Origin of the sequence: Rhizobium sp. 3T7 (assembly GCF_020166565.1) — a bacterium.
Classification (GTDB): domain Bacteria; phylum Pseudomonadota; class Alphaproteobacteria; order Rhizobiales; family Rhizobiaceae; genus Rhizobium.
Map to the genome: position 1 here is coordinate 57,672 of NZ_JAIQXS010000010.1, position 57,671 is coordinate 115,342.

49 protein-coding genes and 3 pseudogenes (2 of these 52 cut by a window edge) are annotated in these 57,671 nt (G+C 59.7%); 20 read left to right on the forward strand and 32 right to left on the reverse strand.

The genetic code is table 11. The features are described 5' to 3' along the window. From K9B32_RS15965 to K9B32_RS15990, 6 genes are all read left to right on the forward strand, one after another. A protein-coding gene (locus K9B32_RS15965) for a glycosyltransferase family 2 protein (RefSeq protein ID WP_224563733.1) crosses the window boundary here: on the forward strand, positions 1-1,018 show its 3' end. It extends 1,238 nt beyond the left edge of the window; only the last 1,018 of its 2,256 coding nucleotides appear in the window; the start codon falls outside the window, past its left edge; its stop codon occupies positions 1,016-1,018. Then, positions 1,015-1,854 (forward strand): class I SAM-dependent methyltransferase, encoded by an 840-nt coding sequence (locus K9B32_RS15970; RefSeq protein ID WP_411969712.1) that lies wholly within the window; start codon positions 1,015-1,017, stop codon positions 1,852-1,854. The genes K9B32_RS15965 and K9B32_RS15970 overlap by 4 nt, the downstream gene beginning before the upstream one ends. After that, positions 1,851-3,101 (forward strand): glycosyltransferase family 4 protein, encoded by a 1,251-nt coding sequence (locus K9B32_RS15975; protein ID WP_224563736.1) that lies wholly within the window; start codon positions 1,851-1,853, stop codon positions 3,099-3,101. The genes K9B32_RS15970 and K9B32_RS15975 overlap by 4 nt, the downstream gene beginning before the upstream one ends. A gap of 8 nt (positions 3,102-3,109) precedes the next feature. Next, entirely contained in the window at positions 3,110-3,838 is a 729-nt protein-coding gene (locus tag K9B32_RS15980; protein ID WP_224563739.1) for a hypothetical protein, read from the forward strand. A gap of 86 nt (positions 3,839-3,924) precedes the next feature. After that, a complete protein-coding gene (locus K9B32_RS15985) occupies positions 3,925-6,108 on the forward strand; it encodes a glycosyltransferase family 2 protein (RefSeq protein ID WP_224563742.1) in 2,184 nt (727 codons plus the stop codon). Then, positions 6,105-7,424, forward strand: a complete 1,320-nt coding sequence (locus tag K9B32_RS15990) for a glycosyltransferase family 4 protein (protein WP_224563745.1) — start codon at positions 6,105-6,107, stop codon at positions 7,422-7,424. The genes K9B32_RS15985 and K9B32_RS15990 overlap by 4 nt, the downstream gene beginning before the upstream one ends. A gap of 451 nt (positions 7,425-7,875) precedes the next feature. Here the strand turns inward: K9B32_RS15990 and K9B32_RS15995 are convergent, their stop codons facing one another. Further along, positions 7,876-8,832, reverse strand: a complete 957-nt coding sequence (locus tag K9B32_RS15995; RefSeq protein WP_224563746.1) for a hypothetical protein — start codon at positions 8,830-8,832, stop codon at positions 7,876-7,878. 540 nt (positions 8,833-9,372) lie between these two features. Between K9B32_RS15995 and K9B32_RS16000 the strand changes: the two are divergent. Next, a pseudogene (locus K9B32_RS16000) lies at positions 9,373-9,953 on the forward strand (LLM class flavin-dependent oxidoreductase); the annotation flags it as partial. Between the two features lie 344 nt (positions 9,954-10,297). On the opposite strand, the gene K9B32_RS16005 reads toward K9B32_RS16000, so the two are convergent. Genes K9B32_RS16005 through K9B32_RS16020 form a run of 4 tightly spaced genes read right to left on the reverse strand, consistent with a single transcriptional unit; the run spans position 10,298 to position 15,543 of the window. Continuing rightward, positions 10,298-12,943 (reverse strand): ATP-binding protein, encoded by a 2,646-nt coding sequence (locus K9B32_RS16005; protein ID WP_224563749.1) that lies wholly within the window; start codon positions 12,941-12,943, stop codon positions 10,298-10,300. Next, positions 12,928-14,115 (reverse strand): TfuA-like protein, encoded by a 1,188-nt coding sequence (locus K9B32_RS16010; RefSeq protein ID WP_318013345.1) that lies wholly within the window; start codon positions 14,113-14,115, stop codon positions 12,928-12,930. Before K9B32_RS16010 ends, K9B32_RS16005 begins: the two co-directional genes overlap by 16 nt. Then, positions 14,115-15,350: a YcaO-like family protein gene (locus tag K9B32_RS16015; RefSeq protein WP_224563752.1), complete on the reverse strand. Its 1,236-nt coding sequence runs from the start codon at positions 15,348-15,350 to the stop codon at positions 14,115-14,117. Before K9B32_RS16015 ends, K9B32_RS16010 begins: the two co-directional genes overlap by 1 nt. Next, on the reverse strand, positions 15,340-15,543 hold the full coding sequence (locus K9B32_RS16020) for a hypothetical protein (RefSeq protein ID WP_037436730.1): 204 nt from the start codon (positions 15,541-15,543) through the stop codon (positions 15,340-15,342). The genes K9B32_RS16015 and K9B32_RS16020 overlap by 11 nt, the downstream gene beginning before the upstream one ends. 352 nt (positions 15,544-15,895) lie before the next feature. On the opposite strand from K9B32_RS16020, the gene K9B32_RS16025 reads away from it, so the two are divergent. Next, positions 15,896-16,483: an iron-containing redox enzyme family protein gene (locus K9B32_RS16025; protein WP_224563755.1), complete on the forward strand. Its 588-nt coding sequence runs from the start codon at positions 15,896-15,898 to the stop codon at positions 16,481-16,483. A gap of 81 nt (positions 16,484-16,564) precedes the next feature. Then, positions 16,565-16,663 (forward strand): annotated as a pseudogene (locus tag K9B32_RS16030) (adenosine-specific kinase); the annotation flags it as partial. 361 nt (positions 16,664-17,024) lie between these two features. Here K9B32_RS16030 and K9B32_RS16035 read toward each other — a convergent pair. Then, positions 17,025-17,681: pseudogene (locus K9B32_RS16035) on the reverse strand (alginate export family protein); the annotation flags it as partial. 151 nt (positions 17,682-17,832) lie between these two features. Between K9B32_RS16035 and K9B32_RS16040 the strand changes: the two are divergent. Further along, complete coding sequence (locus K9B32_RS16040; protein ID WP_224563758.1) at positions 17,833-18,429, forward strand: Dyp-type peroxidase; 597 nt, start codon at positions 17,833-17,835, stop codon at positions 18,427-18,429. A gap of 422 nt (positions 18,430-18,851) precedes the next feature. Here K9B32_RS16040 and K9B32_RS16045 read toward each other — a convergent pair whose 3' ends face one another. Further along, the gene (locus K9B32_RS16045; RefSeq protein WP_224563761.1) at positions 18,852-19,781 is read right to left on the reverse strand and encodes a LysR family transcriptional regulator; all 930 of its coding nucleotides are present in this window, start codon (positions 19,779-19,781) and stop codon (positions 18,852-18,854) included. A 110-nt stretch (positions 19,782-19,891) separates the two neighbouring features. Between K9B32_RS16045 and K9B32_RS16050 the strand changes: the two genes are divergently transcribed. The 4 genes from K9B32_RS16050 (at position 19,892) to K9B32_RS16065 (ending at position 23,165) form a co-directional block, all read left to right on the forward strand. Beyond that, positions 19,892-20,422: an ester cyclase gene (locus K9B32_RS16050; protein WP_224563763.1), complete on the forward strand. Its 531-nt coding sequence runs from the start codon at positions 19,892-19,894 to the stop codon at positions 20,420-20,422. 69 nt (positions 20,423-20,491) lie between these two features. Beyond that, positions 20,492-21,241, forward strand: coding sequence for a 3-oxoacyl-ACP reductase family protein (locus K9B32_RS16055; protein ID WP_224563766.1), 750 nt, complete (start codon positions 20,492-20,494; stop codon positions 21,239-21,241). Between the two features lie 59 nt (positions 21,242-21,300). Next, complete coding sequence (locus tag K9B32_RS16060; protein ID WP_224563769.1) at positions 21,301-21,900, forward strand: NADPH-dependent F420 reductase; 600 nt, start codon at positions 21,301-21,303, stop codon at positions 21,898-21,900. 71 nt (positions 21,901-21,971) lie between these two features. Further along, positions 21,972-23,165, forward strand: a complete 1,194-nt coding sequence (locus K9B32_RS16065; protein WP_224563772.1) for an MFS transporter — start codon at positions 21,972-21,974, stop codon at positions 23,163-23,165. Between the two features lie 781 nt (positions 23,166-23,946). On the opposite strand, the gene K9B32_RS16070 is transcribed toward K9B32_RS16065, so the two are convergent. Further along, positions 23,947-25,491, reverse strand: a complete 1,545-nt coding sequence (locus K9B32_RS16070) for a class I SAM-dependent methyltransferase (protein ID WP_224563775.1) — start codon at positions 25,489-25,491, stop codon at positions 23,947-23,949. Positions 25,492-25,772: 281 nt separating this feature from the next. Between K9B32_RS16070 and K9B32_RS16075 the strand changes: the two genes are divergently transcribed. Further along, on the forward strand, positions 25,773-26,546 hold the full coding sequence (locus K9B32_RS16075) for a siderophore-interacting protein (RefSeq protein WP_224563778.1): 774 nt from the start codon (positions 25,773-25,775) through the stop codon (positions 26,544-26,546). A gap of 333 nt (positions 26,547-26,879) precedes the next feature. Here K9B32_RS16075 and K9B32_RS16080 read toward each other — a convergent pair whose 3' ends face one another. From K9B32_RS16080 to trbB, 11 genes are read right to left on the reverse strand one after another with little or no spacing between them, the layout of a single operon-like run. After that, positions 26,880-27,101, reverse strand: coding sequence for a DUF2274 domain-containing protein (locus K9B32_RS16080; protein ID WP_224563780.1), 222 nt, complete (start codon positions 27,099-27,101; stop codon positions 26,880-26,882). 3 nt (positions 27,102-27,104) lie between these two features. Beyond that, positions 27,105-28,247, reverse strand: coding sequence for a TrbI/VirB10 family protein (locus tag K9B32_RS16085; protein WP_224563781.1), 1,143 nt, complete (start codon positions 28,245-28,247; stop codon positions 27,105-27,107). Continuing rightward, positions 28,244-29,152, reverse strand: coding sequence for a P-type conjugative transfer protein TrbG (gene trbG / locus K9B32_RS16090; RefSeq protein ID WP_224564051.1), 909 nt, complete (start codon positions 29,150-29,152; stop codon positions 28,244-28,246). The genes K9B32_RS16085 and trbG overlap by 4 nt, the downstream gene beginning before the upstream one ends. Before the next feature lie 50 nt (positions 29,153-29,202). Continuing rightward, the gene (gene trbF / locus K9B32_RS16095) at positions 29,203-29,892 is read right to left on the reverse strand and encodes a conjugal transfer protein TrbF (RefSeq protein ID WP_224563782.1); all 690 of its coding nucleotides are present in this window, start codon (positions 29,890-29,892) and stop codon (positions 29,203-29,205) included. Next, positions 29,889-31,226 (reverse strand): P-type conjugative transfer protein TrbL, encoded by a 1,338-nt coding sequence (trbL, locus tag K9B32_RS16100; protein WP_224563783.1) that lies wholly within the window; start codon positions 31,224-31,226, stop codon positions 29,889-29,891. The genes trbF and trbL overlap by 4 nt, the downstream gene beginning before the upstream one ends. Positions 31,227-31,229: 3 nt before the next feature. Beyond that, complete coding sequence (gene trbK-alt / locus K9B32_RS16105; RefSeq protein ID WP_224563784.1) at positions 31,230-31,517, reverse strand: putative entry exclusion protein TrbK-alt; 288 nt, start codon at positions 31,515-31,517, stop codon at positions 31,230-31,232. 20 nt (positions 31,518-31,537) lie between these two features. Beyond that, on the reverse strand, positions 31,538-32,299 hold the full coding sequence (trbJ, locus tag K9B32_RS16110) for a P-type conjugative transfer protein TrbJ (protein WP_224563785.1): 762 nt from the start codon (positions 32,297-32,299) through the stop codon (positions 31,538-31,540). After that, positions 32,296-34,752, reverse strand: a complete 2,457-nt coding sequence (gene trbE, locus K9B32_RS16115) for a conjugal transfer protein TrbE (RefSeq protein WP_224563786.1) — start codon at positions 34,750-34,752, stop codon at positions 32,296-32,298. Before trbE ends, trbJ begins: the two co-directional genes overlap by 4 nt. A 14-nt stretch (positions 34,753-34,766) precedes the next feature. Beyond that, positions 34,767-35,048: a VirB3 family type IV secretion system protein gene (locus K9B32_RS16120; protein WP_224563788.1), complete on the reverse strand. Its 282-nt coding sequence runs from the start codon at positions 35,046-35,048 to the stop codon at positions 34,767-34,769. After that, positions 35,048-35,458, reverse strand: a complete 411-nt coding sequence (locus K9B32_RS16125) for a TrbC/VirB2 family protein (protein WP_224563791.1) — start codon at positions 35,456-35,458, stop codon at positions 35,048-35,050. Before K9B32_RS16125 ends, K9B32_RS16120 begins: the two co-directional genes overlap by 1 nt. Continuing rightward, a complete protein-coding gene (gene trbB / locus K9B32_RS16130; RefSeq protein WP_224563794.1) occupies positions 35,455-36,438 on the reverse strand; it encodes a P-type conjugative transfer ATPase TrbB in 984 nt (327 codons plus the stop codon). Before trbB ends, K9B32_RS16125 begins: the two co-directional genes overlap by 4 nt. 284 nt (positions 36,439-36,722) lie before the next feature. Between trbB and K9B32_RS16135 the strand changes: the two genes are divergently transcribed. Next, a complete protein-coding gene (locus K9B32_RS16135) occupies positions 36,723-38,090 on the forward strand; it encodes an FRG domain-containing protein (protein ID WP_224563797.1) in 1,368 nt (455 codons plus the stop codon). 41 nt (positions 38,091-38,131) lie between these two features. On the opposite strand, the gene K9B32_RS16140 is transcribed toward K9B32_RS16135, so the two are convergent. From K9B32_RS16140 to K9B32_RS16155, 4 genes are all read right to left on the reverse strand, one after another. Beyond that, positions 38,132-38,584, reverse strand: a complete 453-nt coding sequence (locus K9B32_RS16140) for a CopG family transcriptional regulator (RefSeq protein ID WP_224563801.1) — start codon at positions 38,582-38,584, stop codon at positions 38,132-38,134. Positions 38,585-38,594: 10 nt separating this feature from the next. Continuing rightward, positions 38,595-40,580, reverse strand: a complete 1,986-nt coding sequence (locus tag K9B32_RS16145) for a conjugal transfer protein TraG (RefSeq protein ID WP_224563804.1) — start codon at positions 40,578-40,580, stop codon at positions 38,595-38,597. A gap of 93 nt (positions 40,581-40,673) precedes the next feature. After that, positions 40,674-41,630, reverse strand: a complete 957-nt coding sequence (locus K9B32_RS16150) for a LysR family transcriptional regulator (RefSeq protein ID WP_224563806.1) — start codon at positions 41,628-41,630, stop codon at positions 40,674-40,676. A gap of 71 nt (positions 41,631-41,701) precedes the next feature. After that, complete coding sequence (locus tag K9B32_RS16155) at positions 41,702-42,706, reverse strand: MBL fold metallo-hydrolase (RefSeq protein ID WP_224563808.1); 1,005 nt, start codon at positions 42,704-42,706, stop codon at positions 41,702-41,704. A gap of 144 nt (positions 42,707-42,850) precedes the next feature. On the opposite strand from K9B32_RS16155, the gene K9B32_RS16160 reads away from it, so the two are divergent. Continuing rightward, positions 42,851-43,483 carry a TetR/AcrR family transcriptional regulator gene (locus K9B32_RS16160; protein WP_224563809.1) on the forward strand — a complete coding sequence of 211 codons (633 nt, stop codon included), beginning with the start codon at positions 42,851-42,853 and terminating at the stop codon, positions 43,481-43,483. A 12-nt stretch (positions 43,484-43,495) separates the two neighbouring features. Here K9B32_RS16160 and K9B32_RS16165 read toward each other — a convergent pair whose 3' ends face one another. From K9B32_RS16165 to K9B32_RS16195, 7 genes are all read right to left on the reverse strand, one after another. Continuing rightward, a complete protein-coding gene (locus K9B32_RS16165) occupies positions 43,496-44,740 on the reverse strand; it encodes a VTT domain-containing protein (protein WP_224563811.1) in 1,245 nt (414 codons plus the stop codon). A 280-nt stretch (positions 44,741-45,020) separates the two neighbouring features. Next, positions 45,021-45,644: an SDR family oxidoreductase gene (locus tag K9B32_RS16170; RefSeq protein WP_224563813.1), complete on the reverse strand. Its 624-nt coding sequence runs from the start codon at positions 45,642-45,644 to the stop codon at positions 45,021-45,023. Between the two features lie 78 nt (positions 45,645-45,722). After that, a complete protein-coding gene (locus K9B32_RS16175; protein WP_224563815.1) occupies positions 45,723-46,649 on the reverse strand; it encodes an SDR family NAD(P)-dependent oxidoreductase in 927 nt (308 codons plus the stop codon). A gap of 76 nt (positions 46,650-46,725) precedes the next feature. Then, entirely contained in the window at positions 46,726-47,175 is a 450-nt protein-coding gene (locus K9B32_RS16180; RefSeq protein WP_224563818.1) for a hypothetical protein, read from the reverse strand. Further along, positions 47,156-48,001, reverse strand: coding sequence for a DUF3313 domain-containing protein (locus K9B32_RS16185; RefSeq protein WP_224563820.1), 846 nt, complete (start codon positions 47,999-48,001; stop codon positions 47,156-47,158). Before K9B32_RS16185 ends, K9B32_RS16180 begins: the two co-directional genes overlap by 20 nt. A 188-nt stretch (positions 48,002-48,189) precedes the next feature. Then, entirely contained in the window at positions 48,190-49,455 is a 1,266-nt protein-coding gene (locus tag K9B32_RS16190) for a sensor histidine kinase (RefSeq protein WP_224563824.1), read from the reverse strand. A gap of 2 nt (positions 49,456-49,457) precedes the next feature. After that, the gene (locus tag K9B32_RS16195; protein ID WP_224563827.1) at positions 49,458-50,144 is read right to left on the reverse strand and encodes a response regulator transcription factor; all 687 of its coding nucleotides are present in this window, start codon (positions 50,142-50,144) and stop codon (positions 49,458-49,460) included. Between the two features lie 198 nt (positions 50,145-50,342). On the opposite strand from K9B32_RS16195, the gene K9B32_RS16200 reads away from it, so the two are divergent. The 3 genes from K9B32_RS16200 (at position 50,343) to K9B32_RS16210 (ending at position 55,929) form a co-directional block, all read left to right on the forward strand. Further along, entirely contained in the window at positions 50,343-51,416 is a 1,074-nt protein-coding gene (locus K9B32_RS16200) for an efflux RND transporter periplasmic adaptor subunit (RefSeq protein ID WP_224563831.1), read from the forward strand. Continuing rightward, positions 51,416-54,556, forward strand: a complete 3,141-nt coding sequence (locus K9B32_RS16205; protein ID WP_224563834.1) for an efflux RND transporter permease subunit — start codon at positions 51,416-51,418, stop codon at positions 54,554-54,556. The genes K9B32_RS16200 and K9B32_RS16205 overlap by 1 nt, the downstream gene beginning before the upstream one ends. Positions 54,557-54,747: 191 nt before the next feature. Further along, a complete protein-coding gene (locus K9B32_RS16210) occupies positions 54,748-55,929 on the forward strand; it encodes a patatin-like phospholipase family protein (protein ID WP_411969714.1) in 1,182 nt (393 codons plus the stop codon). A 382-nt stretch (positions 55,930-56,311) separates the two neighbouring features. Here K9B32_RS16210 and K9B32_RS16215 read toward each other — a convergent pair whose 3' ends face one another. Together K9B32_RS16215 and K9B32_RS16220 are read right to left on the reverse strand one after the other, a co-directional pair. Beyond that, a complete protein-coding gene (locus tag K9B32_RS16215) occupies positions 56,312-57,193 on the reverse strand; it encodes an aldo/keto reductase family oxidoreductase (RefSeq protein WP_224563837.1) in 882 nt (293 codons plus the stop codon). A gap of 38 nt (positions 57,194-57,231) precedes the next feature. Next, a protein-coding gene (locus tag K9B32_RS16220; protein ID WP_224563840.1) for an NAD(P)-dependent alcohol dehydrogenase crosses the window boundary here: on the reverse strand, positions 57,232-57,671 show its 3' portion. It continues 493 nt past the right edge of the window; 440 of the gene's 933 nt are visible here — the last part of the coding sequence; the start codon falls outside the window, past its right edge — the gene reads right to left on this strand; the stop codon is at positions 57,232-57,234.

The following is a 57,671-nucleotide window of genomic DNA, read 5'->3' on the forward strand; positions in this document are numbered from 1 at the left end:
GCAACGAAACCACCTCCTTCGCGCCGTGCCCCCGCAGCATGCGGTCGACCGCGCCTTCCGTACAATCCTCGCCCCCTCCTTGCAGAATGTCGAGCGGCGATTGGGCAAGACCATAGAGGTCAGCCGCACCAAGGACTACGGCATTCCCAAAGATGCGCCCCTCGTTTCCATCGTCGTCCCACTATACCGGGTTCTCGACTTCCTGCGTTTCCAGCTATCCGGGATGGCGACGGATCCGTGGCTCGCCGACAACGCTGAGATCATTTATGTCCTCGATTCCCCGGAAATTCAGGACGAGACGGAGCACCTGCTGGGCGGCCTGCACCTGCTGCACGGACTAGCGATGAAGTTCGTCGTCATGAATCGCAACGGAGGCTACGCGCGCGCTTGCAATGCCGGCGCACGTTTTGCACGCGGCGCCATTCTGGTGATGCTCAATTCGGATGTCGTGCCGTCAGCGCCAGGCTGGCTCCAAGTGTTGACGCGTCCGTTGCTGGAAAGGCCAAACCTGGGCGCGATCGGCCCGAAGCTGATTTTCGAAGACGGATCGCTGCAGCATGCCGGGCTCTACTTCGGCCGCGACCAGCGCGGGATCTGGCTGAACCACCATTTCCACAAGGGCATGCCGCGCGACTACGCGCCGGCGCAACATGCCCGCGAGGTTCCCGGCGTCACCGGCGCTTGCCTCGTGACCCGCAGGGACACTTACGAGAGCGTTGGTGGTTACACCGAAGACTACGTGATCGGCGACTACGAAGACAGCGACCTGTGCCTCAAGATCCGTCGCCTCGGGCTCCAGATAGTCTACGAACCGGCAGCGTGCCTGTATCATTTCGAGCGTCGCTCGATCCGCCGCAGCGAGGACTACATGCGCGGCGTGGCAAGCCAATACAATTCATGGCTACACACCCAGCGTTGGGAGGACGACATCACCGAACTGATGGCGATTCAATTCGCCAAAGACCCGGATCGACACGCCGCCATTGGTGGGGGAATCCCGGAAAGGAACGCGGCGTGACGCAAGCGGCACTCATGCATCCGCCCGCGCCGGCCCGGCTGATCGATGAAGACCGTGTTCGCTGGCTCATCGACTCCGTTCGGTGCAATCGTTTTCTGCCGCAACCGGATTCAACCGATGTCGTCGTCGGAGACGGTGATTTTCGCGCGATAGGGGCGGAGTTTCTCGGTTACTTTATTCGCATCGGCGGCCTGCGCGAGGACAGCCGCGTGCTGGACATTGGTTGCGGTATCGGCAGGATGGCGGTGCCGCTCACCCAGTATCTCGATCCGCAAAACAGCCGCTACGATGGCCTCGACCCGGTCGAGGGCGGCATTGGCTGGTGCCAGCGTACGATCACGCCTGCCTACCCCAATTTCGCCTTTCAGCGACTGGATATCGCCCACGAGCTCTACAACCCCAACGGCAAGATCAGCGGAAAGGCGCTGGCGCTGCCCTTTCCCGATCATCATTTCGACTTCGTCATCATGACGTCCGTGGTCACTCATCTGCCGCCCGCCGAGGTGCTTGTCTACCTCTCCGAGGTTCGCCGAGTGCTGTCACCCGGGGGCCGCTTGTTCATGACCGCGTTCGTGGTCGACGGCATCGCCGCGGCAAACGAAAACGGACGGCGCGATCCGCGTCTCGCTTTTCGTCGCTATCGTGAAAGCCCATGTTGGTTCGTACCCAACCAGCCACCGCTTGCCGCGATCGGCTTCGATGAAGGCTTTCTGGACAAGGCGCTCGAACGGGCCGGTCTCTCCGTCGCGCTGAAATCGCTTGGCCGTTGGCGCGGCACAAACGCTGGCCACCATCAGGACTTCATCGTGGCGAAGCGCCGGGGAAATGGTCGATGAGCAAGCGCATTCTGGTGGCCGCCCACAACCATCCGTCCCTCCATCCGGGTGGAACGGAGATATTCGCCCACGACTTGTTTCGCGCCTACCAGCGCGCCGGGCACGAGGCTCTGTTTCTCGGTGCCACGAACCAGATCCATCGCGAGGCGAGGCCGGGCACGAGCTTTCAGGGCGTCGGCCCGGCGGGAGACGAGGTCCTGCTGTGGTCGGGACACTTCGACCACTTTTTCATGAGCCAGATCGACCTCTATGGCGTGGTGCCGGATATAACGGAGTTGCTGCGCGAGTTCCGGCCGGATGTGGTCCACATCCACCACCTGTTGCTGCTTGGCGCTGAGTTCCCTCACATTATCCGCCGCACCCTGCCCCACTGCCAGATCGTCATGACGCTCCATGACTACTACCCGATTTGCCATCATGACGGCCTGATGGTGCGCACCGGCACCAAGGAGCTTTGCCATCAAGCCAGCCCGGACCGCTGCCATGGCTGCTTCAAGGACATTCCCCTCGATCGCTTTGTCCTGCGCGAACGGCACCTGAAGGCCCTGCTGAGCACGGTTGACCACTTCGTATCACCAAGCGCTTTTCTAAAGGATCGCTTCGTGCAGTGGGGATTGGACGAAGATGCGGTCAGCGTCATTCCCAATGGCATCCCGGTCAGAAAGGCCGGCGCGCAACGAGAGCTGCTCGAAGGCGGCCGGCCTATCTTCGGCTATTTCGGAAATCTCAATCCCTGGAAAGGGGTGACCGTATTGCTCGACGCCGCGCGCCAGCTTCTGGCCGATGGCCACGAATTCGAGCTGCGCGTCCATGGCGGCGCGCCATTCCAGAGCAAGACCTTCGTCGACGAGGTCGATCGCCGCTTCGCCGAGACGGCGGAATGCGTTCAGCCCCGGGGTCCTTATCGACGAGAAGATATCGGCGATCTGGTGGCCGCGGTCGATTGCACCATTGTTCCTTCCATCTGGTGGGAGAACGCGCCGTTGGTCATTCAGGAAGCCCAGGCTCAGGGGCGTCCGGTCATCGCCAGCAACATCGGGGGCATGGCTGAAATGATCGAGCACGGCGTCAACGGCCTGACTGTGCCACCCAACGATGCGCGAGCACTCGCCGCGGCTATGCGTAGCATATTGGAACAGCCGAACCTGGTGCGCCAGTTCGCCGAAAACGCCCGCAAACCCGACGACATCGATACGACCGCCCGCCGCTACCTCAAGCGGATCGAGCCGGCACTGCTTCCGGCATAGGAGAACTCATGGCAAGTCCCGCTGAACGACCGGATGCTGCATCCGAACAGGACAACGCCAAGCCGATGAACGGCCGGGTGGATGCCATCGACATGGGCCGGATCTTCGGCTGGGCGTTCGACCCGGTTTCGCCGGACCAACGACTGACCATCCGAGTCCTGCTCGATGGAAAGGTGATTGCCGAAACGGTTGCCGATCGCAATCGTCCCGACCTGCGGCGCAACGGTATCGGCGACGGTAATCACGCATTTGAAATAGCATTGCCCGATCCCGTCCAGTCGCGCGCGAACGATCTCGTGGTCGTGGCGCGAAATGGAAGCGGTTCCGAGCAGCCCCTGCGCGTTCCACAGCCGGACGAGCAGGCGGCCGAAGCTCTGATCGCCGCGCCGCTGGCGAAAGTGCTCGACAAGCTCGACGTACTGATGGCGTCGCAGCGGCAGCTGCAGGTCTCACAGCGCTCGCTGCAGCGCACACCGGAAATCGAAGCCGACAAGACCGGGACTGGCCTGATCGACGTCAGAAACGCCGTCGAAAGTCTCTGGGTGGATATCGGCCAGCGGCTGAACGATCTCGATGTTCATTTGATGCGGCTGGACGGGGTGGTGGCGGGAATGGAGAAGAACCTGACTGCGTTGCAGAAGCGCAAGAACGGCGAGTTGAAACCCTTGCTGCTGCTGCTGTTCGCTCTTGTGGGATTTGCCGCTGGCGCTGGCCTCGCGCTCATTGCCAGGATCTGACACGGAAAGGTTTAGGCGTGCTTGTTCCAGAACAGTCCCCCGCGGTCAGGGACCTCACGGCGGTTAAGCATGGGGCCAACAGGGCGATGCGCCCTGGAAGGGTTATCGGCTGCCGCGTAAACGAGACCACCTTGCTGATTATCGGTCTCGGTCGTGTCCTGGCAGGCGACGTGGTGGCCGGTGAAGTGACAGTCGGCGTCGACGGAGATCAAACGGGCACGCGAAGCGCGTTTGTCTCGGAATGGCGACTGGCCGCTCCTTCCCCAAGGGCCAAGCACGGCTTCGCGGCGCTCCTGCCGACCGAGGGCACGGACCGCGCCATGACTGCGATACGGTTTGGCGAGGAGGAAACGAGCGTACGCTATATCTTTGCGCCCCGACTTGCCTGCGCGGAGGAAGCAGCCGCGATCGTGGCCGAAACCGCGGGACCTCAGTCAGCCGCCGTCATTGACCGGCTTGTGGACGTTGTGATGGCCGGCAACCCTAACCGCCGTGGACTGCTGACCATCACCGCGCTTCTGCAGGCAGCCCACGCAAACGATGGTTTCATCGAGTTGATTGGTGAAAGCCATGAAGGCGCGACGTTCCTGCAGGGCTGGAGCCGCGGCATGGCGCCCGGTCCTTGCCGGGTGTCGGTGGTTGGCAACGCGACACCGGTAGCCTCGGAGTGCGGCATCGCCGTCTTTTCCCGCCCGGATGCGCCCGATGGCGCCCCGGGTTTTGTTGGTCTTCTCACGGCAACCAAGGATGTCCGCGCGCGCGACATCGAAGGTCTGGTCTTTCGGGGGCGCGCCGGCTGGAGGTATGCCCCAGTCCACCCCCGAAAGCGCATCCTCGGCCCGCTGGAAACGCCCGAACACGTCAGGTCAATCCTGCCGCGCGCACATGGTGCGCCAGACATGCTCCTGTCCCTGCGAGCGGCCGCTAACAGCTTTGATGGCAAAGAAACCGTCTCGAGCCTGCCGTTTCCCGTCCGGATGGGAATAGACAATATGTTTGAGGCCGATGGAGGAAAACTCCTCGCCTCCGGTTGGCTTTATGATCCCGACGCCCACGTCACGGCGGTAAGACTTCGCAGAGGCGACGGCGCGGCTTGCCTCGACGAACGCTGGACGCGCCTCGACCGCCCCGATGTCACCGACAGTTTCAATGACCAGCAGCACTTCGCGCCGAGCATTCGAGGTGAACAGTATGCCCATGGGTTCATCGCCCACGCCCATTTGCCGAGTGAAGATCATGGTGCGCCTCTCTACTTCGAACTGACGCTACGCGATTTGCGTCGTGCGTTCTTGCCAGTCAAACCAACGCGGGTTTCGGCGCGCGTTGCGGCATTGCGCCAGGTCGGTTCCATCGATCCAACGAACTGTGCGTTGCCGGCGATCGTCGACACACAAATTGTACCGTTCCTCAGCGAATCCAGACGGTCGACGCCGGTCACCGACGCAGTCCTGGACGCTGGCGCCTTCGATCAGGAGAGCAGCGCGCCGATCGTCATCGGCGCTGGGGAGGGAGAGGACAACATCGCCCCGCTGCTGGCCTTGCTAGCGCTAGATCCGGAGACCCGACGCGCGCCGATCGTGATCGCCATGCCTGCCGATCGCTTTCGCAGACAAGCCGCGCGCCTCAAAGAACTCGTACGGTTCTATCGCCTTTCGGCCAGGTTCGTATCGGTCAAGGGCGCAGGCGACTTCTACGACATGCTTGAAGCAGGCACGCAGGCACTCTCCTGTGAAACGGTCGTGTCGCTCTCCGCCTCACTGGTCCCGCGCGCGACAGGCTGGTACGGCAAGCTCTTGGCCACGGCTGGAACCGTGAAAGGAAGCATCATCTCGCCCGTACTGGCTTACGAGGACCATTCCGTTCGCTGGGCGGGAAACTGGATCGATGTTGACAACGGCGATCAGCCAGTTGTGGGTCGCTATGCCGGATATCCGCTCAAAGCAGTTACCGAAATGAAACTGACCCGCATCGCGGCGGCCTCGCTCGAATGCTGCGTCATGCCCCGCAACGCCCTGTCGCGCTTGGGCGGCTTTTCCGGCGGCTATCTGGGCGCGCAGGAAAAAGGCCTGGACCTCGGTCTCCGTCTGAGCCGGTCCGGTATCAACTCCTATTTGCTGCCGTCGGTGCAGATATGGGGCTGCGACGACGCATGCGACTGGAACAGTCCGGCAATGGCGGCTCTGGTGGAAGAGATCGATCGAAAGATCTTCAAGAGCCAATGGTCGCCTGTCCTCGTCGGGGAAAAACACCCAGAAAAGAGGCCCGCATGAACGAGCAGCTTCGTGTCCTTGTCGTCTCGCATGCTCACCCGACAGTATCGCTCGGCGGGGCAGAAATCGCTTCGCACAACCTGCATCGTGGCCTGAACGCATTGCCGGACGTTAGGTCGGTTTACCTGGCCCGGGTCGGCCACCCGGTACCCCGGCATGCCGCGTCCGCGCTGATGAGCTATCGCCTTGCCGAAGATGAGTTGCTATTTCACACGGACGACTACGACCATTTCTTGTTGTCCAATGGCGATACGCAGGCGATCAGTCGGGACCTGTTGCGCTTCGCGCGGGATCTCAGGCCCCATGTCGTGCATTTCCATCATGTTCTCGGTATCGGTCTCGAAGCGCTCTATGCCCTTAGAGAGGCATTTCCTCACGCGGCCATACTGGTGACGTTCCACGAATACCTTTCGATCTGCCACAATCACGGGCAAATGGTGAAACGACCTTCCGGCCAGCTCTGCGAAACGGCCTCCCCCATCGCCTGCCACGGCTGTTTTCCCGACATCCCTGTCTCGCATTTCTTGAAGCGGGAGTTGTTTGCACGCGGGATGCTTGGCCTTGCCGACGCCTTCGTTTCGCCCAGCCGGTTTCTGGCAGAGCGCTACATCAAATGGGGCATTGATAAGGACAAGCTCTGCGTGATCGAAAACGGGATCGCTTTGGAAGCGGGTGCCCCCGCGCGCGAGTTGCAAGGTCTCAAGCCGCGTCGCAACCGCTTTGCCTATTTCGGCCAGATGACTCCATTCAAGGGTGTCGACGTCCTGATTGACGCTATTTTGCGCATCCCGAAGGACATATGGGGTGAGGACTCCTGCCTGATGATCTTCGGCGGCAACCTCGAGCGACAGCCGGTCGAATTCCAGGAACGGATGAAGAAGCTTATTGCAGACGCCGGCCAGCGCGTCCGATTCTATGGCGCTTACCAGAACGCGGACGTGCCGCGCCTGATGCGTTCGGTCGACTGGGTGGTTCTTCCGTCCGTCTGGTGGGAAAATTCGCCCGTTGTGATCCAGGAGGCCCTGCTACATCGCAGGCCGATGATCTGCTCCGACATCGGCGGGATGGCCGAGAAGGTGCGGAATGGACAGGACGGCCTGCACTTCCGCGCAGGAAGCAGCCAGGATCTCGCGGACCGCATCGTTGAAGTATTGGGCGATAACCAAACCTGGGATCGGCTACGCGCGTCCATGCGACAACCCACCGACTACCTCGGTTGTGCGCGCGACCATTTCAAGCTCTACCGTACGCTGTTGCGGCAGAAACGCGATGCCGCCATGGCGGAAAATCCTGCGCTTCTCTCGCACGCGCTTTGACCACGTTCATCCTGAGAGACGATCGACGCAACCAACTCCGGCGGCGAGATTTAGCTTGCAACGCCATCATCGCTCTTGTGGGCGAGCACATGATCAGGCCGTGAGAGTTCCGCGGCGGCACTTTCGATTGGAAGTCGCCGCAGGCTTTGTGTCTGCCAACTCCCACTTGGCGCCTACGCGCGACGACGGCGGTTCCTCCGTCAGCATGGGGATCGAACCCCTCGCCACTAGGTGACCCTCGGTCACCTGAACAGCGCATCCGAAGCACGTCGCGGATGCGGACCACGGGATCTGATTGCGGCCTTTGCACTTGTTTTGCACGTAGTTCGAAGAACCAGTGTCCTCTTTCGGGAGACCCGCATTGGCCAGAAGGCCAGCCCGCGGGTGGATCGGAGATGGGCTTCGCCCACCGCGAAGGCCATCTTGTCTTGTAGGCTTGGCAACATTTCGATCACGAAAGCGCGGTGCCATCCGCCCTGCGGCTGCGTGCAATACGGCCGTCCAGTTCCGCTAGCCGGCCGGCGAAGCCGGCATTTTCCGGCTGACACATCATGGCGTCCACAAGCATGGTCCGCGCCGTCGCGAGCTCACCGTCGCGAATATGGCGGTTGGCCCGATGATAGAGGAAGTTTGCTCGCTCGACCGGAGAAAACGACGAACCGAAGCGCGCATGAAATCGGTCGGCCCATGCAGGATGGCGGGCTATCGCCGTCACAGCAATCTGATAGGGTCGCATCGGCGCCACCACGCGGGCAGCTCGGGCCAGAGCGCGTAGCCCCCGAAGATCGTCGCCGCGGCAGGCCTCGATCAACGACAGGGCGCGCTCGGTCCCGGTGAAAGCCCGAACGGTGCCATGGCCGGTCATGTGGACCGGCACGAGGTGCGTCCTCTCCTGCAGCGTCGCGATCCGCGCGGCGTGCCGGTGGTCAACGGCGTGGAACGGATCGAAGAAGAGATAGGCGCGCCCAGCCGCGTGATCCGGCGCGATCCCCATATTGGCGTGCAGGTCGGGCGAGAAATGCCGTGCGAACCGCCCGTCGAAGGGAGCGACCTTCGGATCTATCGAAACTTGCGGGCAAAAGGCGATGGCAACGGAGGCGTTGAAGCGCCCGCGGTAGCGCAATGCCGCGTAACCGCCCTGCGAGTGCCCGTAAAGTATCCGCTCCGGTGCCGCACGAAGAATGGGCGCGGCCGCTTCGACTGCCTTGACGACGCTCGCCGCCGGAAACCAGTTCGGCCGTCGACTGATGAAGCCCAGTGCCGAAATGTCGACTTTCTCGCAGAGCCGCTGCCCCCAGAACCGGCTCCCGTTCGCCTTCATTTCCATCTCATTAAAGGTGACCAGAAGATATGGTGATGATCCTGGACGATGTATCACCTCAAGGTTCTCGTCCGAAAATATGCGCATACCACCCACCCAAACAACTTATCCAACAAATATACTTCAATATTTGAACTATACTTACCCTTCTTATAACTAGACAGAAAATCTATTGCGAAATCAATCCGTAATGCACGCGCCAGTGCCGACATCAAGGTCGAACTCATCCTGGACAACGGCCTGACGGATATAGTCACAGAGCGATACGATGCCGGCGTCCGTAGGGCGAGCATCTTGCCAACGAGGCGCAAAGCTGCCGTGAAGTCGGCCGCTGCTGGCTCATTTCAGTCCTACGGACGCCGAAACAAGAACGGTTTCTTGCGGTCTATGGTATGACGCATTCAGTCCCTCGCTGATCCGAAGCCGGAGGCGTGCAATGCCCTTTAACGATGGGTCAAAGCATATTATCGAGGGGGTGGCTCGCTCACATAATCGCGCCTGTATTATGCGCTCGGATATGAGGAAGCCGATTTCGACAAGCCAATGATTGGCCTTGCAAACGGACACTCAACGATCTCCCCTGTAATGCAGGGCTGCAGCCGCTGGCGGATACGGCTATCGCGTCGATCAACCGTTGTGCCGCGCATCGAGGCGCGCGGAGATCGTCGCCACCCGAAGCTCTTTTTCGGCGGCGCCTCGGGGGCCGTCACGGCCACCGAGGCGGATGTCCAGCTCTTCTGGGGAGAACCGCTCGATGGTGTCCGCGAGCGCATCGCGCGCCTGAAGGCACTGAGCCGAGAGCTCGACCGGGATCTTCCACCGCTCGAGTTCCCGCTCAGGATCACCGCGCTGGTGCGCGACACCGCCGAACAGGCCTGGGTCGACGCCGCGGCGAAGGTGGCGGAGATGGCAAAGGGCAACGGCGCCGGCTGGAGCGATCACCGCTGGGCGGTCGCGGTCGGCCAGCAACGATTGTTCGACCTGCATCGATCGGGTGACGTCCTCGACGACAACCTCTACACCGCCCCCGGCAAATACGGCGGCGGCGGCGCCGGAACGAACTGGCTGGTCGGCTCGGCCGAAGACGTCGCCGGTCCCTGCGCAAGTATCAGGATCTTGGCGTCACGCACTTCGTACTCTCCGATACGCCCTACCTGGCAGAGATCAAACGTCAGGGCAACGACTTGCTGCCACTCTTGCCCGGTTAAGCCGTGAGTGACGATCTTACTGGCGTGAACAGCGTTGACAAGAAAGCCCGCATAAAGCGGGTTTGGGATTTTGCCAGTTTGGTTGTGGACGACCCCTATCAGGTCGAGACGTGCGACAAATGCTCTTGAAGAGATATGAACAAGATCCCCATCTCACTTTTCTCAGGCTGCTGAGAATCCTCGACGCTTGGAGGAGCCATAGGTGGCTTGCATGGCTTTTGGTTTTTCTTGGGAAGGGATTTGGTTGCGGGGGCCTGATTGCACCGACACTTGTACTTCCGCGCCGCATCTAGAACGGTTGACCGGACGTGGTCGCCATTCGAGAAACGATCCTAGAACAGCCCCTAACTCGCAACGGCGGCGCGGCATGACGACAGTATCTGCTCCCATGGGCGCTTGGCCCCTTTTTCGCTTACACGGGCGAATCGCTTGTTTCCTGACGCCTTGCGAACCGCAGACACGATTCTTTGAAAATCGGCATCGTCTGTCGGCTCAAACCGGACTCCTAGGCGAGCGAGACGACCATTCACTGCTCCGATGATTTCTGCAGCACCGTCCCAATTTTCTTTCGCTGCGAGCACTCCGCTTATCGCTGCGACAGCAAGGTTCACCACCATCGGGTAGTCGTATCTCTCGCCGATAGCCAGGGCCTGGCCGGCGAGTGCCGCGGCGTTCCGCCAGTCATTGCTGTGCAGCCTGAAATGGGCAAGGTTTTGCAGCAGATGGCCGTGCCAGTAGGTGTCACCCAGCTTGTCGAGCAGCTTGAGGGCATCGAGATAGAATTCTTCGGCAGCAGCCTCGTCCCCCTCTGCGCGCGTTCCTTCCCCGATTGCGATCAGGGCAACCACGGTTCCATGATCGTCGCCGATGAGCTTCGCCAGTTCGAATGACTCCACGATCAAGGCGCCGCCCGCCTCGGGTTCACCTGTCGTGGCTTTGGCAATGCCGGCAATAATCCCGGCACTCGCAATTCCGGCCTTGTTCCCCAGCTCGCTATAGATACGGTGACTTTCAACGCCATTTTCACGCGCTGATTCAGGATCACCGGACATGTACCGGATGAAGGCGGCCGAGTTCAAGATTCGCGCCAACGGCTCTGCTTCGCCTGTGGTCCGGGCGTGTTGCAGAGCCTTGTCCGACCAAGTTCTCGCCTCCGAAAACTGGCCTCTCGATATCCAGAGCCACGTCAGCGCCTCGACCAGCGTGGCCGAATGATGCGCACTGGGTTGCCCCATCCGCCACTCGAGTGCCACCCGAATGTTGCCGGCTTCGTGCATCAGGTGCTCGACGGAATTGCGCTGGTTGAACGTCATCACGTTGGGCGCGGCTGACAGGACAAGCTCGGTGAAATGGTCCGCATGCCGTTCACGGATGGTTTCGTATGCCTCCGTCCGTCGCAACTTGTCGAGCGCATAATCGCGAACCGTGTCCAGCATGTTGAGGCGCGGATGGCCGAGAGCCATTGTTCTGAACAACAGGCTCTTGTCCAGAAGGGCCCCCACATGGTCAACGACATCGACCTCGCCCTCAAACAGGGAGGCGACGGCACGAAGGCCGAACCCGCCGTTAAAGACAGCCGACGCATAGAAAACGCGGCGTTGGCCTTCCGTCAGGAGATTGTCGCTCCAACCGATCATCAGTCGAAGGGTGCGGTGGCGGGGATCAATATCCCGCGCCTTGCTTCGAAGGTCCTGAATGCTGCTTTGAAGCCGGTCCTCCAGCTCCGCGACGCTGAGGAGCCCGACATGCGAGGCCGCCAGTTCAAGCGCCAGCGGTAGGCCGTCAAGCCTCCGGCAGATCCTGGCGACCGCCCCCAGCGTTTCACCACCCACGGCGAAGTCCGGCTGTTCGCGGCGTGCAAGCCTCTCAAAGAGCTGCACGGACGGGTTCGCCAAAATCCGAGCGTCGCTCTCTCCTTCATCAGGCACGCTGAGCGGAGGAACGGCGAATTCCAGCTCGGAACGCAATTTAAGCGGTTCTCGGCTGGTGCTCAGCACGGTGATCCCCGGACAGGCCTTGAGGATGGCATTTATGACCGGACCCGCCTCGACCAGATGCTCGAAGGTATCGAAGATCAAAAGCACCTCGGCGCTCCCCAGCGAATTGCACACCGTCTCTATGGCGGAGACACCCGGAGCTTCGTGCAGGCCAATGGCCTTGCAGATTTCCGAACCGATGAGATCCGGATCGTCGATTTCTCTCAGCTGAACGAAGAACACCCCGCGTGGGTACAAGGGTAGCGCTGATCTTCCGGCGCAGATCGCCAGGCTTGTCTTGCCCACGCCGCCAACGCCCGTCAGCGTAACAATACGGTTCTGTTTGTCCGTCAGGATCTGATTTAGCCGGGCCAGTTCCAGGCGCCGGCCGTAGAGAACCGGCACATCGGACGGGAGGTTGGTGCGGTTGGCGCCGATCGATGAGATCGGTGCAAATTCGCTTTGCAGTCCCGGGACCACCAGGTCGAACAGTGCTTCAGGATAGCGAAGATCCTTGAGGCGATGGAATCCGAGATCGCGGACTTCCACGGTCGCTCCGATGTGGCCTTCCGCCAGCTCATCGCGAACCACGTTCGAAATGACGATCTGGCCCCCATGCGCCACCGATGCGATACGAGCCGCACGATGCACCTCTATCCCGGTGACGGTGGCGTCGTATCTTCTAACGGCTCCGCAATGCAGGCCCATCCGGACCAGTGGCTTGCATCCTTGCGCCCATTCTTCCTTCGTTAGGGCAAATTGGGCGTCAATCGCTGCCTGAACCCCTTGGACGGATCCAGGAAAGAGTGCGAATACGGAGTCGCCAACAACGTTTACTTCCTCGCCACCATAGCTCTGGATGGCGTTGCGCAGCAACTCATTGTGCCGAAGGAGCATCTCATCGTAGAGATCGGGATAGGAATCCACCAGGTTTGTCGAACCCTCAATGTCAGTAAAGAGCATGCAAACGCTGTTGCCCGGCGATTGAGTCTGGCTTTCTATTGAGGGTGCCATAACAAAACCTCTCTCGGCTTCGTTGACGGAGCCCCAGCGAACAAGGATGTTCGTCGAAGGCATTTGGTTAGAGCAAGTTCAGAGCAATGTGCGCTCAGGCGTTCGGAGAAGGACGAACCACTTCCTTTGCGTATGAGGAGCTCATTCCATGAGCCGACACGATGGGAGTCGGCCAGCTGACGTTCCGCTTGCCGGACGTCCTCGTTTTCGGGCCGAAGTCCGCATCGCCGAGCCTCGGCGACAGCCCTGCAAAAGACGTTGAACCGCATCAACTCGGCCTCTAGCTCGCCCGAGCCGTCAAGGATATTCCAAACCGAGGCAGTCGGCACCGTCAATTCTCCGCTGAGCCAGTCAATTTCATTGTCGAGTCGTGGGTAGCCCCTCCCCGAACAGCAAAGCCACTCGATGAACGCGGCTTCAATCTGTTGCCGGTCCGCGCCACTCAGCGCATCGGGGGCCCGTCCCCTGCCTTCTCCTAGCAGACCAAACAGCTGTGGCGATCTGGAAGCGCGGGGCGGACCTCGATCAACCTCCAGTAATTTCAAGACCTTGTTTGCGGCCTGAACGGCGTCGGTGCGCTTTGTGTCTATTGCCTTGAAAAAGTCGAGCAGTTCGCCCGAGAGGTGGCGCCCGGCTTTCCGATAGGCGGTGGGCCAGGTCCTCAGGGAAAAATGAAGCAATTGCGCTGCCGAGATAACGTCCTCGGCTTCGGCCTTTCCAACGAGACCGATCCTGGTCGCCCGCCGCAGCGCGATCCGCATGTTGATCAATGGTTCTGTAAGCGCCGGAAAAGCCCTGTCCTCGCGGAAGAGGACTGCCACCTCGTCCTCCGTGGATATGATCCGGTCCTTGAATAGTCGAAATATCATCCCCGCGCCATGCACGCCTGCCGGCGCGCAATCCGCCGCCCGGAGCGCGCCCATGCTGGAGGCACCGACCACGACCGCCCCGTCCTGGACAACGTCAACGACTTCCCGTGGCGAAATGGAAAGGACATTGGCAAATGCGCCGTCCAGGACCAGAAAGACCTCGTGCTTCAAGATGCGACAGGCATAAAGGTCCCCCCGCCTCGCCGGAGGTCTGATGATCGCATCTGGCAAAATGGACAGGATGTCCGAAGCGGGCGCGCTTGGCCCCAGGAAGACGACCGGCGGCATCCGCATCGCGCCCATCACAAGAGGTGCCTTGCACTTCGCCAGCCGACCCGGCGGGGGTCGACCGTAAAGAGCGACAGACCGGGTACACGCACCCTCACAACGGGCAGGCCCAGCGACTTTCGGCTCAGGTCAATGACGATGACCTGCGTAAGGCCGGCGGACGTCAGCCGTTCCAGCACAAATTCGATCTCCGACTCGAGGTCTGGCAAGTCCGCATTGGGAATGGTGGAGAAGTCATGCTCGGTTGCGGGAACCCCGGGCGCGGATAGGCTGGCCCGCCGCGAAAAGGGTACCTGGTTGTAGGAGTCACGGGCACCGTGAATGACCCCGAGCCTCGATTGGAATGCCTCAAGGATAGCATGTGTAACGGCAGCACCGGCCAGAAGGTCAGCGCCCCAACCCGCCACGACCAGCGGCATCGGCCCCGCGGCACTACAAAAGGACGGGTCTATCAGCGTGCTCGCGATAACCGGTATCTCAAGGTCGCTCGTCAGATCGTCCAGGATGAGTTCGAGATTTGCTTCCCTGGCGCGCTCGGCAAGCGCCCTTTGTGCTGGAGGGAGTGAATCCAGATCAATCCTGCGTCCGACAGGCGCGGCGTCCCCCGCCTGTCCATACTGTTCAAAGAAGTGATGCTGACTGACGGCATCCCGTTCGACAACCTCCAGGATCGCGCTGCGGACCGCCCGCCCACGCGTGAACCCGGCAGCCAGGCCATTGGTATCGACCTGATCCAGTATGCCTTCCTTTGCAGGAGACCGCGCCAGGTCGGCCGGAACCCAGATCGGACGAGCGCTGATGAGTTCCCAACCCTCTACCCACTCAATCGCCGAATCCGGGCGATAACGGGTCAGCGGGGGAAGATCGAAGGAGAGAGGATCGGCAGCGTAGGCACCGGAAGCTTTGAGCTCGAGATAAGTGGCATGCCGGGACTGGCACTCGAACTCCTCTGCGCAAACCCTCTCGATCGACTCCATGATGGCACTGACGCGGGCCGTTTCCTTGTCCACCCCTTTGCCCAGATGGGTGGTCAAGTCTCGTGCAAGGGGAGTGACCGTTGCAAACACGGGAATGCCCAGAACGTCGAGTGGCGTGATGTCGGCTATGCGCGTGACCGGGACCTGCTTGATCGTCGATTTGAGGAGCAGCTTGCGTCTGGCCTCTTCTAGGGCGCCATACCCCTCATTGCGGCGGTCGTATAGCGGCCACCGGTCCAGCAAACCGGCCGACACCACAACTTCAGAGTCCACAGATGACCTGGTGATTATTGTTGAGGTATATGTGGGTCCCGGTGGATTTACTTAAGTTTTCGAGAACCGCCATTTCGTCATCGCCAAGGCCTGCGATCGCATCTCGAACCGCTGGCGGGAGCAAATTCTCGTCCACATCGGGAATGACATTCGAATTCTTCAGTCTGTCGAAATTTGTCTGGAAGTCCGCCATTTGTGATCTCCTCAGGCTCTGAGCAGTTTTTCAATGCTTGCTAGATTGCTGTCAGTGATCTTGGAATCGTGAGAGGATGTCCGGCAGTAACAATAGGACGACACTCCCTTATCTGTCCAGTACTACTCTTCAATACTAAAGAGCTACCTATGTTTTGACTGTGCAGAGCTTGAAAAGCATCTGGAATGAGTTACGATTTCCCGGGTTTGTTTGTTGCTCTCGGGCTGGTATCGCTATGGGTATTTTTGAAAGACAAGCGAATAGTGGCGTTGTAAGGGGTAGAATCGAACTCTGCATGCCCGCTCTCAGGGCGGCTTTTGGCGACCTTTGGCGAACCGGGCCTCCACCGGAAATGACGATCGCTTTCCTGGTCTTGCTGCATCAAATCATGCGGGCGTCGGTTCCCCTCATGCAATCCGCAGCGGTCAAATGCGATCAACTGGAAGGAACCGATAAGCTTGCTGCTTTGCTCGGAGAATACTATCGGCATCATGTTTCCGAAGAACTGCATCACGATACCTGGGCACTCGAGGACCTTGAGGCTGCAGGGTGCGATCCCAAGCGGGTTCTATCCATCACCCCTTCCGTCGAAGTCGCGCGGTTGGTCGGCACCCAGTATTATTGGCTTCATCACCATCATCCACTCATGCTTCTCGGATACATCACGGTTCTCGAGGCGTTTCCTCCTGCTGACAGCATGATCGATGAGATTCGAGATCGTTCAGGCCTGCCGGACTCGACGTTCAGGACTTTGAGAATTCATGGGGACCTCGATCCAACCCATAGCGCTGAGATCGACCAGACGTTTGATGCGCTGCCGCTGGATCAGGAACACTTGGAAATGGTTGGTTTGAGCGTTCTCCATAGCTGCGATGCACTCGCGGCAAGCGTGCGAGTTCTGCGCCCACTCTCCCTTTTTAGCGGGTCGAAATCCGACTGACTCCGCCATTTGCCGTCGGTTTGATACTCCCTTCAGAGACATCCCTGTCGCTAAAGTCAGCACCAACCCACTACCGCATGTTTCCGTGTGGTGGATGGCGCCTTACCGCTGGGTGTCGAAACTGACGCCGACATTGCCTGGCGGAAGGACCTGCTGCGAAAGATCGACTACAAGCTATAGTCGCTGGATGATGCCGATCAACGGCCCCATTGCGACTTTAATACCGCCGAGTTCATGACGGCCGGCAGGGCGCGTAGCGCAGATCCCCATAAGAAGATGTAGCTAGCGGCCCTCAAAAGCGCTCGCTCCCAAACGCAAACATCCCCGTTGGTTAGACGGAGATGGCGATGGGCGCGTGTATTGTAGAAACACGAAAGCCCCCTTGCATTTCTGCTTGGGGGCTTGTTGCTGAGGTTTTGGTTGCGGGGGCAGGATTTCATCTTAACTTGCGATGTTCAACGCCAGCGGATCCATTGCTTATGCTTCTGGATGCCGAGAACCGGATGGGCCTATTTCGTAGTGCTGCGTAGAGTCGGCATCGTTACCAGACCAGCTTCAGCTCTGCCCTGAAATAATTGCTATCGCGGCCGCCCACAGCTTCAAGCGCCGAGCCGACCTGGTAATGAACAGCCTCTAGCGACCCCGTGAGATTGGGATTGAAGCGGTAGTCCGCCTTGACCTGCAGATAAGCTCCAGTCCATGCAGACCCCTCACCCGCTGTGCCAGCGACGGGAACGCTTGGCAGGGTGTAGATGGCGTCCTGTGTCGTCTGGCGCCAGAGCAGTCCGACCCCAGCCATCAGGGTCAGGTCTTCTGCCGGCTGAATGGTGATCGATGGTTTTATGTGAACGAGGTTGGCGTATCCGGTATGACCGCCGAGCGAGAAATAGAAGCCATTCGGAAACAGCGGATTGAATGTACCGAGCGTGCCGTCTCCCGCATCACGGTCGCCCGATGCGACATCGAACTGCAGACCGATCCGCGGTGACCAAGTGAGGTCCTCGAAGGTGTAGCCGGTCCTCGCACCCACGGCCCAGGCCAGAATGTCGGCCGAGCCGACCTTGCCAACCTGTCCCATCGCTTCCGCGTCCCAGTCGAAACCGGCATAATTGCCGGCCGACCGGATATCGAAAACGTGCCTCTCCTCTTCACCCGACGCGGAGAGAAAGTTGGCGTCCTGGCGCCGATAAAGCGCGTATGAAAATGAACTCGGCGGCATCGCCCGACTCGAAGGCCCGGTAGCGCTCTGGCGCAACGGCACATTCATCGCCATCCGCAAGATCCGCCAGGACGTCGCCGCCTTCCGGAAATTCCTGCGCGACAATGCCGAAGCCGCAGGCGGCGAGGAAATGCTTGCCGCGAAGATGATGGGCCGCTGGCGAAGCGGTGCTCCGCTGGCGCTCACTCCCAATAACGACGATGCCGGATTGGCGAAAGATCCCGGGCGTAACAATGATTTCGCCTACAATGACGACGACCCGGACGGCCGGAAAACGCCGCTCGGCAGTCACATTCGGCGCGTCAACCCGCGTGACGGACTGGAGGAAACGCTGACCGACATCCGCCTCCATCGCGTGCTGCGCCGGGGTTTTTCCTATGGACCGGAATTGCCCGAGGACACTTTCAATGACGACGGCGTCGACCGCGGCATCATGCTCGCTATCATCAACGCCGACCCGGGCCGTCAGTTCGAATTCGTGCAAGCCCAGTGGATCAATGATGGCGATTTTGTCTCCCAAGGCGAGCGGACCGACCCGATCGCCGGCCGCCGCAACCACGCGGATGACTTTCAATTCCCTGCCAAACCCGTTCGGAGGCGCATTGCCGGACTACCGGACTTCACCACCGTCAAGGGCGGAGAACATGTATTTCTACCCGGCATTGCCGGTCTCAAGTGGTTAACCAGAGACCGGCGTGGGTTGACTTTGAACTCACATCAAAGTTGAACAGCGCCTGTAGTGGAGTTGGTCCGCATTCAACGCTTTAAGGCCACCTTGTGAACCACAAGCGGCTCTTCCGACTCTATCGGGAACCCAAAACCGCTGGAGCGAACTCAAAACTGGATAAAACTTGGGGGCACGGTCACAGGTTCCATGTCAGTGAGAGTTTGGATTGAGCGAGAAGCACTTTGAGCGGCTTCGGTTATTGCTGCCAATGAGGTGCGTGGTGTCGGGGGTGTCAACCGCCGGGTGATCAGCCGCAGAAGTCTGGCGGCAGATGGATCGACGTTTCGCCGAGCCACGACTAACGAAATGCTTCGCGCACGAGTCTTACCCAGGTTGGACACCTCGAAATCGACCCCAGGGTCAGAGCGAGATTGTGTTTTCTCCACAAAAGATAGCGCTGTCCAAAAACGCACCCCTCCCCTTTAACCCAAGCTTCCGGCAAAGCGTTCCGGCCACTTTTCGCGCTGGAAGGTTTCCACGACGAAATCGACGAACACACGGGTCTTGAGCGGCAGAAGCGTCCGGTTGGCGTAGTAGATCGAGATCGGCCCGGCATCGGCATACCAGTGGGGCAGAACCCGGATCAGTTCCCCGCTCTCAAGATAGGGCAGCGCGTCGGGCTTGGCGATCATCGTCACCCCCATGCCAACCAGCGCCGCCATGCGCATGGCGGCGGGGTCATTGACCACCACCGTTTCTTTTAGCCGCGCAGGCTCTTCGGTTCCTGATGCATCGCGCATCTGCCATTGGCGGATGCGGCCCGTGCGCAACGAGCGCATGACGATGCCGTCAAGCTCCAGCAGCGCCGAAGGGTTGTGCGGCGGCACCTTGCCTGCCATGTAGGAGGGCGAGGCGACAGCAATGATATGCGCCGGCGCGAGCGCGCGTGAAATCACACCCGCTGTCAATTCGAAACCTCCCCCGATTGCCACATCATAACTCTCGGCGATCAGGTCGATCTGCCGGTTCTCGAACATCCATTCGGGGCGCACCCTGGGATAGCGTCGCGAGAACTCGGGCAGGAGCGGCAAAATGTAACCGATGCCGAAGGTCGGGCTCATGCTGACCTTCAGAGTTCCTGCCGGTTCCTCCTGATCCGCAGACGCTTCGGCAATCGCGGCTTGCAGGCTCTCCAGACTGTCACGGATCGATATCAGGAACCGCTCGCCGGGCTCTGTAAGCGTGAGGCTGCGCGTAGAGCGCTGAAACAGACGAGCGCCGAGATTTCCCTCCAGCGCCGCAACGTTGCGGCTGACCGCTGCCGGCGTCAGCCCGAGCCGCCGGGCGGCGGCGGAGAAGCCGCCAAGCTCGGCGCTGCGAACGAATGATTCGAGGTTGGCCAGTGTTTCCATAACGATCTTCAAGCATTCGTTGAAACCAAGAATAAACGATTACGGCTAATCCAAAGGGAAATTGCAAGCGATATTCACTCCATCGAAACAACAAACCGGAGTGAAAGGCTATGACGCATTCGACGGAAGGAGCAGATGTCACAGACACTGTGGACATTAGCCGCCGCACCCTGATCACCGGCCTGATCGGCATAACGCTCCCGGTTCCGGCGGCGGCTGCCGCTCCGGACGACCTTGCCGCCAACAAGACGGTGATCCGCCAGTTGCTGGAAGGCGTGCAGCGCGACGGCGACTTCGATCTGTTCGAACGCCTGTTCGCACCGGACTATGTTGACCACACGCCGTTTGGCGATGCCCGGCCCGATCGCAACGGCACGCGAGAAATCTACCGGACGTTCCGCGCCGCCTTTCCCGACTGGAATGCCGAGGTGCATCTTCAGATTGCCGAAGGCGATCTCGTCAGCACCTACAAAACCTATCACGGCACGCATCTGGGTCCCTTCATAGGTATCGCCGCGACCGGACGCGCCACCCGCTTCAACGTCATGGACGTGATGCGAGTTCGCAACGGCCAGATCACTGACCACTGGACCGTCGCCGATGGCGCCGGGCTGATGGCTCAAATCAACCAACAGGACTGAACTTTCCCAACCGACCGCACGGATTTCCAGCGGTCATCCAACCCCTGCGACATTTGAAAGGATAAACCCATGTCGAACACTCTTTCCCTGACCGGTAAAACTGCCCTTGTCACCGGCGGTTCGCGCTCAATCGGCGCAGCAATCGCAAAGCGTCTGGCCGCCGATGGCGCGGCAGTCGCCATTACCTACAGCGCCTCGCCGGACAAGGCTGCCGCTGTGGTGACCGAAATCGAAACAGCCGGTGGTCGCGCCATCGCCATTCAGGCCGATGCAGGCGATCCGGCCGCCGTCCGCGCCGCAGTCACAAAAACCGAAGAAACCTTCGGCTCGCTCGACATCCTCGTCAACAATGCCGGTATCGCCCTTGGCGGCCCGATTGATGAGATCAAGTTCGAGGACTACGAGCGGATGATCGCCGTCAATGTTACCGGCGTCTTCGTTGCCACGCAGGAAGCCGCCCGCCGCATGAAGCCGGGTGGACGCATCGTCCATATCGGTTCGTCCATGACCCGTTATGCGGCCTTCCCGACAGCCTCGCTCTATACGCTGACCAAGGGCGCTGTTGCCGGCTTCAACCGCAGCCTGGTGCGCGACCTCGGGCCGAAGGGCATCACCGTCAACACCGTCCATCCCGGCCCGACTGACACCGACATGAATCCCGATGGCGGCCCTGTCTCGAAGATCGTCGGCCCCGGCATGGCGATCGGCCGCTACGGCAAGGATTACGAGATCGCCAGCGTCGTCGCCTATCTTGCCAGCCCGGAAGCCGCCTTCGTGACCGGCGCCGATATCCTCGCCGATGGTGGCTTCACCGCCTGATCGGGCTACGGCGCTCCAATGCCGGAGCGCCAATTCCCCTACTTCAAAGGAGAACCAGCATGTCTATCGGTATCATCGGCGCCGGCAATATCGGCTCGGCCTTCGCCCGCGCCCTTGCTCGCAACAGCATTTCCGCCATCATCGCCAACAGCCGCGGCCCGGCCTCGCTTGCCGTACTCGAAACGGAACTGAAGCCTTTCATCAAGGCGGGCACACTTGAAGAAGCGGCCAGCGCCGACATAGTCTTTGTCGCCGTCAACTGGTCGAAGCTGCCGAAGGCGCTCGCCAGTCTGCAGGACTTCGGCGGCCGCATCGTCATCGACGCCAACAATCCCATCGAAGCGCCGCTGTTCAAACCGGCCGAGCTGAATGGCCGTCTTTCCACCGAGGTCTTCGCCGATCTCGTTCCCGGCGCCCGTGTCGTCAAGGCATTCAACCATCTGCAACCGCACCTGATCTCCGGTGATCCCAAAGCCGAGGGTGGCTCACGCGTCCTGTTCTATTCCGGTGACGACGCACGGGCGAAGGCGGAAGTTGGTGCGCTGATCTCCAGACTCGGCTTCACCGGCATCGATCTCGGCCCGGTCTCGGTCGGCGGCAAACTGGTGCAGTTCCCCGGCGGTCCGCTACCCGCCCTCAACCTCGTCAAGTTCGGTTGAAACATCGCAGGCGAGCCGGAGAGCGACCCTTCCTCTCCGGTCTGCCCTGCTTTTTACCAAGGAATCCTCCTATGGACATGCCAGTCTCCCGCAGTATTTCCGCAATCCACGTTGACAGCAAACCGCTCGCCTCCTGGGCCGCTGTCGCCAGTGTCGGCGTCGGCGCTTTCGCTCTCGTCACCACCGAGTTCCTGCCCGTCGGCCTTCTGCCGCTGATTGCGGCCGACCTTGGCATCAGCGAGGGGACGGCCGGACTGATGGTGACCATCCCCGGCTTTCTCGCCGCGCTTGCCGCGCCGATGACCCTCGGATTTGCCGCCCGCTTCGATCGCAAGCGTGTGCTCGTCGCGCTGCTGATGCTGCTCGTCGTCTCCAACGTCATCGTGGCAACCGCTCATGGCTTTGCGGCGTTGATGTTCGGCCGGGTGCTGCTCGGTATCGCTGTCGGCGGCTTCTGGACAATCGGTGGTTCACTCGGCCCACGCCTGCGCCCCGGCGCGGAAGGACCGCGTGCAACGGCACTGATCTTCTCCGGTGTTTCGCTGGGTACTGTCGCCGGGGTTCCCGCAGGCGCCCTGATTGGTGACCTGTTCGGCTGGCGCACCGCCTTCCTGCTTGTGTCGGGTATCGCACTGCTTGTCGTGGCGGCGCTCCAGTTTTTGTTGCCGGCCATCCGGGCACAGAAGGGTTCGGGATTGAAACAGGTTCCAGACGTGTTGCGATTGCAACGAGTCCAGATCGGCCTAACGGCAGCCGTGCTCATCTTCGTCGGGCAGTTCGCGGCCTATACCTACATTACTCCCTTCCTCATCGGCGCAACCGGGATTGATACGGGCACACTCAGCATGGTGCTGCTCGGCTATGGCGCGGCGGGGTTCGCCGGAAACCTGTTCGGGGGCTGGGCTGCTGGCCGGAACTTCGTTCTTGCGCTTGCCGGCGCCGCTTTTCTGATCGCCTTGTCGGTTGCGGGATTGTTGCTGGCCGGCAGCAACACGCTTGCCGCAGTCGCTTGGGTTGTCACCTGGGGTTTCGGTTTCGGCATGCTGCCGATCGCCATGCAAACCTTCCTGTTCAGCTCCGCGCCCGACCGGCTGGAAAGCATCGCCGCGCTCTTCGTATCGATCGCGCAACTGGCGATCGGGCTCGGAGCACTGGTCGGCGGCCTCGCAGTCGACAATTTCGGCGTGCCGAGCGCGCTCTGGCTCGGTCCGGCAAGTGCACTGCTCACCACAGGTCTCATTGCATTGACCAGTAAAATTCATTGAAGCGTGGGCCTGCGGCGATGCCGTTGCAGGCTTCACCACCGCTCCCAGAGTGAAAGCACTTCGACATGGCCAAGAGCATTTTGCTTATTCACGGTGCCTGGCTAACCCCGACAATCTGGGAGCCGTGGGGCGTCCGATTTTCCGCGCGGGTTACACGGAGGCCAAGGCACTATGTCCCTGATCATAGTGCCTTGGCGCAACGGATCGTAGTTTTGGCTACGGCAGGATACTGTGGCGTGGTTGCGGGGGCACGCAACCCCCGATACTTGTATTCGCTAGCAGTCCCTGTTTAAAAGCGAGCGTCAGGCTAATGGTTCGAGTGAGGTGATCGAAGGCTGCACCCGGTTGGAAAAATGAAAATGCCGCGGTGAGGTACGCCAAGCAGATCAAAGGTGAGAGCTTCGAACATAGGTTTGCCGTTCATTTTCATCTGCTCTCGCGGGCATTTGCGTAATTGTACTGGCAGGACAGCAGGCGGCGCTAACCGCCTGCTTTGGGGTGGTCCCGCGATCACGTCCCGGGAGCCGGAAACGCTATCGAAGAGGAACAGCCGCACGCTTGCACCTGTGCACCGAAATCAAACAAAGTGAGCCTGCAACGAAGATCCGACGACTTTCTTTCCTGCGATCGTCGGCGAGACGGCTTGATGAAGTTAAAACTAGCCTGGCTGGTGTTAAGCGCGGTCAAGCTTCGGTAAAGTTATGTAAAACTTTGGCACTAGCGACGTTGTGTACAAAGAGCGGTTCGCATGATGCACAGGCTGCGGGCTTGCGCCCCTGAACTACAATTCGATATTGAGGGACTGCAGAATCGGCAGCCTGTATTGCATGAACTCCTCCGCCCTCGCGGTCAGTTCAGCCACGTTATCTTCCTCGGTTTCCAGCATCTTCCCATCCTTAAGGAGACGCTGGCCTTGTGGCTCGAGGATGCGCCACGCAACGCTCGCCCACTCCTTCGGTCCTTCCTTGCCCTCATCGATGGCCAAAAGGTAGAGGCGTTCAGCTCGACTGACCATCAGCCCACCACCAGTTACCGGGGACGCCAGAAATTGGTGGTCTTCGCTGTTTTCGGCGTGCCTGCACACCGCCCGATTGAAGGACTTGCAGCCTTCGATCCTTTCGGCGAGCCCCTGTTCGGGGAGGCAGGGTTGAAGGAAATTCGCACCGACCAGGACCGTGATCGCCTGGGTGATTTGACTCCATGTCACTTGCGAGCCCATCATACTTGTCAGGACATCGCGAGTAGACTTTGGTCCGCCGGCACAGGTGGCTAGAATCTGCTGATACGGCTCTGCGGTCACATCGATTTGTCCCATTCGAGTTTTGATAGCCGTAGGCATCTTTGCTCTCGAAGTGGACAGCGCGAATCTCGTTTCGAGCCAAATCCCGACTGCGCTTCGTTCGGTATGCGGATCAAACCCCTTGCAGAACAGGTCGGTACGGAACAGTTGATTGACGATGAAGTCGCGGAGAGCCTCTCTCCTCACCGGATCTCCTTCCTGATCGAGAATGGCGCGCTGCTTTTCAGACAGCGACATATCGTCGAAATGATCGATAAAATTCAGCGAGCTTACGAAGGAAAGTTTCGCTTCCGCGAGTTGGCTCGCGACATCTTCGAAATAGAACGGCGTCCAGTCGCGATTGAAGTATTCATGTGCGAGGTAGTTGCGACCCATGCTCGTCATGGTCTTCAACCTCACGCCGGCAGCCGCGTGGATATTGAAGAAGTCGGCCTGCGCCTCTGCCAGCGCGGAAAGATGGTCGAGCGCCTCATCAATCCGGGGTGCGAGTGGCCCCGATGTTCTCGACGCCCGGTCCACGAGCATACGACGAAGCGGGAGTGTCACCGCCCACCCAGGCATGGCATTGTAGCTGACGTAAACTAGGCCACCAGGCTTCAATTTTGCCGATACGAAGTCGACGATGTGCTGGCGATTTTCTTCCGAAACCCAGCTCAAAACGCCATGTAGGCAAATGATGTCGAAGCTCTCCGGAAGCCCAGCTTGTGATTGGAAATTCGCAAAGCTCTCTTCGTAAAACTTCACGTTCGCCAAGTTGGCTTCTCTCGCCAAACCACGTGCGCTGACGATGTGGGCCGGATTGAAATCCATCGCATGGAAGCGAATCTGCGGATTGGCCGCGGAGAGCAGGTTTGCCGAAAATCCCTGCCCACACCCAAGTTCGCAGTATTCCAGTGATGGCTGGGACAGATCAAATTTTTGGCCCCGCGCGAGCGCGGCAAAGCCCATTAATGCTGGCGTGAGCTGCCTGTAAAAGCCGTGGGTATAGCTTAACTCGTCAATGTATCCGGAAGTCCAATTCGCCAATTCCCAGGCCCTTCTAAATCGTTGCACATAGTGCGCCTGCCCTCCTATGAATAGCCCGCCGAATGTTAAGTGGGGTCAAGTCAGCGTTAAGTTGCGTAAATCCACGTTTCTCGACCGCTGCAGAATTTGAGCGCCGGTCGACGCCTCCAACGCGACCCGACCGAACCGTCCTCCCAACCAGACGCCAATGCAATCAATTTTATTACACTTATTGTATTTTTACACTTGATGTCATATTTACGAAGCTTATTACTCTACCACTGCACGGAGAGCCCGCACGCATGACCAAAGAGTTGACTGCCGCATCCGACCTGCCACGTATCGAACCCGAAGCCTCAACCGCCAAGGGTGGCCTTCTAGAGCGAACATTGACCCGGCTGATTATGAAACCGGCGAAAGTGGTTGAAGTGATCACTCTGTCTGAGAATTTTCGCCTCATCGGCTTTCAAAGCGATGCGCTCAAGGGATGCAGCTGGACGCCAGGAGATAAAGTGCAGGTGAAACTCGATGGAGGGTTTATAACGCGAACATACACGCCGATCTCATGGGATCCGATTGAAGGAAAGACACAGTTTCTAGCCTACTGTCACGGTGGCGGGCCTGGTAGTAAGTGGGCAGAACAGCTGAAGCCAGGCGATCAGCGTCAGTTCTTCGGACCGCGCCGTTCGATTGGGTTCGACGGCCTTCCCAGGTCCGTTGTGCTTTTTGGGGACGAGACCTCGTTCGCCTTGGCGCTGGCCCTTGAAGGGATGATCGATCAGTCCGCGGAGAGACACTACATATTTGAGGTGACGAACCGGGACGAGGTGTCCACTGTTCTCGACAAACTAGGATTGCCGCAGTCGAAGTTGATCATGAGACAACCCGGCGATACCCATCTAGACCAAGTGCTGCATGCTTTAGGCAGCGCTATGCAGCCGACCACGGCCTTCGTATTAAGTGGCAAGGCATCAACGATTCAGCATCTGAACCGTTCACTCAAAGCTCACGGAGTAGAAGCGCGGAGACTTCGGACGAAGGCTTACTGGGCGCCGGGGAAGGTAGGCCTGGATTAACGAAAGAGTGCCGGCCAGAACATCCTCGTCGCCCCACCCAAAAGTTCAGCGTCGGAGCGTCAGGTCGGCTTATCGGCTTCAAACTCCTCCAATCCGCCGGGTGTCTGACGGAACCGAAGGCACTGCGACATCATCGTTGCAGGATACAAACCGCGTCGCCTTAAGATTCCAAGGCGGAGACAAAGAGGCGCAGAACTTGCTGCTCGATGCCTATAAGACTGGCCAACTCCGCGGAAAGAAACTCGCGGCCGTGCGGCGTGAAACCCTTGCGTCTCATGTGGAGGATGGACGCCTCCGCCTTAAGGCTTTCATCTCGTTGGATATCCAATAGCGTCACGCCTCGAGCGGCTGACGCTTTGCCTTGGCAAACCCGCGATCCGTGGCAATGAAGCGCTCCAGCATTGGCACAATCAGCTTGGCGGGCTCGATCGGCGAGCCGCCTTCGGCCAAGAGGCGACCGTATTCGGTCAGGTCGCGATGGAGCGTGGCGGGCAGCTCCAAGGCGATCTTCAAAGGTTTGTCGTCGGCGATGGGGCCGAGTTTCAGCTTGGTCATGGGTCAGCTCCTGTAGGGTTCGAGTACAAGGTCGCGGATAACGATGACGCGGACAGGGAAGCCGGGGCGGATGGTCAGTGTCGGTGCGACCTGCAACTGGCGCTGGACGATCTGCTGACCGGCCTGATTGATAGTGTCCTGCGCGCCGTCGCGAATGGCGCGGATCAGGCGATCGTTGTCGTCGGTGGCGAGCTCCGCACCCACGCCGAGCAGGGTCGAGAGCGCGGCGGCCTTGGCGAGATCCCACCAGTGGTAATCGACGCCATCCTCAAGGCCGGCATAGCCTTGACTATCCGCTCCCGGCAGGCGCTCGAGAACCATCGAGCGGCCGTTCGGCATAATGAGGCGGTTCCAGACGAGCAGCACGCGGCGCTGCCCGAACTGCACGCTGTTGTCATACTGGCCGATGAGCCGCGTGCCCTGCGGTACAAGCAGGACGCTTCCGGTAGGGCTGTCGTAGATGTTCTCGGTGACCTGCGCCGTGATCTGACCGGGCAGATCGGAACGGATGCCGGTGAGGAGCGCGGCCGATATGACCGCGCCAGCCTGAATCACGAAGGGCGACGCCGGCGGCGTGACGCGATCGGGTGTCACGGTGCGCCGGTCGGCGGCGGCGTCGAGGAAGGCACGTTGCCGATCCTGCGCAGTCGCCGGCTGGCCACCCAAGCCGCCGAGGTCCAGGTTCGCCATCACACCCGGCGTTGCTGCGGCCGCCGATCCCTGCCGCGATTGGAAGAACACAGTGCTGAGGCGCGCGGCTTCTTCTTCGGCGCGGCGGCGCTGCTCGGCCTCTTCGACGCCGGGCGTTGGACCGACGGACGGCGTGACAGGCTGACCGGCGTTCTGGGCGCTGAGGATCGGGCGGCCGAGATCACCGGGCAGCGCAGGGCCGAGCATCGGGCCGGTATAGTCGCGCGGAAGGCCGGCGAGACCATCGGCAGTTTGCCGATTGGCGGTAGAATAGAGTTCTTCCCCACCATCGCCACCTGTAGGCGTCTGGAGCCCATAGATCAGCGCGCCACCTATCCCGACCATCGCCATGGCGGCGACGCTGGCGAGCATCTTGCGTGACAGGCGCGTGACGCGGGGCGCTTCGACACGAAGGCGCATGGGAGCGGCGTTGGTTTCGGTGTCAGTCTCGCTCATGATCGCGGCCTCCCGTCGGTGCGGACAATTCTGACGGTCTGCTGGCGGTCGCCACCGCCAAGGCGCAACTCGGCGGCGCCGAACAGGCGATCGACGATCAGGATATGTTGGTAGATGCGGCTGTTAGTGATCTGGGCTTCGCCTTCCGGGCCGATGACGAAGATCGGCGGCATTTCGCCCTGAACGATACCGCGCGGGAATTCGACATAGACGCGGCGCCCGTCGTCGTAGACGGCGACCGGCTTCCACGGCGGATTGCTGCTGCCGGTCAGGCTGTAGCGATAGTTGCGTACGGCGACAGCCGGAATGACCGGCGTCGCCGGGACAGCCTGCCGCCCGCCGCCGGCCGGCTGCGGATAGGACCATGCGACTGCGGGCATATAGGGCTTCTCGCCGGATCGCAGCTCGATCATGTAGGTGCGCCGGTCGGTGGTGATGACGAGGTTGGTGGAGATGTCGGCGCGCGACGGCTTCACCAGCACATGCACGCGTCGCCTCACGCCGGAACCGCTCTCGGTGTCGCCGATGATCCAGCGGGCGGTATCGCCGGCGGCGATCGGCCCCGCGCCGGTTAGGCTCTCGCCGGGCTCGAGCGCGATGTTGGTGACCTGTCCGGGGGCGGCATAGACCTGATAGAGCGCGCCTTCCGACCAGGGGTAGACCTGAATGGCGTTAAAATACCCCTCGCGGCGCGGCTCAACGCGGGCCGCTGCATTGGCATTTTCGACGCGGGCGGTCGGTGTGCTGCCCGCCGTGCCGCCGCGCGCGACCGTCCAGGCGGGAGGGACATGCAGCGGCTTCAGCCGCTCGTCCGTCACCGATGCGGGAATGGCCGGCAAAGGCAGCACGCTGGCGTCGTAGCTGATCTGCGGTGGCTTCTGCGGCGTGGCGCAACCGGCAAGCATGGTTGCTGAAAGCAATATAGCAGTGATTGCGGATTGGCGGGGAGCAGGTATCACTGGCCCATCTCCCGCGACCAGTTGATGGCGTTTACGTAGATGCCGAGCGGATTGGCTTTCAGGCGTTCAACGTCACGCGGCGGCTGAACAGCGAGGGTCAGGATCGCGGTCCATCGCTCCGTGCCGGAGAGCTGGCCGTTCTCGAAATGCCGTTCCGCCCATGCGACACGGAAGCTGTCTGGCGACGCCCGAATGACGCTGGAGACATCGACAGCGATCTGCTGCTTGCCGACCTTGGTGAAGGGGTCGTTGGTCCGGGCATAGTCGTTGAGAGCGCCCGCACCACGATCGGTCGTCCATTCATAGGCGCGGAGCCAGTTTTGCCGGACGACGATCGGATCGGCCGGGATGCTTCTAACCTGCTCGATGAAGCGGGCGAGATGCCATGCGATCTGGGGATCAGTGGGTCGGTAGTTGGGGTCCGCCTGACCGGCAGCTTCTGCCCGTCCGAGATTGTCAACCTGCACAACCCACGGCACGATGGCCCCTTGCGCAGACTGCCAGACCAACGCCGCGGCGAAACCAGCCGAGAGGATCAGCGAACCGAAGGCCATATAGCGCCAGTTCTTCGCCTGGACGCGAGCTGAGCCGATACGCTCGTCCCAGACCTGTGCGGCGCGCTGGTATGGCGTCTCGGGTTGAGGTGTTCTGCCGTAATGCGCGGCAGGACGCTTGAAGAGGTTCATGAGCGGTCACTTTCAGAGAGGCTGACGGAAGAACCGGAGCTGTGGCTGTCGCTGGAGCGAACGGCATGGGCGGTTGTCTGGATGGTGTGGCCGGACTGGCGCATTCGCTGTGCCCAGCCGGGCGCGGCACCGGCAGGTCGCACCGATGCCGGCGGCCTTTCATCCGCACCGCCAACCGTGCCCATGGTCGAGGTGCCGCCGGTCGCGCTGAAGCCGGATTTGACGCCATCTGAGAAGCTGGATTTGACGCTGGCGGCAGTGCGGCGAAGCGGCGACGCCGCCGCTCCTCCAGCGGCACGGCCGACGCCGCCGAGACCGGATGCAACGCCGGATGCGCCGGACTGGCCCGGCGAACCGAGACTATAGGCGGCCGAAGCCGCACCCGCTGCGGTCGCGCCGCCACGCACAGCGGCCGCACCTGTCGAAAGCGCGGCTGCGCCGCCTTTCGCGGCGAGACCGGCAGCGCCAGCGCCAGCCATGACCACGCCGCCCGCCGTGAGGCTCGTTCCAACGGCCGCGGCCGCTCCGAGCTGGGGACCGCCGGATATGAGACCGCTGGCAATGCCGGGACCAAAGATGCCGAGGCCGAGCAGCGACAAAGCGGCGAGCACGACGGCCATGGCATCATCGATGGTCGGTGTCTGCCCGCCGAAACCCTGCGTGAACTGCGAAAAGAGCGTCGAGCCGATGCCGATGATGACGGCGAGGACCAGAACCTTGATGCCGGATGAGATGACGTTGCCGAGCACACGTTCGGCCATGAAGGCGGTCTTGCCGAACAGGCCGAACGGGATCAGCAAGAAGCCAGCGAGCGTCGACAGTTTGAACTCGATCAACGTGACAAAGAGCTGAATCGCCAGGATGAAGAAGGCGAGGATGACCAGCGCCCAGGCGAAGAGCAGGCACGCGATCTGGATGAAGTTCTCGAAGAATGCGATCCAGCCCATGAGGTCGGAAATGGATTCGAGCAGCGGCCGGGCCGCGTCGAGGCCAGTCTGTGCGACCTTACCGGGACGCATCAGGTCGGCCGCCGAAAATCCGGTGCCGCTCGCCTTCAGCCCGAGCCCGGCGAAGCTGTCGAAGACGATCTTCGCCAGACTGTTCCAGTTGCCGATGAGATAGGCGAACACGCCGACGAAGAGGGTCTTCTTGACCAGCCGGGCGATGATGTCGTCATCCACGCCCCAGGACCAGAACAGAGCCGCAAGCGTTACGTCGATGACGATCAGCGTGGTCGCGATAAAGGCGACTTCGCCGCCGAGGAGGCCGAAGCCGGAGTCGATATAGCGGGTGAAAACCCCGAGAAAATTGTCGATGACGCCAGCGCCGCCCATCCGTCACCGCCCTTCGCCGGGGGATGGCGACGTTGGTGGGGGCGTGCGGCCGAGAAAACGATTGCGTGTCTCGGCCCAGACGCGCAGGCATTCGCTGTCCTCGGCGGCCTTCTGGCCAAGCTGCTGGCACCGGCGCTGGCCTTCGCGCAGCGGATCGCGCTCGGGTTGTTGAAGTCCCATCGGCGAGGTCGGGAAGGCCCTTTCGTTGCGGATCATTTCGATCGCGGCCGCCGTGATGGCGACAGCTACGAACATGATTGCGCCCATCCGGGCCAACATCTTGCCGTCCATGACGGTGCTCCCCCTGGCTCTCAGTTGCCGGTATTGAACATTCGTGCGTTGCCGGGCGTGTAGCTGCTGCCCGGCGTCAAGAAGCGGCGGCGCTGCTCGCGGCCTTGTTGGGCAGCAGCAGCACGTTCGGCCTCTGTCAGCGTGCCCGCCCGACCGTTTGCGGCGAGAACCGCAACAAGATCGGAAAGCTGTTGCGACTGGAGGGCGAGAAGCTGGTTGCCGGCCTGCGTCGCCTGAAGTGCGCCCGTCGCGTTCTGGCTTTGGCCGACAAGCTCCGACATCTGCATGCGGTTGGTGTCTATGTTGCCGACAACACCGGCCTGCACGCGCATGGCGTCCTGCAAACCGCCGACCGTATTCTCCCAGCGCGAGCGCGCACCGGCGACGAGCTGCTGGTCGGTCGCCGACATCGAGACATTGCCATATTGCTGCTGGAACGCTTGGTCGACGCGCTGTACGTCGAATGCGATATTCTGCGCCTGGCTCAAGAGTTGCTGTGTGCGTTGGACGTTCTGTTGAAGCTGCTGGAGCGACGAGAATGGCAGGCTCGCGAGATTGCGCGCTTGGTTCATCAACATGGTCGCCTCGTTCTGGAGGCTGGTGATCTGATGATTGACTTGCTCCAGCGTGCGCGCTGCGGTGAGGATGTTTTGCGCGTAGTTCGACGGGTCGAAGACGATCCGTCCGAATTGCGCGTGTGCCGGCATCGCCAGCATGAGCGAAACGGCGAGCATGGTAGAGGCTATGAAGACGGCGCGCGGGCGGACATGACGAATGGTCATGATTGGGAGTCCTTTTCGGCTGAGGGGATGAGCGTCGTGAAATTCGGGATGAGGTCTGCCGCCCAGCCGATGTCGCGGGCGCGAAGCCATGCGGCGAGGAAGCCTGCGCGGCCGTGTTCGGCGATGAGGCTGGCGATCAACGATTGGTCGGATTTGGAGGAAACGGCGCATAGTGCGAGGCCGACTTCCGACAAGCCCAGCTCGAACAGGCGGTTGCCGGGCCGCGACTGGCAATAATAGTCCCGCTTGGGCGTCGCGCGCGCGAGGATTTCGATCTGGCGGTCATTGAGGCCGAAGCGGCGATAGATCGCGGTAATCTGCGGCTCGATCGCGCGTTCGTTCGGCAACAAGAGCCGTGTCGGGCAGCTTTCGATGATCGCCGGCGCTATTGCCGAATTGTCGATATCGGAGAGCGATTGCGTGGCAAAGATGACCGAAGCATTCTTCTTGCGTAGCGTTTTCAGCCATTCGCGGAGCTGGCTGGCGAATCCGTCGTCGTCTAGTGCAAGCCAGCCCTCGTCGATGATAAGCAAGGTCGGCCGCCCATCGAGCCGGTCGCCGATGCGATGGAACACATAGGCCAGCACGACGGCCGCTGCCCCCGTGCCGACCAGCCCTTCGATCTCAAACGCCTGCACGTCCGCAGAGCCGAGATGTTCGAGCTCGGCGTCGAGCAGCCGGCCATAGGCTCCGCCGACACAGTAGGGCCGGAGTGCCTGCTTGATGTCATTGGACTGGAGCAGGACCGCAAGGCCGGTGATGGTCCGCTCCTCGACTGGCGCGGACGCAAGGGAGGTCAATGCCGTCCAGATATGCTCCTTAACCTCCGGCGTGATCTGGATAGCTTCGCGCATCAGGATCGCCACGATCCAGTCGGCAGCCCAGGCGCGCTCATAATTGTCGTCGATACGAGCGAGCGGCTGGAGCGAGACAGACGATTCCGCCCCATCCGTCAGGCCACCCCCGAGGTCGTGCCAGTCGCCGCCCATCGCGAGCGCCGCAGCTCGGATCGATCCGCCAAAGTCGAAGGCGAAGACCTGGGACCGCTCGTAGCGGCGGAACTGCAAGGCCATTAGGGCGAGCAGTACGGATTTGCCTGCGCCAGTTGGGCCGACGACGAGCGTATGGCCGACATCGCCAACATGGAGTGATAACCGGAACGGGGTCGAGCCGTCGGTCTTGCCATTGAGCAAGGGGGGCGCGCCGAAATGCTCATCCCGTTCCGGCCCCGCCCACACGGCGGAAAGCGGAATCATGTGGGCGAGATTGAGTGTCGAGATGGGCGGCTGGCGGACATTGGCGTAAGCGTGGCCGGGCAAGCTGCCGAGCCATGCGTCCACTGCGTTGACGGTCTCGACCATGGCCGTGAAATCGCGGCCCTGAATCACTTTCTCGACTAGGCGCAACTTCTCCTCGGCTAGACGCGGATCGGCGTCCCACACCGCGATCGTCGCGGTGACATAGGCCATACCCGCGACATCGGCGCCCAGCTCTTGCAAGGCCGTGTCGGCGTCAGCCGCCTTATTCGCGGCATCCGTGTCCACGAGGGCGGATGCCTCGTTGGTCAGGACTTCCTTAAGGATGGCGGCGATCGACTTGCGCTTCGCGAACCATTGCCGCCTGATTTTCGTCAGCAGCTTCGTTGCGTCGGTCTTGTCGAGAAGGATCGCACGGGTGCTCCACCGATACGGGAACGCCAGCCGGTTAAGATCGTCGAGTAGTCCGGGCGTCGTCGCGGTCGGAAAGCCGATGATGGTGAGGATGCGCAGATGCTCAGCCCCGAGGCGCGGCTCCAGTCCGCCCGTCAGCGGCTGGTCTGCCAGCAGCGCGTCGAGATAGACCGGGGTTTCGGGAACGCGGACACGATGGCGTTTGGTCGAGACGGTGGAATGCAGGTAGGTCAGCGTTTCGCTGTCATCGAGCCACGCGCATTCCGGCATGAAGCCGTCGAGCAGTGCCAACACGCGGTCGGTGCGATCCGTGAAGGCGCGCACGATCTCGTTCGAATCGACGCTGGTGCGCTCACGTCCCTCGTAAAGCCAGGTCTCGGCGCGAGCCGCTTCGTCAGCAGGCGGCAGATAGAGGAAGGTCAGATAGTAGCCGGACACGAAATGCGCGCCGGTTTCCTCGAAATCAGCCTTGCGCTCGGCATCGACCAGGCCGGAAGCCGGATCGGGAAACTGGCTCGCTGGATAGGTCGCAGCGTTGTAGCGCTGCGCCTCGACAAAGATGCTCCAGCCGGAACCGAGACGGCGGAAGGCATTGTTGATGCGGCTCGCGACGGCAACCAGCTCGGCAGCGACGGCGGAATCGAGATCAGGACCGCGAAATTTCGCGGTGCGCTGAAACGAGCCATCCTTGTTCAGCAAGACGCCTTCGGCGACCAGCGCGACCCAGGGCAGATAGTCGGCAAGGCGGATGGCGGTGCGACGATATTCGGCAAGGTTCATCATGGGGCGGGCCTCCCTCAGACCGCGAGATGGCCGGGGATGCGCAGGTGCCTGCGCCCGACTTCGACAAAGAGCGGATCGCGTTTGGCGGCCCATACCGCCGCGAAATGACCGATGGCCCAGATAGCGAGCCCGACCAGCCACAGACGCAGGCCGAGGCCAACGGCCCCGGCCAGCGTGCCATTCAGGATGGCGATGGAGCGCGGCGCGCCGCCGAGCAGGATGTGTTCGGTCAGCGCTCGGTGGACGGGGACTGTAAAGCCCGGTACGGCATCAAGCTGTTCGAGAAGGGCCGCCATCAGACAAGCACCCCGCCGCCGAACGAGAAGAACGAGAGGAAGAAGCTCGAAGCCGCAAAGGCGATCGACAGCCCGAAGACAATCTGGATCAGACGGCGGAAGCCCCCTGAAGTATCACCGAAGGCGAGCGCCAAGCCCGTGGCGATAATGATGATCACCGCCACGATTTTCGCGACTGGTCCCTCGATCGACTGGAGGATTTGTTGAAGTGGCTCCTCCCACGGCATGGACGAACCGGACGCGTAAGCCGGCGGCGTGGCCGCCAGCATCATGACGGTGAAAAGCGCTGTCAAATTGACGAGGCGCTTTCGGTCGCCGCGCAGGATGGAGCCGGATGAAGCCTTTGCCTGAAGCGGTAAAGTCGACAGGATCGGTGGGTTGAACACATTCAGAATGCCAGGCGACATCATTCTGTTCCTCCATTCAGGGTGGTTGCGGGGGTGATGCAGTAGTCGCCGTCTGGCCCCAGTCCCTCGACGCGGGCAAGCTCGGCCAGCCGGCGCGACGAACCACGCCCGGCGAGGACAGCAACGAGGTCGATGGTCTCGGCGATCAGAGCGCGTGGGACCGTGACGACGGCTTCCTGAATCAGCTGTTCGAGCCGGCGAAGCGCACCGATGCCCGTGCCGGCATGGATGGTGCCGATACCGCCGGGATGGCCAGTCCCCCAGGCTTTGAGCAGATCGAGCGCTTCGGCTCCCCGCACCTCACCGATGGGGATGCGGTCGGGCCGGAGGCGCAGAGAGGACCGGACAAGATCGGAAAGCGTCGCCACACCGTCCTTGGTCCGCATGGCGACAACATTGGGTGCTGCACATTGCAGCTCGCGTATGTCCTCGATGATGACGACGCGATCCGCACTCTTCGCCACCTCGGCGAGCAGCGCATTGGTGAGCGTGGTTTTTCCGGTCGAGGTGCCGCCAGCAACGAGTATGTTGGCGCGCGATGCGACGGCCGTGCGTAGCGTCGCAGCCTGAGCGGCGGACATGATGTCAGCAGCCACATAGTCATCGAGCGTGAAGACGGCAACGGCGGGCTTGCGGATGGCGAAGGCTGGCGTTGCAACGACAGGCGGCAACAGCCCCTCGAACCGCTCGCCGGTTTCAGGCAGCTCGGCGGAGACGCGCGGGGATCGGGCGTGAACCTCGGCGCCGACATGATGCGCGACAAGGCGTACGATACGCTCGCCATCGGCCGCCGACAGCATCTCGCCGGTGTCGGACAGTCCTTCGGAGAGACGGTCGACCCAGATGCGCCCGTCCGGGTTCAGCATCACCTCAACGATAGCGGGGTCTTCCAGAAAACGCGCGATGGCCGTCCCGAGCGCGGAGCGCAACATACGCGCGCCGCGCTGGATCGCCTCCGGTTTCTGATGAGAATTGTTTGTCATGCTGTCCCCAAAATCCGAGGGGACGCAACAGAACGCTCCCCAATTGGGGATGATTAAAAGAGCGTGAAATCGGGTCGGTTCAACAAGTATCTGGGCGCGTGCGGGCATGGGCGGCGGTCGGCGGCGAATAGGACGGGTGGCGACGCCAGCTCGGTGCAAGGCTCATCATGATTGTGTTGAGCACTGCGTCAGTACGTCGGTGTTCATACATTTGACACTGCGGTCGCAGCGTTAAGGGTGATCTGAGGGATCACCGTTGTTGCCTGCCAGGAGGACGATGCCGTATGTCTGAGAATTTCAATTATATTTCATTTGGCAATTGGGACTTTCTGGACGGAACGGACGTCGACCTCTCGATGGGGCGGGGACGCATGTTCGAATATACGCCAACGGACATCGAAAAGAGGTTAGAAGACCTCGGCCCAACATCGATAGAATTCCTTGAAAAACTGCCATCGTTCCTTTGCAGCGAGATCGCTCGCTCTACGAATTCGTGCTCGATGCTGATCAAATACGGCTGGATAAACGGGACGGAAGTCGACAAAAAGGAAGTTTCGACGCAGTTCCATACGATCCTCGATTTCGGCGAGGTGCAATTCGCAGATGTCGACCAAGCGCGTGAGGTGTTCGGTGCCGACGGTTTCCAACTGTACCGCACGCATTGGGCGGTCCGGGAAGGCGATGCGAGGGACGTGCTGGCCAAGTTGGCGCAATTTCGCCCTGAGCAACAAGGGGCAATCGAACAGATTCTTGCACAGAACGGCATCGCCGTTGCAGCGGAGCCTCCGCCGCGCACCAAGAAGATCATCGGAAGCGCTAACAGCGTCGAGGCATTTCTGGCGCATCTCTATGCTCTCCCCGCCATAGCATCCACAGAGAACTTCTTTCGAGGCCATGAGGATGCGAACTTCGAACTGACGCCCTCGTTGTTGCGGAAGTGGCCAGACGGCGCATGGCAGTACGTGCCGCACGAGGATCGACTCTGCAAGGAGTTGCTAATAGGCCACTATGACGAGTTCCAAGGCGACCAGTATTGCTTCGATCGCCTCGTGCGGATGCAGCACTACGGCCTGCCGACACGGCTTCTCGATATCTCCAGTAATCCGCTCGTCGCGCTTTTTTTTGCTTGCTATGGCAATGGCCAAGCGCAGGAGGCCGATGGCGAGGTGATTATCTTCCGTATCGGTTCCGAGAAGGTAAAATACTATGATTCCGATACGGTAAGCTGCCTGGCCAATCTATCGAACCTAACCTATGCTCAAAAAGGTGAACTAGATTTGACGCTGGAGACCGGCGCGTTCAACCAGTTGGACGTTGCCCAGAGGCTCCTTCATCACATCCGGTCGGAGAAGGGATATTTTGAAGGACGCATTCTTCCCGACGACCTAGGAGCTATCATGTGCGTGAAAGCCAAGCGAACTAACACGCGCATCAAATCACAGTCTGGCGCCTTTCTGCTCTTCGGGCACGAGGCGACCCTTCCGGAAGCTGGCGAGGAAGGAATCGAGATCGCTCGCGTGACGATCACAAACAAGCAGCACATTCTGACCCAACTCGATAGCATCAACATCAATGCAACGACCGTATATCCGAGCATTGATCAGACTACCGTGCATCTGCGTAATCGATACCTACAAGCTCGTTCTTCTTAGTATTTGTTATCAGAGATGCGGCGCAGCCTGTCTGATTGATTTCAGGTTTCATGATGATTTGATCCGGGTTGTGTCGGGAACTTTCTTGAATCGATATCCCGTGACAGCTCTTTCAGTAACCTGTCGCCCGTCGCCAGACGCTTGCCGAGCGATTGCATGAATCCTTCAAAACGTTCCGTACCCTTCGCGCGCGCCGAGGGTTGGGCCGTTTCGGTTAGCGGCGGCGTGACGGTCAGCCAGAAGCGGATGAACAGCGAGACAGCTTCGCCGAGCACGGCAAGATCTTCATCGAGCGTGTCGATCTGGCGGCCGAGCCTATCCAGCCGGCGCGATATGGCCGCTTCCAATCTCTCGTTAGTATCGCCCGACAGGAAGGATGCGACCGCCGCCTCGACGATGGCAGACTTCGAGATGTTCCGGCGCAGCGCCAGCGCTTCCACCTGTTTCAGCAAGGCCGGGTCAAAATAGACATTCATGCGGGTTCGCGTTGTCATCAGCGTTCCCTCAAAGCTCGATGCCGTCGCCGGGATCCAGCGACGCTTGCCGTGCGACCATGCGCATCCGCGCCCGCATGGCATTAGCCTTGGCAGCGTCGACATCGGGCTCGTCGTCCAGGAGTTCGAACTCCTGCGCGGGCGACGTTGGCGGTAGGACGATCTCCTCATGCTCGGGCAATTCGGGCTCGCGGCGGAGGCCGGCATTGGCGGGGTCGCCACTTGCATCGTCGGCGACAGTACTGCTTGCTCGGCTTGCCGCCGCAACCACGCGATTGGACCAATCATCCGAGGCGGCAGCGTTTGCGGAAACAGTCGCTAACTCTGGCGGCGTCAAGATGCGCTCCTGTAGTCGCGCATCCTCGAAGTAGCGGGCCTTGGTAGCGCGGATTGGAGGCGTCCCCGCCACCATGACGATTTCGTCGGTGGACGGAAGCTGCATGATCTCGCCGGGTGTCAGCAGTGGCCGCGCCGTCTCCTGTCGCGACACCATGAGATGACCAAGCCACGGAGCGAGCCGGTGGCCGGCATAGTTGGTGGAATCGCGCAGCTCGGTCGCCGTGCCAAGCGCATCGGACACGCGCTTGGCCGTGCGTTCGTCGTTGGTGGCGAAGCTTACGCGCACATGGCAGTTATCAAGAATGGCGTTGTTAGGCCCATAGGCGCGCTCAATCTGGTTGAGGCTCTGCGCAATTAGGAAGCTCTTGAGGCCGTAGCCGGCCATGAACGCGAGCGCGGTTTCGAAGAAGTCGAGCCGGCCCAATGCTGGAAACTCGTCCAGCATCAACAGCAGCCGATGACGTTTACCAGGCTTGTTCAGTTCCTCCGTCAACCGCCTGCCGATCTGATTGAGGATCAGACGAATGAGCGGCTTGGTGCGGTTGATGTCAGATGGCGGGACAACGAGATAGAGGCTGACCGGCTTCTTGCCGCCGACGAGGTCGGCGATGCGCCAGTCGCAGCGCGCCGTAACGCGGGCGACGACGGGATCGCGGTAAAGGCCGAGGAACGACATGGCGGTCGAGAGCACGCCGGAGCGTTCGTTGTCGGATTTGTTCAGCAACTCGCGCGCGGATGACGCGATCACGGGATGCACGCCCGCCTCGCCGAGATGCGGCGTGTCCATCATGGCGCGGAGGGTCGCTTCCACAGGGCGGCGCGGATCGGAGAGGAAATTGGCGACACCGGCCAGCGTCTTGTCGGGCTCGGCATAGAGAACATGCATGATCGCGCCGACCAGCAGCGAATGAGAGGTTTTTTCCCAATGATTGCGCTTGTCCAACGACCCTTCAGGATCGACCAGAATATCGGCGATGTTCTGAACATCTCGGACTTCCCATTCTCCTTGCCGGACCTCCAGCAGCGGATTGTAGGCAGACGATCGGGCATTGGTCGGATCGAACAGCAGCACGCGGCCATGGCGGGAGCGAAAGCCCGCTGTCAGCGTCCAGTTCTCGCCCTTGATATCGTGGACGATGCAGCTTCCCGACCAGGTCAGCAGCGTCGGCACGACGAGGCCGACGCCCTTGCCCGATCGGGTCGGGGCGAAGCAAAGCACATGCTCGGGGCCGTCATGGCGTAGGTAGTCGCGATCATAGCGGCCGAGCAAGACGCCATCGGGTCCGAGCAGGCCGGCGCTACGGATTTCCTTGTCCTCGGCCCAGCGCGCCGAACCGTAGGTCGCGACGTTGCGGGCCTCGCGCGACCGGATGATCGACATGAGGATGGCGGCGGCGATGGCGATGAAGCCGCCGGACGCGGCGATGATCGCGCCTTCGGTAAAGACAGCGGGCGCGTAGGCGTCGTAGGAGAACCACCACCAGAAGAACACGGGCGGATAATAGACGGGCAGACCCGCCAGCTCGAACCATGGCCTACCGAGCTGCGGCTGAAACCCGAGACGCCATGCGGTCCATTGGGTCGCCGTCCAGATTATGATGAGAACGATGGTCAAGACAACGGCGATCTGACCCCAAAGAATCCGGCCTCCACGCATACAGTCTCCAATCGGCAAAAATGTCGGAGCCGATCAGAGAATGGGGGTTTTGCGAAAGCAACATCAAAGATGGCGTGAGAGAGCTATCGGATACTATGGCGTACAATTAGGACGGATTGCTCCGTGGCCGTTGCTGAGCACAGGTCGGCGAGAGGTCGGATCAGTTCGTGATGCGTCTCTGTTCAGCTCAACCGCAAGATGGAGTAGATTCTTCAACGCCGGGCTACGATTGCTGGGAGACCAAACTGCCGAAAGCGCGACTGGTTCGAGTTCGTCACGAACCGGAAGAAAAACCACACCCGGCGGCGCAATCACCGCATTTTCCTCCGCGAATACAGAAATCCCGTGGCCTCTGGCGATCATCGACAGCAGGGAAACACGACCGACATTCAAGCGTAAAATAGCCGGCATCGGCCAGCGGCCCTCAGATCGAGCGGCAATAAGGTCTTGAACCTGCTGACCATTTCCGCCGCAGCGGACGAGAAAGGTCTCTGCAGCAAGTTGGGACCAAACAACGTCCTGCCCTTCTGCGAGGGAATGCGTTGCCGGAAGTGCGATCATCACGCGGTCCCGCCAGATCGCGCGGGTGTGTAGATCGGGAAGCTCGTAGGTTCCGGCCACAAAGGCGATGTCGAGCTTACCCTCTCTAACTTGGACCTGCGTGTCGCGCGCAGTGCCCTCAACGACATGCAGACGGATATTATTATACTCGCGGGAAAACCGTTCCAGGAGCAGATCGAGAAATCCTCCCGGCAAAAGAGCGTGGACACCGATACAAAGTGTTCCCTTTTCGCCGCATGCAATCATGTTGGCAGTCTTCACCGCGTGATCAAGGTGATCAATGCCGGCTCTCACTCGTTCGATGAAGTGCTGTCCGGCTGCAGTCAGGCGAACTCCTCGGGTATTCCGCTCGAAAAGCTGCACGCCAAGCTCCTCTTCTAGTGCCCGAATCCGTGCGCTGACGCTTGATTGACTGATGCCAAGGGCAGTAGCGGCGTGGCGGAAACTCAGATATTCCGCGACTGCCAGCGCTTGAATCAGAGACGCCATCGGAATACGAGTACCCAGTATAGCCGGTGTCGCCCCCCTCTTAGAGAGTCTACCTGCTGACCGGCGCATCATTAATAGACCTCAGAGAGCGGCCTTGTTTCCAGAGCGGCCTTGTTATTCCGGATCCTTTTGTAGATTCTGGTTTCACCCTCATGAAGAGTGATAAAGTTGTCTTGTGCGAGCCCTTGTTCCTCCAAAGCTTCTTTGAGGTTCGCCTGAGGTTCGTCAAAAGCTTCTGCCGCAAGTTGGAAAGTTCCAAAGTGCATGCCAATGCTCAATTTCGCTCCCAGATCCTTATGCGCAGTGACAGCTTCCGCAGGGTCCATGTGGACTGGTTTCATAAATCCGCGAGGCGCGTAGGAGCCGATACCTAGAAGCGCAATGTCAGGAGCGCCAAGGCGAGTTTTAATCTCGGTGTAGTGGGTCGAGTATCCCGAATCCCCTCCGAAATAGACGCTCCGCCCTCGGTTTTTTATGAAATAACTTCCCCAAAGGCTTCGATCCTTATCAAAGAGAATGCGCGCTGATGAATGTTGAGTCGGCGTGAAAGTGATTTGTATGTCGGCGTTGATCTCGACAGTTTCCCACCAATCGAGCTCTTGTACATTCTTTATGCCAATAGATTCTACTAGGGCTTTATCACCAATTGGAACGATAACTCTCGGTGAAAATAGCTCGTTAAGCTTCTTCAGCGTCTTAATATCAAGATGGTCATAATGATTGTGACTGATGACAATCACGTCCACCTTCGGAAGATCTTCCAGCTTGATCCCAGGAGCTCTTACGCGTTTTGGCCCGACCCAGCTCACAGGGCTCGCTCGGTTCGACCAAACGGGATCGGTGAGGATATTCAACCCAGGCAATTGAATTAAAAACGTTGCGTGGTTGACAAAGGTAAGTGCCATGTCATCCGCTTCGAGTTTTTCATGAAGCCGGGCAATCCCGTGGTTTTCAACTGCTTCAGGCCATTTGGCCCGACCTTCTCTCATCATGGTCAACACATCTGAGAAGCCGGGCGAAAACTGTTCAGCGAGCGTAGGGTTAAAGAATTTCTTTCCGTCAAAGTGGTCTGACATTTTTCGCTCCGGTGCTGCCGTACAACCAACGCAAGAAAGCATGCAAAGTCCGAGAACCACCGTTATGACTCGCGCTTTGATCTTCTTTACGTTTATGGGCATCGATTTCGTCCAGCTATATATTACACTAAGTGTAGTTTTACAATGAGTGAGATTGATGATACGGCTCAAGGAATGAAACAGGATCGAACAAAACAGGAAGGCTGGCGCGAAAGGAAGCGTCGCGAGACGCTTCAGCGCATAGCCGATTCAGCGCTACGGCTGTTTGCTGCCCACGGATACGAGGCGACAACGTTGGATGCGATCGCGGAGGCTGCCGGCATCTCGCGGCGGACATTCTTTTACTACTTCGCGTCGAAAGAGGAGATTCTTGCCGCTTGGCAAAAAGGTCTGCCAGAAGCCTTTCGCGCCGCCGTTCTGGCAGAACCAGCGGATCAGCCCCTACTGGATGTTGTCCGCAACGCCCATCTGAAACTGATAGCGAATTTCGACGCCGGACAAGCCCTTGCCATCGATCGTATCCTTCGCTCAAATGAACAGCTTCGTGCGAGCAACCAGACCAAATATCTACAGATGGAGCAGGCCACATACGAAGCTTTGTGTGAACTCCGCCCACAGGCCGCGCGGCAAATGGGGTTGCGAGTGGTGGCGATGGTGTCGGTTGGCGCGCTACGCCTTGCCATTGACAGTTGGATAGAAGGGCAAGGGGAGCGGCCGCTTGCCGACCACCTGAACGAGGCGTTTGCCAATTTGAAAGCTGCGCTGTCGAAAGCATAGGTTCTCGAATCTTTACCGCTTCGCACTACGTGTCACGCGCGGGGCGCGCCGCGTGATGCGATAGACTGAAGCCGGCGGCAGGTTGACAAGTGTGCCTCCGATCCGCACGGCTTTAAGCCCCAGCCGATCGAGAATTGGGCGTGCGATCGGGCAGCGCAGGCTGTAGGTGAACTGATAAAAAGCGCCGTGGGGATGCAGTCGATCGAAAATGGCTTCGAGAATTGCTATGACCTCTTTGGGCGGCATTGAGAGAAGCGGTAGACCGCTCACCGCGGCACCTGCTGGGCACAAAAGGTTCATCTCGATATGCCCCAGCCGAGCGGCATCCATCGACAGGATCTGTGCACCTGGAAAACGTCGACCAAGCAGTCTCGAAAATTCGATGTCAGACTCGACAAGGATTAACCCGTCCTCCGGCACACCGCGCTTGATGAGTGCTCGCGTGAATGCACCAGTTCCCGCACCGAGTTCGATTACGGGGGAGGAGTCGATGGTGATCTCGCTCGTTATCAGCTCTGCGAGGGAGTTGCTCGATGGAGAGACGGCTGCGATACGCAATGGATCGGTGAGCCAAGCGCGAAAAAACGGGAGTAAATCACCTGATTGACGGTTTTCGGGGGCTTTTTCTTTATTGTTCTTTTTCCGCGCAACGCGGCGTATGACTCCCACACGCCATACAATAACGAGCGCCCCCTCAACAACCACGAGTGCGACCAGAGTCTTGATTGCCAGAAGTGACGCATTCATGTCGTCGGCGCCAGATGCCGCAGCGTATCCAGCACCGATGAAAGTAGCATTCCATAGGCCTGCGCCGAGAGTAGTCGCGCCAAGAAAGGGCCAGAAATTCGTTCGTAAAAGCCCTGAAATTCCGGGAGAGATCAGCCGAATGGTCGGAATCATTTGGGCGCCTAAGGCAAACGAATGCTCATTCGCTCGGAACCGTTCGAGCCATCGGAGGAATCTGGCTGAAGATACGCCGACGAGTCGCGCCAATCTTTCGAGCAAGTTACGGGATCGGTTCTCGCCCATTGCGGTGCCGGCCGCATAGACTAGCAAACAACCTAGAACGCTGCCGGCTGTAGCCAGCGCGAGAGCGGCAGGGAGATAAAAATATCCCTCGGCCGCCCCCATTCCAATCATCACGAGCAGCACGTAGGACGGCAGAAAAGGAATCAGGCGCTCGAGGAACGTTGCCCCTACCAGGGCAACCACTCCATAGGTAGCAATCCACGGGATAAGAGTTCCGATCGGATCCATCGCTCGTCACCCACCAAAACTGGCGGATGAAGAGGACCACCCAAAGTTTGCCTGTGGACGCTTTTCAAGTTGCTGAAGCCGCGAGACCATTACTATATTTCCAAGCTAGGATCGTGGGTTCAGGCTTAGCAATCCCAGCGTTAATCGCGGTAAAGGCAGTGTAAAGTTGGGTAAAAAATCGCGATCAGCACAGTTGATCCATCGGCCAATATAACCGGCTGGGGCAATGAGGCTTCCTCGTACCCCGCTTACGCTTTCGCCGTAGGATCTTCCGTCCTCGTCAACATATCAGCAAGGGCGTCTGACCAACGAACTGAGGCGACTTGGCTTGCGAGAGCATGAAATGGGCAACGTCGGCGCGTGAAATCCTGCCGCCATGGATGTTCCGCAGATCGGTAAGCGCACGATACCGGCCTGTGCATGGGCCGTTATTCAAGAAGCCAGGGCGGACGATGATCCAGCGAGCGATATTTCGCTTGATAATACGCTCCTGTCGATCCTTGTCGGCGTACATTCTGCCCAGGACAAGGGGCAAAAACAGGCGATCATACAGCCAGCTTCCGTGCCCTCTGCTGTCGCCCGTACCCATGCCGGTTACTGCGATGAGCAACTGTTCGGGCTTCAGAGCCTTCGAAAGCTGCTCCGCGCAGCGGGAGAACATCGGTATCTTCCTCAAGACACTGGTCGTGCCCAGGCAATCACAGACGACGTCCTGCCCCTCCACCGCCTTCTCGATGGCACCTGAGTCCTGCGCATCCCCCACGACGATACGCAAACGCGTATGGCTAACTGGCATGCGGCTCGGCATACGAACGAGTACAGTGACATCATACCCTTCTGCGAGCGCCGCTTGCGTCAAAGCCAAACCAACTCCGCGGGTTGCACCTATTACTGCAATTCTCATGAGCGTCTCGTTGGTAGCCGCTTGTTAAGCGAGGTGATCGGAAAGCCGCAGGCGGTTCTTATCCGATCCCGGATTAAATTATTGATCGAGGTCAATCGGCAGTCCGACCATGACTGCGCTCTCGCACCATAACCGGTCTTGAGCCTCCCGGTTTCGCGCCAGCTCTGAAGGATCGGGGAATGTCGGTTTGCCTTTGAGCAGCGAGACGTAGATCCGGCCGGGAGGTGGAACGATTGTCCCTACCGCGACGTCAGCGAGCTTCTTGCCCGAATGGTCGGGTGTATTCATGACGAACTCCGGTCGGAACAGCCCGACCAGGGGAAAGATCGTGTGGGCGAGCAACCAGAAAAACGTCTTCTGCAATGCCGAAGCATCCCGACCCGAAACACCGCCTGTAAGTCCCGGATTGAATGCAATTACGCTGATCTGGCGTGCCTTCACTTCTTCCAGTCGAGCGAAAGATAGCGCAGTCATGAGGTTGCACAGCTTCGACACCACGTAGGAGCGTATGCCCGTGCCGGAGCCGTTTTCGGTTGGGTGCGCCCATTCCTCCAAGTCGAGTTTCTTGGGCGCGATCCGCTTGATCGGGGGATTATGCATGTTGCTCGAAGTGATCACCAGGCGGCCGCCGTCGGTAATGCACGGCAGCAAGAGCCGGGCCAGCAGATAATGAGCAAGGTGATTGACCGCGAACGTCAGCCCGTAGCCCTCCGCGCTCCGTTGTCCGGCATCGGAACCACGGATGCCGGCATTGAGGAGCAGAATGTCGATACGGGTATCGCCAAGCTGTCGCCTGACCGCATGGGCGAATTCCCGGACGCTCGTAAGTGACTCAAGGTCGAGCGGTATGATTTCGACACCAGGCGGCGCGGTTCGGCCGCTTCCACGGGCACCGATGATGACCCTTGTGTTGGGCTGCGTGGAGATGACTTCAAGGGTGCGTGCGCCGAACCCGCTTGTGGCACCGGTCATGATCACGACACGCTGCATATCAGATTGCACCATAGCGGTTGTCCTAGTCTGCGGCATAGGCGTTGCAAGTACAGCGTTGCTTCTGCTCACGTAAGATTTGTCTGAAGTTCTAGCGGCTGATCTTCAGGTCCAGTTTGCCATCTTCCCAACCCTGAAACCCGCGAGGGATTTCGGTAAATCGAAGGCACTTTGAGATCATCCTGTTGGAGATGCACAGTGCATCGCCTTTGACCGCCCACGTGGTGGACAACGGAATAGGCAGCGGCCCACGAATGCTTCCGGTGCCGTCCTTGTTCAGGGTGAGTTTGAAGCTTCTGCCATTCGGCGCATCGGCCGACCAAGGAGTACCATCGGCGAGAATGACGGCCGCTTTCTCAACCGGCAGATAGTTCTGTTCTGCGCCAAAGGCGGGGATCGAGACAAGAATGGCGCCCACAGCCGCCGTAAGCCTTAGATATGCTTTCATGATGATGTCCTTTTTCTTTGAAGCGTAGCAGGCGCCGCATAGCGAACATGCGGCGCGATTTGTGTCTTTGTCTTTATTGGGGAGCCGTCGCACCCTTATCGGTCCAACGCGGCGGCAGACCGAGCCGTCCGGCGACCGCTCCCGTCACGCCGGGTGCCCTTCCGAATGCCGTGCAGGCGTCGTATTTCGGTTTGCCGCCAAGCGATGCATTTATCCTTTGCATCGACGGCATCGACGGCATTCCCTTGAACGGGTCCCGGCCTTTGACCAACATACGGCTGAAATCGGAGGCGAAAGCTGAGGAGAGGGAGTATGCATCCCCGACCTCAGACACCCGAGCCCTTGTCGTGATCATGTTCGCTCCGCGCGACCACAGCATAGCTGCCTTCTGTGACCCGTCCGAGCCGACCGCCTCCGCTTCGACAGCCAAACCGCCGAGGCCGATTGGAAGCCTCGGGATCGGAACAGGAAGCGCCACTGTTGCACCGATCGATGCGACAGTGGAGCCGGCCGCTGCAGTTTGGTTCGTGGCGATAATATTGGTGACTGTTGCGTGCACGACGAGATCCGCCGACTGATTCGGACCTACGATTTCGAAACGGTCGCTAAGGCCGGTACAAAGCGTCCGATCAATCGTGTTGGAGACGAGCGCCAAATCTTTGGAGTCGAACGTGCTACCACCGCGTAGTTGCACCGACGTCGGCACGATGCGGGCAGTCCGTGCGGCTAGGACTGGTGCCGCCTCCACTCGCAATTTCGCCTTGGTCAGGGTGCCTCCGGACGTAGTCATTCCTGCATAGGAACCAAGCGATGCACCTTCACCTAAGGGTATGCTTGTGCAGCCGGAAACGGATGACACCAGGACAACGCAAAGCGCGGCCCGCGGGGGCATTTCATATAGTTTAGACCGAAAGGGCATTTTGCGAATCTTCTGAATCGAGGAATGTCGGTTCAGATTTAGCGATGCGAGCGTTAATGGCGGTAAAGCCAATGTAAAGTTGGGTAAAACTTGCGGTTAGGGAGCTTTCGACCGGTTTACGTGGGCTTCTCCAAAGCAGCCTCCACGCATGCCGCCCGGCTACATGCCTCGTATCAGGGTGCGGGAAATTATATCGTTGGTTTTCGGGGAAGATCGATGGTGATGGCCAAACCGCCAGCATCCGGCAGCGATGCGTACACCCGCCCGCCATGGCGTTCGATAGCCTGTCTGGCGATTGCAAGGCCCAGTCCGTACCCGCCTCTTGGCACGGCATCGTTTCCACGGGAGAACGGTTGGAAGATTCGCTCCAATTCGTCTCGCCGAACACCCGGCCCTTGATCAATAACACAGACCTTGAGAAGGGCGGCTGTCTTCTCGCATTGCACATAAATTCGGGAGTGGTCAGCGGTATACTTCACGGCGTTGCGGATGACGTTTTCGAGCGCCCTATAGATCAGTTCGCCCTCGACATCGGCGAGAAAGCTACCGTCCACGCTAGTTATGACTGAGACATTACGTGCCTGAGCTTCGAATGCCGCGTCGCCCAGTATCTCGCTCAGTAGGTCAATGACGTCCAGGGTCTGCGTCTTGAGCGGGAGGCTGGAACTGGCCGTCAGCCTCGCAAGGGTCAAAACTTCGCCGACCAACACATCGAGCCGTTCAACTTCCCTGTCCATGCGATCCAGCATGGCATCGAGCTTTGCCGGACTCTGCCGAAGGACACCCACGACAGCCTGCAAACGGGACAGCGGCGAGCGGAGTTCATGGGACACGTCGTGGAAGAGCCGCTGCTGCGCCGCCTGGAGTTCCTCCAACCGCGCGGCGGTGGAATCGAAATCGTGCGCAAGTGCAGTGACCTCGTCCTTTCGCCCAGCCATTTTGTCCGCGATTCGAACGTCAAAGCGACCGTGAGCAAGCGCACTCAGACCATCGCGAAGGTGTTCGACGGGACGAATGAGATATCGGGCCAGAGCGGCTGCCGATATCATGCTCGACATCAAGATGGCGAACCCGAGCATGAACGGCGCGAGCCTTTCCGGAATGAAACTAGCGTGATCAGACACTGATATCCGATAGCACACCCCGTCTTTCAGGATGGCTCTCGTTTTTTCGGTATCGCCCTGAGCGCATTCACCGGATTCTGTCGCCCTTGAAATCGCGAGACCGAGTGGCATCGCAATTTCGCTTGTGCGAACAAAGCGCTGAGTAGCCTCTTCACCATCCCTGGCAAGCAGGCCCTCGGTCAGGTTGAGCGTGATTTCCCGCTTCTGACGTTCGAGTTTCGCGGCAGAAGGGGATATCTGAACGAAATAGGCGATCAGCATTATGGCGCCCAAACACGCGCCAAGCGTCAGCCAGATTATCACGAAGAACTTCTTGAACAGCCGGGGCATCTTCAATCCAAAAGAAGCTGATAGCCCTGTCCGCGGACAGACTGTATCCAGGATTGTCCATCCTCCCTGAGCCCGAGCTTTTGACGCACGCTGCTGATATGGACGTCGATACGGCGATCGAACGGAGTTAGCGGCTTCCCAAAAGCTCGTTTCGATATCTCTTGCTTCGGCACCAGCTGGCCGGCACTGCGAGCGAGAACTTCGAGCAAACTAAATTCCGTGCCCGTAAGTTCCAAAGACTGCCCGCCCCATTCGGCGGTCCTATTACGTGGGTGAATCAGCAATTGCCCGGCTCGTAGGGTGTCGGTGGACGAGCCTGCCGCAAGCTGACTCACACGGCGAAGGATTGCCCGCACTCTAGCGGCAAGCTCTCCTGGCGAGCAGGGTTTCGTCACATAGTCATCGGCGCCAAGATTCAAGCCAGATATCCTGTCGATGTCATCGCCTCTGGCCGTCAGCATCAGCACGGGAACATGGCTTAGCTTCCTGATCCGTTGCAAGACCTCGATCCCGTTCATTTGGGGCATCATGATATCGAGCACGATCAGGTCAACAGAATTGCGCGCCGCGGCAGCAATGGCTGCGCGACCATCGGTGTCCGCCGCGACGTCATACCCTTCTTCGGCCAGGTATTCCTGTATCAGCGTCGTCAGCTCGACATCGTCGTCGATGAGGAGAACCTTGTTCATCCGCTTCGTCCATCATTCATGCCAGCATCTATAATGCATAAATGCGGGCGGGCGGGATATTTTACCCAGCTTAACACAAACTTGACCGCGCTTAACGTTCATCCGGCTACTCATGGAAAAATACCTCGGTAACGGCATCCGTCGAGCCGAGGCGGATCGGCAGAACTTCGCTGCCGCTGAGGACCGTGAGGACTATTGTTGAAAAAGCTGCCCGTCCCGCTTGCCGCTGCCCTCGTCGCGGCGGCATTTTTGTTTCCCTTCGGTGATGCTTCGGCGCAGCAGACCGAGGCACCCGCACTCACTGTCTCGCTGACGGAGCCTGCGCAACGGGAATGGCCTGAAACGGTTCCTGCCAGCGGTTGGCTGAGACCATGGCAGGAAGCGATTATCGCTTCCGAGGCAAGCGGCCTTCGCATAACAGACATTCTGGTAGATGTCGGATCCGTCGTGACAAAGGGGCAGACGCTCGTCCAGCTTTCCCAGGATAGCGTGCTCGCAGACCTTCGAATTCAGGAAGCAGCAATCGAGGTCGCCAAAGCAAACCTCGCAAGGGCTAAGGCAGAGGCTGACCGAGCTAGGCAGCTTCGCTCATCCGGTACACTCTCCGACCAGAATTTCACCGACCGCCTGACCAACGAGCAGACGGCAAAGGCAAATCTTGAAGCAGAAGAGGCCACTCTTGAAAGCCGGAGGATCAGGTTTTCTCAAACCACTATCACGGCCATTGACGATGGCCTCATAACCTCGCGATCGGCTGAGCTCGGGGCGGTCGTCTCCTCGGGTACCGAGTTGTTTCGCATGATCCGCCAGCAACGCGTCGAGTGGCAGGCCGAGGTTTCAGCGCGATATCTTACGCGCATTTCGGAAGGGTTGAACGTGGAAATAGATGGGCCGGGTGACGATTCCATTCTGGGCAAGGTGAGACTTGTCGGTCCTTCGGTCAACGCCAATACCGGCCGAGTGATCGTCTATGTCACGCTTCCATCTGACGCCCATCCCCGCGCGGGTCTCTATGTGACCGGTAGAATCGAACTTCAGACCACTCCCGCCCTCACTGTTCCTGAGACGGCGATCGTGTTCCGTGATGGCCTCAACTACGTCTTCACGGTTAACGCAGACAATCGAGCAAGACGCGTTCGGGTGGAAACGGGCCGCCGCAAAAATGGAGAGGTTGAGCTTATTTCCGGGGTAGACCAAGCATCGAGAGTCGTGACGTCAGGCGGAGCATTCCTGTCAGACAACGTTCTCGTGAACATTGTGGGGGCAGGCTAATGAATTTCTCAGCATGGTCGATCCGCAATCCAACTCCGGCGATATTGTTGTTCATATTGCTGACCGTCGGAGGGCTTTTGGCATTCCGGGCCCTGGCGATCCAGGACTTCCCGGATATGGATCTTCCGACCATCAACATCACCGCGAGGCTTGATGGTGCAGCGCCAACGCAACTCGAGACGGAAGTAGCCCGCGTTATCGAGGATAACCTCGCCTCGCTGAGCTATCTCGATCACATCACCACTACGGTGACTGACGGAAACGTCTCGATCCGGGTTTCCTTCAAACTGGAAAAAAACACCGAAGAGGCTCTGAACGAAGTCCGCAATGCCGTCGACAGCGTGAGGGCCGATCTGCCCGCGGAAATGGAACCGCCGAGCATTACAAAAGTCACCCTGCAGAACACGGCGCTGATCACTTATGCGGTCCGCTCGAGCCATCTCAACGAGACAGAACTCTCATGGTTTGTCGACAATGACATGACCAAGGCGCTGTTGTCGGTGTCGGGTGTCGGGCAGGTTTCCCGCATCGGCGGCATCGATCGCCAGATCCACGTCGACCTCGATCCCGCAACGATGGCACAAATTGGCGTTACAGCAGCTTCGGTGTCGGCTCAGTTGCGATCAGTCCAGGCGGATACGTCGGGCGGCGTCGGAGAGGTGGGTGGCGCTCGCCAGTCGGTGCGCACGCTCGGTACGGTGCCTTCGGTTGAGGTTCTAAAGGAGCTTCACGTCCCACTTGCTAACGGACAGCAAGTTCGTCTCGACGAAGTTGCCTCTGTCTCGGACAGCTTCGCGGATCGTTCCTCAATGGCATTTTTCGACGGTGAACCTGTTATTGCTGTTGAGATCAAACGTTCAACCGGGTTTTCTGATACCGGTGTTGCTGCCGGTGTGAACGAGGCGATGAAGCGGTTCGCAGCAGCACATCCGAATGTGCAGATCGATGAAGCCTACAGCATCGTCGGGCCGATCCTGGAGAGCTACGACGGCTCAATGCACATGCTGTACGAAGGAGCGATCCTCGCGATCGTCGTCGTATGGTTCTTCCTGCGAGACTGGCGGGCGACATTGCTGTCGGCAGTAGCGCTGCCGCTGTCGGTCATACCTACCTTCCTCGTCGTCTACTTGGCCGGCTTCAGCCTGAACACGTTCACGCTGCTTGCACTATCTCTTGTCGTCGGTATCCTCGTCGATGACGCGATCGTCGAAATCGAAAACATCGCGCGCCATCTCAAAATGGGCAAGCGCCCGATTGATGCCGCGTTGGAAGCGGCAAACGAGATCGGTCTGGCAGTTATCGCGACCACGTTCACGCTGGTGGCGGTCTTCCTGCCGACGGCTTTCATGGGCGGTGTGCCTGGGCTTCTCTTCCGTCAATTCGGCGTCACGGCAGCAGTCGCCGTGCTCGCTTCGCTCGTCGTCGCACGTCTGCTGACGCCAATGATGGCCGCCTACATTATGAAAGCCCATCCGTCCGAGGAAAAGGATGGCCGTATCATGAACGCCTACATGGCAGTCGTGAAAGCATCCCTGAAACATAGGAAAACGACCGCGCTTTTGACCGTCATCGCCGTCGCGCTTTCGCTTTCCACCATTCCCTTCCTTCAATCGGGCTTTTTGCCCGCCTCAGATGATGCGCGGACGGAAGTCACGCTAACCCTGCAACCTGGCGTGACCATTGAACAGACCGAGGCAGTGACCAAGAAGGCTACGGAAATCGTAGGCAGGCTCGCAGACGTGACACATGTCTTCTCGTCGGTAGGTACGGTATCCTCGGGTGGCGGTCGTCAGTCGACCACTATGAGCAATGTCGCAGCCGCTACGCTGGTCGTCACCCTTACCCCGATAAACGAACGCAACCGCAAGCAGTGGGAAATCGAACAGGACATCCGACAGGCTCTCTCGGCCCTTGCCGGCGTGCGGGTTGCAGTCGGCGGTGGTTCCAACGGAACGAAGCTCGATATCACACTGGCGAGCGACGATCCGGTCGCCCTTGATGGCGCAAGCACGGCACTCGAAGAACAGCTTCGCACGCTTGGTGGCATCGGAGCGGTGACGTCGACAGCGTCGAGACAGGCCCCCGAAATTCAGATCACTCCCGACTTCGCGCGCGCAGCCGCGCTAGGAGTGACGTCGAATGCTGTTGCGGAAGCGGTGCGCGTTGCGACAGGTGGCGAATACTCCGCAGCACTGCCCAAGCTCAATCTTCCGCAGCGGCAAATCCCGATCGTGGTACGCTTCAACACCGCGACCCGGACCAGTCTCGACGATATCAGGAACATGAGGGTGGCTGGAGCGAATGGCAATGTCGATCTTGGATCGATTGCCGACATCCATATCGGCGGCAGTCCTTCACAAATCGACCGCATTGACCGGATGCGTAACGTCATTCTCTCGATAGAGCTCAACGGCCGCATCCTAGGCGACGTGTACCGCGAGGTGCAGGCGTTGCCAGCATTCCAGCAACTGCCGGCGAACGTGGAAGTCGTAGAGCAAGGCGAACTTCAGCAGAGTTCGGAGCTATTCCAGAGCTTCGCAATCGCGATGGCAATCGGTGTGTTCTGCATCTACGCTGTCCTCGTTCTGCTCTTCCACGACTTCCTGCAGCCGTTCACCATCCTTATGGCCCTCCCGCTTTCATTGGGTGGCGCGCTCCTGCCGCTTGTGGTGACCGGAACCAGCTTCTCCTTGCCGGTCGTCATCGGACTGCTCATGCTCATGGGCATCGTAACAAAGAACTCGATCCTCCTTGTTGAGTACGCGATCATGTCGCGGCACCAGGGTATGTCCAGGTTCGATGCCATCGTCGACGCCTGCCACAAGCGGGCACGTCCCATCGTGATGACCACTATAGCCATGGCATGCGGCATGCTTCCGGTCGCGCTCAGCCTGACAGGAGGCGATCCAAGCGTTCGACAGCCTATGGCCATTGTAGTGATCGGCGGCGTGATGACTTCGACCTTCCTCAGCCTGATCGTCATCCCGATGATCTTCACATTCGTCGATGACCTGCTCGAAGCGCTCAAGCGATTGGTACGCCGGACCGGATCAAGCCACCCGCATGACGACCGGGCAACACATGCCCGCGATGCTCACGAGGTGTTTGCCTTTGAACGTACCTCTGGTCGGCACCGCTAGAGATGGCAGCCTCTCAACAAGAAATCTGCCGTGAATTGCACGGCGACATCGGGATGAAGTTTGCCGCCCCTGTTCCGCAAGAGACGATTCCGCAGTATCCGCCACTGTGGACTGCATATGATCGCACGGTAACCAGCGCTTCTGAGCGCGCAGCCGGTGGCGAGGCCACCTTGCGTGCCGACCGGGACCGCCTGTGGGGACAACGGACTGGTTATGGACATTCGCGAACGCCCCTCGTGAGAGCCCTTGCAGCGCTGGTCCCGCTCGCCTTCATCTTGTCCGGATGCGTGCAGACGCAGGACAGGGCCCATGATGCCAAGGAAGCAGATAAGGCTTTGATTTCCGGCTATGGTGAAATCCGGACTTATCGCGACGCTCGGCTTGATGAAATTCCAGGAGATGCTCGTGACTGGGCACCGGCGCCCAAGCCGAACCTCCATTTCCTTATGATCTCCGGCGGCGGCTCGGGAGGCGCTTTCAGCGTCGGCGTACTTTCGGCCTGGAGCGCAGCCAAATCCCGGCCGCAGTTCGATCTTGTCACGGGCATCAGCACGGGTGCCTTGATCGCACCATACGCGTTCCTCGGCTCGGCTTATGACGATACCCTCGTGTATCTCTATACCAGCGGCATCGCAGAGGACCTCGTTGCAACGAAACGTCCGTTGGGATTGTTTGGAGCGAGCTTGCTGAGATCGACCTCGTTGAGACGGATGGTCGAGCGTTTCATCACACCTCAAGTCCTTCAGCAGATCGCAGCGGAACATCGCAAAGGCCGTCGCCTCCTCGTCCTGACAACCGATCTCGACACCCAACGTGGTGTCGTGTGGAACATGGGCGCCATCGCAAACAGCGGCCGCCCTGACGCGCTTAAGCTGTTTCAGGACGTTCTGATAGCATCGGCAAGTATCCCGGGCGTTTATCCGGCAGTCATGATCAAGGCCGAGTCGGAAGGACGCCAATTTCAGGAGATGCACTCCGACGGAGGAGCCTCTTCGCAAGTCTTGATGCTTCCACAAGCGTTCCTGGCGGGTGCGGGCCGGCGCCGGCCGGCCAGGGCGCAAAACGTCGACTTTTATGTGATCGTCAACAACGCACTCATGCCGGAGTTTGGCATAACGCAGAACAGAACGCTGCCTGTAATGGCAAGGGCGTACTCGATCTTTATCAAATCTCAGGCACAGAGTGAACTGACGGCGCTTTACAATTACGCGAAGCGAAATGGCGCACGTTTCCATCTAGCAACGATCGACGCTCAAGTGCCCTATTCAATGCTCAATCCGTTCGACACGAATTATATGAGAGCTGTTTACAACCTCGGATACGCCGAAGTCAGCGCGGGAACTTTATGGAAAGACAGCCCGGTTTTCCGCTGATAGACGGCTGCGGTCGGAACCTTAAATGTAGCTCTTCCCCTCGTCCACGATAGGATGAGAGTCAGTGCTCAGCCTCGTGCATCGTCTCTCGGACGTCCGGGTAGGTGATGAAAGTGCGCTCATCCACCGGGCTCAGCAATCACGTTGTTATCTCAACCCGTAAGCCTTGGGATCCAAACCTGCGAAAACGCAAGCAGGATCGACAAGAAAATGAGCATCAGTACGAGTATGCTACGCATGGTTCTCTCGGTGCGTCTGCCCGAAGACGTCTCTTGTGGAAGGATACGTTTCGTGGCGCTCATTCCGGGCATCAATCAGTGAGCGCCACGACCGGATACTGATTTCATTCGTTCGGCAGGTGAGGTCGTCTCAAATTTTTCACCTAATTCACCTCTTGCTGAATAGCTTCACCGATCCGCAACACCATGTCCCGGGGCAGCCCAAGTAGGGCGGCGGCCAGATTTTCCCGCAGGTGCGCGGTGTTTGACGTGCCCGGTATCAGCAAGATGTTGGGCGAACGAGCGAGCAGCCATGCGAGCGCGAGCTTCATTGGCGAGACTCCGTGTTGCCTCGCTTCCGTCGAGAGCGTCTCTGATTGGAGCTGATTGAAGCCGCCGAGGGGGAAGAAGGGGACATAGGCGATCCCCTGTTCGGCCAGGTTGTCGATCAAGGCATCATCGGCTCGATGCGCGAGATTGTAGTGGTTTTGGACGCAGACCACCGGGGCGATGCGTTGCGCTTCCTCAACTTGAGTGGCCGTTGCATTGCTGAGACCCAGGTGGCGGATCAGGCCTTGCCGCTGAAGTTCGGCCAGCGCGGTGAAGCGTTCTTCGATCGATCCTTCGGCGGGCGCCATCCCATTGCCTTCGATGATCCTTAGATTGACGACGTCAAGCACATCCACGCCAAGATTGCGAAGATTGTCGTGGACGCCACGCACCAAGTCGGCAGGAGCCTGCGCAGGCAACCAGGAGCCGTCTTCGCCGCGAAACGCACCTACCTTGGTCACGAGAACTAGTTCATCGGGATAGGGGTGAAGCGCATCCCGGATCAGTTGGTTGGTGATATGAGGGCCGTAGAAGTCGGCCGTGTCGATATGATTGACGCCCGCTGCTATGGCCTCGCGCAGGACCGTAAGCGCCACCTCACGATCCCTGGGAGGACCAAATGCGCCCCTGCCCGCCAGTTGCATGGCGCCATAGCCGATACGCGCGACGGACTTCTCTCCGAGCAGGTAGGTGCCAGCGCTTGAAATATCGCTCATCATGTTTTCCTTTTTCCGTTTATTGTCTCGGGAAGCATTCAAAATGCGAGCACGATCTTTCCTGAAGCGCGCCGCCCGTTTTCCGCATCAGCGATGACGGACAGAGCGTCACCGAACGGCGCTTCCAGACCGATCGTCGGCCGGAGCGTCCCGTTGCCAGCAAGCTCGGCGATTGCCGGGAGATGCCGAATCCCCTGCGTGGCGAAGGCCAATTTGTAGCGGCGCGATAACACCATCCCACGTAGCATTCTGCCCGGCGTCGGATTGATGTCGACGAAAACGCCCTTCGTATCGAGCATCGAAAGCCCGTCACTTACGTCGAGTGTTCCGAGCGTATCGAATATGGCGTCGTACTTTCCGTTTCTCGCAAAGACTTGCCGCTCTGAGTAGGCGAATATCGGATCGACACCGGCAGCTCTCGCGCTGTCCATCGAGCCCAATCCGCATGTGCCGGAGACACGTGCGCCCTTAGCAAGTG

Bases quoted from the DNA above. Each gene is read 5' to 3' on its own strand.
- trbJ (WP_224563785.1), bottom strand. From the start codon at position 32,299: ATGACCATTCGTCATGTCCGCCCGCGCGCCGTCTTCATAGCCTCTACC.
- K9B32_RS16025 (WP_224563755.1), top strand. From the start codon at position 15,896: ATGACGATCGCTTTCCTGGTCTTGCTGCATCAAATCATGCGGGCGTCG.
- K9B32_RS16190 (WP_224563824.1), bottom strand. From the start codon at position 49,455: ATGCCCCGGCTGTTCAAGAAGTTCTTCGTGATAATCTGGCTGACGCTT.
- trbF (WP_224563782.1), bottom strand. From the start codon at position 29,892: ATGAACCTCTTCAAGCGTCCTGCCGCGCATTACGGCAGAACACCTCAA.
- K9B32_RS16170 (WP_224563813.1), bottom strand. From the start codon at position 45,644: ATGAGAATTGCAGTAATAGGTGCAACCCGCGGAGTTGGTTTGGCTTTG.
- K9B32_RS16065 (WP_224563772.1), top strand. From the start codon at position 21,972: ATGGACATGCCAGTCTCCCGCAGTATTTCCGCAATCCACGTTGACAGC.
- K9B32_RS16145 (WP_224563804.1), bottom strand. From the start codon at position 40,580: ATGCGTGGAGGCCGGATTCTTTGGGGTCAGATCGCCGTTGTCTTGACC.
- K9B32_RS16080 (WP_224563780.1), bottom strand. From the start codon at position 27,101: ATGACCAAGCTGAAACTCGGCCCCATCGCCGACGACAAACCTTTGAAG.
- K9B32_RS16185 (WP_224563820.1), bottom strand. From the start codon at position 48,001: ATGCCCTTTCGGTCTAAACTATATGAAATGCCCCCGCGGGCCGCGCTT.
- K9B32_RS16005 (WP_224563749.1), bottom strand. From the start codon at position 12,943: ATGGCACCCTCAATAGAAAGCCAGACTCAATCGCCGGGCAACAGCGTT.
- K9B32_RS16040 (WP_224563758.1), top strand. From the start codon at position 17,833: ATGCTTGCCGCGAAGATGATGGGCCGCTGGCGAAGCGGTGCTCCGCTG.
- K9B32_RS16050 (WP_224563763.1), top strand. From the start codon at position 19,892: ATGACGCATTCGACGGAAGGAGCAGATGTCACAGACACTGTGGACATT.
- K9B32_RS16055 (WP_224563766.1), top strand. From the start codon at position 20,492: ATGTCGAACACTCTTTCCCTGACCGGTAAAACTGCCCTTGTCACCGGC.
- K9B32_RS16120 (WP_224563788.1), bottom strand. From the start codon at position 35,048: ATGGCGGCCCTTCTCGAACAGCTTGATGCCGTACCGGGCTTTACAGTC.
- K9B32_RS16085 (WP_224563781.1), bottom strand. From the start codon at position 28,247: ATGAGCGAGACTGACACCGAAACCAACGCCGCTCCCATGCGCCTTCGT.
- K9B32_RS16140 (WP_224563801.1), bottom strand. From the start codon at position 38,584: ATGACAACGCGAACCCGCATGAATGTCTATTTTGACCCGGCCTTGCTG.
- K9B32_RS16155 (WP_224563808.1), bottom strand. From the start codon at position 42,706: ATGTCAGACCACTTTGACGGAAAGAAATTCTTTAACCCTACGCTCGCT.
- K9B32_RS15975 (WP_224563736.1), top strand. From the start codon at position 1,851: ATGAGCAAGCGCATTCTGGTGGCCGCCCACAACCATCCGTCCCTCCAT.
- trbL (WP_224563783.1), bottom strand. From the start codon at position 31,226: ATGGGCGGCGCTGGCGTCATCGACAATTTTCTCGGGGTTTTCACCCGC.
- trbK-alt (WP_224563784.1), bottom strand. From the start codon at position 31,517: ATGGACGGCAAGATGTTGGCCCGGATGGGCGCAATCATGTTCGTAGCT.
- K9B32_RS16020 (WP_037436730.1), bottom strand. From the start codon at position 15,543: ATGGCGGACTTCCAGACAAATTTCGACAGACTGAAGAATTCGAATGTC.
- K9B32_RS16150 (WP_224563806.1), bottom strand. From the start codon at position 41,630: ATGGCGTCTCTGATTCAAGCGCTGGCAGTCGCGGAATATCTGAGTTTC.
- K9B32_RS15995 (WP_224563746.1), bottom strand. From the start codon at position 8,832: ATGCGCATATTTTCGGACGAGAACCTTGAGGTGATACATCGTCCAGGA.
- trbG (WP_224564051.1), bottom strand. From the start codon at position 29,152: ATGCTTGCCGGTTGCGCCACGCCGCAGAAGCCACCGCAGATCAGCTAC.
- trbE (WP_224563786.1), bottom strand. From the start codon at position 34,752: ATGATGAACCTTGCCGAATATCGTCGCACCGCCATCCGCCTTGCCGAC.
- K9B32_RS16205 (WP_224563834.1), top strand. From the start codon at position 51,416: ATGAATTTCTCAGCATGGTCGATCCGCAATCCAACTCCGGCGATATTG.
- K9B32_RS15985 (WP_224563742.1), top strand. From the start codon at position 3,925: ATGCGCCCTGGAAGGGTTATCGGCTGCCGCGTAAACGAGACCACCTTG.
- K9B32_RS16195 (WP_224563827.1), bottom strand. From the start codon at position 50,144: ATGAACAAGGTTCTCCTCATCGACGACGATGTCGAGCTGACGACGCTG.
- K9B32_RS16010 (WP_318013345.1), bottom strand. From the start codon at position 14,115: ATGGGCGCGATGCGGATGCCGCCGGTCGTCTTCCTGGGGCCAAGCGCG.
- K9B32_RS16075 (WP_224563778.1), top strand. From the start codon at position 25,773: ATGACCAAAGAGTTGACTGCCGCATCCGACCTGCCACGTATCGAACCC.
- K9B32_RS15990 (WP_224563745.1), top strand. From the start codon at position 6,105: ATGAACGAGCAGCTTCGTGTCCTTGTCGTCTCGCATGCTCACCCGACA.
- K9B32_RS16160 (WP_224563809.1), top strand. From the start codon at position 42,851: ATGAGTGAGATTGATGATACGGCTCAAGGAATGAAACAGGATCGAACA.
- trbB (WP_224563794.1), bottom strand. From the start codon at position 36,438: ATGACAAACAATTCTCATCAGAAACCGGAGGCGATCCAGCGCGGCGCG.
- K9B32_RS15980 (WP_224563739.1), top strand. From the start codon at position 3,110: ATGGCAAGTCCCGCTGAACGACCGGATGCTGCATCCGAACAGGACAAC.
- K9B32_RS16060 (WP_224563769.1), top strand. From the start codon at position 21,301: ATGTCTATCGGTATCATCGGCGCCGGCAATATCGGCTCGGCCTTCGCC.
- K9B32_RS16165 (WP_224563811.1), bottom strand. From the start codon at position 44,740: ATGGATCCGATCGGAACTCTTATCCCGTGGATTGCTACCTATGGAGTG.
- K9B32_RS16125 (WP_224563791.1), bottom strand. From the start codon at position 35,458: ATGATGTCGCCTGGCATTCTGAATGTGTTCAACCCACCGATCCTGTCG.
- K9B32_RS16175 (WP_224563815.1), bottom strand. From the start codon at position 46,649: ATGGTGCAATCTGATATGCAGCGTGTCGTGATCATGACCGGTGCCACA.
- K9B32_RS16135 (WP_224563797.1), top strand. From the start codon at position 36,723: ATGTCTGAGAATTTCAATTATATTTCATTTGGCAATTGGGACTTTCTG.
- K9B32_RS16215 (WP_224563837.1), bottom strand. From the start codon at position 57,193: ATGAGCGATATTTCAAGCGCTGGCACCTACCTGCTCGGAGAGAAGTCC.
- K9B32_RS16045 (WP_224563761.1), bottom strand. From the start codon at position 19,781: ATGGAAACACTGGCCAACCTCGAATCATTCGTTCGCAGCGCCGAGCTT.